Source organism: Halpernia sp. (assembly GCF_048269545.1).
Taxonomy (GTDB): Bacteria; Bacteroidota; Bacteroidia; order Flavobacteriales; family Weeksellaceae; genus Halpernia.
In genome coordinates, this window is the sequence record NZ_JBLXIJ010000002.1 from 173,015 (window position 1) to 230,685 (window position 57,671).

At 29.5% G+C, this 57,671-nt stretch carries 58 protein-coding genes and 1 tRNA gene (1 of these 59 cut by a window edge); 19 read left to right on the forward strand and 40 right to left on the reverse strand.

The window, feature by feature from the left end:
• Nucleotides 1-19 precede the first annotated feature (19 nt).
• From ACN0WB_RS03965 to ACN0WB_RS03995, 7 genes are all read right to left on the reverse strand, one after another.
• Entirely contained in the window at nt 20-439 is a 420-nt protein-coding gene (locus ACN0WB_RS03965; RefSeq protein ID WP_417429074.1) for a hypothetical protein, read from the reverse strand.
• Nucleotides 440-530: 91 nt separating this feature from the next.
• Nucleotides 531-1,010 (reverse strand): SRPBCC family protein, encoded by a 480-nt coding sequence (locus ACN0WB_RS03970; protein ID WP_417429076.1) that lies wholly within the window; start codon nt 1,008-1,010, stop codon nt 531-533.
• A 9-nt stretch (nt 1,011-1,019) separates the two neighbouring features.
• Entirely contained in the window at nt 1,020-1,715 is a 696-nt protein-coding gene (locus tag ACN0WB_RS03975) for a lycopene cyclase domain-containing protein (RefSeq protein WP_417429078.1), read from the reverse strand.
• An 18-nt stretch (nt 1,716-1,733) separates the two neighbouring features.
• Nucleotides 1,734-2,183 carry a beta-carotene hydroxylase gene (locus ACN0WB_RS03980; protein WP_417429080.1) on the reverse strand — a complete coding sequence of 150 codons (450 nt, stop codon included), beginning with the start codon at nt 2,181-2,183 and terminating at the stop codon, nt 1,734-1,736.
• 3 nt (nt 2,184-2,186) lie between these two features.
• The gene (locus ACN0WB_RS03985; protein WP_417429082.1) at nt 2,187-2,600 is read right to left on the reverse strand and encodes a hypothetical protein; all 414 of its coding nucleotides are present in this window, start codon (nt 2,598-2,600) and stop codon (nt 2,187-2,189) included.
• A gap of 41 nt (nt 2,601-2,641) precedes the next feature.
• Nucleotides 2,642-3,484: a phytoene/squalene synthase family protein gene (locus ACN0WB_RS03990; protein WP_417429084.1), complete on the reverse strand. Its 843-nt coding sequence runs from the start codon at nt 3,482-3,484 to the stop codon at nt 2,642-2,644.
• Between the two features lie 87 nt (nt 3,485-3,571).
• Nucleotides 3,572-5,032, reverse strand: a complete 1,461-nt coding sequence (locus ACN0WB_RS03995; protein WP_417429086.1) for a phytoene desaturase family protein — start codon at nt 5,030-5,032, stop codon at nt 3,572-3,574.
• A gap of 89 nt (nt 5,033-5,121) precedes the next feature.
• On the opposite strand from ACN0WB_RS03995, the gene ACN0WB_RS04000 reads away from it, so the two are divergent.
• The 4 genes from ACN0WB_RS04000 to ACN0WB_RS04015 are packed head-to-tail and all read left to right on the forward strand — an operon-like array spanning nt 5,122 to nt 9,059.
• Complete coding sequence (locus ACN0WB_RS04000; protein ID WP_417429088.1) at nt 5,122-5,787, forward strand: TetR family transcriptional regulator C-terminal domain-containing protein; 666 nt, start codon at nt 5,122-5,124, stop codon at nt 5,785-5,787.
• Nucleotide 5,788: 1 nt separating this feature from the next.
• Nucleotides 5,789-7,105, forward strand: coding sequence for an ABC1 kinase family protein (locus ACN0WB_RS04005; protein ID WP_417429089.1), 1,317 nt, complete (start codon nt 5,789-5,791; stop codon nt 7,103-7,105).
• Between the two features lie 11 nt (nt 7,106-7,116).
• A complete protein-coding gene (locus ACN0WB_RS04010) occupies nt 7,117-7,758 on the forward strand; it encodes a MarR family winged helix-turn-helix transcriptional regulator (protein ID WP_417429090.1) in 642 nt (213 codons plus the stop codon).
• Complete coding sequence (locus tag ACN0WB_RS04015) at nt 7,755-9,059, forward strand: cryptochrome/photolyase family protein (RefSeq protein WP_417429092.1); 1,305 nt, start codon at nt 7,755-7,757, stop codon at nt 9,057-9,059. The genes ACN0WB_RS04010 and ACN0WB_RS04015 overlap by 4 nt, the downstream gene beginning before the upstream one ends.
• Before the next feature lies 1 nt (nt 9,060).
• On the opposite strand, the gene ACN0WB_RS04020 is transcribed toward ACN0WB_RS04015, so the two are convergent.
• The 3 genes from ACN0WB_RS04020 to ACN0WB_RS04030 all read right to left on the reverse strand — a co-directional run bounded on the left by ACN0WB_RS04020 (nt 9,061) and on the right by ACN0WB_RS04030 (nt 11,246).
• Nucleotides 9,061-9,909 (reverse strand): diacylglycerol/lipid kinase family protein, encoded by an 849-nt coding sequence (locus ACN0WB_RS04020; protein ID WP_417429094.1) that lies wholly within the window; start codon nt 9,907-9,909, stop codon nt 9,061-9,063.
• An 83-nt stretch (nt 9,910-9,992) separates the two neighbouring features.
• A complete protein-coding gene (locus ACN0WB_RS04025; protein WP_417429095.1) occupies nt 9,993-10,952 on the reverse strand; it encodes an alpha/beta fold hydrolase in 960 nt (319 codons plus the stop codon).
• A 221-nt stretch (nt 10,953-11,173) separates the two neighbouring features.
• Nucleotides 11,174-11,246 (reverse strand) — tRNA-Met (locus tag ACN0WB_RS04030).
• Nucleotides 11,247-11,336: 90 nt separating this feature from the next.
• On the opposite strand from ACN0WB_RS04030, the gene ACN0WB_RS04035 reads away from it, so the two are divergent.
• The 3 genes from ACN0WB_RS04035 to prmC all read left to right on the forward strand — a co-directional run bounded on the left by ACN0WB_RS04035 (nt 11,337) and on the right by prmC (nt 13,734).
• A complete protein-coding gene (locus ACN0WB_RS04035; protein ID WP_417429096.1) occupies nt 11,337-11,948 on the forward strand; it encodes an L-threonylcarbamoyladenylate synthase in 612 nt (203 codons plus the stop codon).
• A gap of 165 nt (nt 11,949-12,113) precedes the next feature.
• Complete coding sequence (gene yaaA, locus ACN0WB_RS04040) at nt 12,114-12,872, forward strand: peroxide stress protein YaaA (protein ID WP_417429098.1); 759 nt, start codon at nt 12,114-12,116, stop codon at nt 12,870-12,872.
• 7 nt (nt 12,873-12,879) lie between these two features.
• Nucleotides 12,880-13,734, forward strand: coding sequence for a peptide chain release factor N(5)-glutamine methyltransferase (gene prmC, locus ACN0WB_RS04045; RefSeq protein WP_417429100.1), 855 nt, complete (start codon nt 12,880-12,882; stop codon nt 13,732-13,734).
• 45 nt (nt 13,735-13,779) lie between these two features.
• Here the strand turns inward: prmC and ACN0WB_RS04050 are convergent, their stop codons facing one another.
• The gene (locus tag ACN0WB_RS04050; RefSeq protein ID WP_417429102.1) at nt 13,780-14,184 is read right to left on the reverse strand and encodes a hypothetical protein; all 405 of its coding nucleotides are present in this window, start codon (nt 14,182-14,184) and stop codon (nt 13,780-13,782) included.
• A 23-nt stretch (nt 14,185-14,207) separates the two neighbouring features.
• Nucleotides 14,208-15,350, reverse strand: coding sequence for an acyl-CoA dehydrogenase (locus ACN0WB_RS04055; RefSeq protein WP_417429104.1), 1,143 nt, complete (start codon nt 15,348-15,350; stop codon nt 14,208-14,210).
• A 143-nt stretch (nt 15,351-15,493) separates the two neighbouring features.
• Between ACN0WB_RS04055 and ACN0WB_RS04060 the strand changes: the two genes are divergently transcribed.
• Nucleotides 15,494-17,263, forward strand: a complete 1,770-nt coding sequence (locus ACN0WB_RS04060) for an AMP-dependent synthetase/ligase (protein WP_417429106.1) — start codon at nt 15,494-15,496, stop codon at nt 17,261-17,263.
• Nucleotides 17,264-17,346: 83 nt separating this feature from the next.
• On the opposite strand, the gene glgP is transcribed toward ACN0WB_RS04060, so the two are convergent.
• The 4 genes from glgP to ACN0WB_RS04080 form a co-directional block, all read right to left on the reverse strand.
• Complete coding sequence (gene glgP / locus ACN0WB_RS04065; RefSeq protein ID WP_417429108.1) at nt 17,347-19,008, reverse strand: alpha-glucan family phosphorylase; 1,662 nt, start codon at nt 19,006-19,008, stop codon at nt 17,347-17,349.
• Nucleotides 19,009-19,085: 77 nt separating this feature from the next.
• On the reverse strand, nt 19,086-19,886 hold the full coding sequence (locus ACN0WB_RS04070) for a DUF3667 domain-containing protein (RefSeq protein WP_417429110.1): 801 nt from the start codon (nt 19,884-19,886) through the stop codon (nt 19,086-19,088).
• A 104-nt stretch (nt 19,887-19,990) separates the two neighbouring features.
• Nucleotides 19,991-20,350: a hypothetical protein gene (locus tag ACN0WB_RS04075; protein WP_417429112.1), complete on the reverse strand. Its 360-nt coding sequence runs from the start codon at nt 20,348-20,350 to the stop codon at nt 19,991-19,993.
• 202 nt (nt 20,351-20,552) lie between these two features.
• Nucleotides 20,553-21,476: a C1 family peptidase gene (locus tag ACN0WB_RS04080; RefSeq protein WP_417429114.1), complete on the reverse strand. Its 924-nt coding sequence runs from the start codon at nt 21,474-21,476 to the stop codon at nt 20,553-20,555.
• 115 nt (nt 21,477-21,591) lie between these two features.
• Here ACN0WB_RS04080 and ACN0WB_RS04085 point away from each other — a divergent pair, with 115 nt between their 5' ends.
• The 4 genes from ACN0WB_RS04085 to ACN0WB_RS04100 all read left to right on the forward strand — a co-directional run bounded on the left by ACN0WB_RS04085 (nt 21,592) and on the right by ACN0WB_RS04100 (nt 26,961).
• A complete protein-coding gene (locus tag ACN0WB_RS04085; RefSeq protein ID WP_417429116.1) occupies nt 21,592-22,554 on the forward strand; it encodes a hypothetical protein in 963 nt (320 codons plus the stop codon).
• A 4-nt stretch (nt 22,555-22,558) separates the two neighbouring features.
• Nucleotides 22,559-23,608, forward strand: coding sequence for a hypothetical protein (locus ACN0WB_RS04090; RefSeq protein ID WP_417429118.1), 1,050 nt, complete (start codon nt 22,559-22,561; stop codon nt 23,606-23,608).
• Between the two features lie 285 nt (nt 23,609-23,893).
• Complete coding sequence (gene mtaB, locus ACN0WB_RS04095; protein ID WP_417429120.1) at nt 23,894-25,234, forward strand: tRNA (N(6)-L-threonylcarbamoyladenosine(37)-C(2))-methylthiotransferase MtaB; 1,341 nt, start codon at nt 23,894-23,896, stop codon at nt 25,232-25,234.
• 218 nt (nt 25,235-25,452) lie between these two features.
• Entirely contained in the window at nt 25,453-26,961 is a 1,509-nt protein-coding gene (locus ACN0WB_RS04100) for an FMN-binding glutamate synthase family protein (RefSeq protein WP_417429122.1), read from the forward strand.
• Nucleotides 26,962-26,999: 38 nt separating this feature from the next.
• Here ACN0WB_RS04100 and ACN0WB_RS04105 read toward each other — a convergent pair whose 3' ends face one another.
• The 4 genes from ACN0WB_RS04105 to dnaA form a co-directional block, all read right to left on the reverse strand.
• Nucleotides 27,000-27,377, reverse strand: a complete 378-nt coding sequence (locus tag ACN0WB_RS04105; RefSeq protein WP_417429124.1) for a hypothetical protein — start codon at nt 27,375-27,377, stop codon at nt 27,000-27,002.
• 83 nt (nt 27,378-27,460) lie between these two features.
• Entirely contained in the window at nt 27,461-28,159 is a 699-nt protein-coding gene (locus ACN0WB_RS04110) for an SAM-dependent methyltransferase (RefSeq protein ID WP_417429126.1), read from the reverse strand.
• Between the two features lie 124 nt (nt 28,160-28,283).
• A complete protein-coding gene (locus ACN0WB_RS04115; RefSeq protein WP_417429128.1) occupies nt 28,284-28,718 on the reverse strand; it encodes a low molecular weight protein-tyrosine-phosphatase in 435 nt (144 codons plus the stop codon).
• A 155-nt stretch (nt 28,719-28,873) separates the two neighbouring features.
• Nucleotides 28,874-30,328 carry a chromosomal replication initiator protein DnaA gene (gene dnaA, locus ACN0WB_RS04120; RefSeq protein ID WP_417429130.1) on the reverse strand — a complete coding sequence of 485 codons (1,455 nt, stop codon included), beginning with the start codon at nt 30,326-30,328 and terminating at the stop codon, nt 28,874-28,876.
• A gap of 135 nt (nt 30,329-30,463) precedes the next feature.
• Between dnaA and ACN0WB_RS04125 the strand changes: the two genes are divergently transcribed.
• Nucleotides 30,464-30,868, forward strand: coding sequence for an acyl-CoA thioesterase (locus tag ACN0WB_RS04125; protein ID WP_417429132.1), 405 nt, complete (start codon nt 30,464-30,466; stop codon nt 30,866-30,868).
• Nucleotides 30,869-30,900: 32 nt separating this feature from the next.
• Here ACN0WB_RS04125 and pepE read toward each other — a convergent pair whose 3' ends face one another.
• Complete coding sequence (gene pepE, locus ACN0WB_RS04130) at nt 30,901-31,593, reverse strand: dipeptidase PepE (RefSeq protein ID WP_417429134.1); 693 nt, start codon at nt 31,591-31,593, stop codon at nt 30,901-30,903.
• A gap of 283 nt (nt 31,594-31,876) precedes the next feature.
• Between pepE and fsa the strand changes: the two genes are divergently transcribed.
• Entirely contained in the window at nt 31,877-32,530 is a 654-nt protein-coding gene (gene fsa / locus ACN0WB_RS04135; RefSeq protein WP_417429136.1) for a fructose-6-phosphate aldolase, read from the forward strand.
• A gap of 102 nt (nt 32,531-32,632) precedes the next feature.
• Here the strand turns inward: fsa and ACN0WB_RS04140 are convergent, their stop codons facing one another.
• The 6 genes from ACN0WB_RS04140 to gyrB form a co-directional block, all read right to left on the reverse strand.
• Nucleotides 32,633-34,675 carry a M56 family metallopeptidase gene (locus ACN0WB_RS04140; protein WP_417429138.1) on the reverse strand — a complete coding sequence of 681 codons (2,043 nt, stop codon included), beginning with the start codon at nt 34,673-34,675 and terminating at the stop codon, nt 32,633-32,635.
• Nucleotides 34,675-35,040 (reverse strand): BlaI/MecI/CopY family transcriptional regulator, encoded by a 366-nt coding sequence (locus tag ACN0WB_RS04145; RefSeq protein WP_417429139.1) that lies wholly within the window; start codon nt 35,038-35,040, stop codon nt 34,675-34,677. Before ACN0WB_RS04145 ends, ACN0WB_RS04140 begins: the two co-directional genes overlap by 1 nt.
• A 205-nt stretch (nt 35,041-35,245) precedes the next feature.
• Nucleotides 35,246-36,112, reverse strand: coding sequence for a GLPGLI family protein (locus ACN0WB_RS04150; RefSeq protein ID WP_417429141.1), 867 nt, complete (start codon nt 36,110-36,112; stop codon nt 35,246-35,248).
• A gap of 20 nt (nt 36,113-36,132) precedes the next feature.
• Nucleotides 36,133-36,996, reverse strand: coding sequence for a GLPGLI family protein (locus ACN0WB_RS04155; protein ID WP_417429143.1), 864 nt, complete (start codon nt 36,994-36,996; stop codon nt 36,133-36,135).
• A 114-nt stretch (nt 36,997-37,110) separates the two neighbouring features.
• Complete coding sequence (locus ACN0WB_RS04160; RefSeq protein ID WP_417429145.1) at nt 37,111-37,932, reverse strand: RsiV family protein; 822 nt, start codon at nt 37,930-37,932, stop codon at nt 37,111-37,113.
• A gap of 89 nt (nt 37,933-38,021) precedes the next feature.
• The gene (gene gyrB / locus ACN0WB_RS04165; RefSeq protein WP_417429147.1) at nt 38,022-39,956 is read right to left on the reverse strand and encodes a DNA topoisomerase (ATP-hydrolyzing) subunit B; all 1,935 of its coding nucleotides are present in this window, start codon (nt 39,954-39,956) and stop codon (nt 38,022-38,024) included.
• A gap of 167 nt (nt 39,957-40,123) precedes the next feature.
• Here gyrB and ACN0WB_RS04170 point away from each other — a divergent pair, with 167 nt between their 5' ends.
• Nucleotides 40,124-41,263: an acyl-CoA dehydrogenase family protein gene (locus ACN0WB_RS04170; RefSeq protein WP_417429149.1), complete on the forward strand. Its 1,140-nt coding sequence runs from the start codon at nt 40,124-40,126 to the stop codon at nt 41,261-41,263.
• Nucleotides 41,264-41,337: 74 nt separating this feature from the next.
• On the opposite strand, the gene ACN0WB_RS04175 is transcribed toward ACN0WB_RS04170, so the two are convergent.
• A complete protein-coding gene (locus ACN0WB_RS04175; RefSeq protein ID WP_417429150.1) occupies nt 41,338-42,624 on the reverse strand; it encodes an adenylosuccinate synthase in 1,287 nt (428 codons plus the stop codon).
• 555 nt (nt 42,625-43,179) lie between these two features.
• On the opposite strand from ACN0WB_RS04175, the gene thrS reads away from it, so the two are divergent.
• Both thrS and infC read left to right on the forward strand, forming a co-directional pair.
• Complete coding sequence (gene thrS, locus ACN0WB_RS04180; protein ID WP_417429152.1) at nt 43,180-45,099, forward strand: threonine--tRNA ligase; 1,920 nt, start codon at nt 43,180-43,182, stop codon at nt 45,097-45,099.
• 89 nt (nt 45,100-45,188) lie between these two features.
• Nucleotides 45,189-45,749 carry a translation initiation factor IF-3 gene (gene infC / locus ACN0WB_RS04185; RefSeq protein ID WP_417429736.1) on the forward strand — a complete coding sequence of 187 codons (561 nt, stop codon included), beginning with the start codon at nt 45,189-45,191 and terminating at the stop codon, nt 45,747-45,749.
• 86 nt (nt 45,750-45,835) lie between these two features.
• Here infC and ACN0WB_RS04190 read toward each other — a convergent pair whose 3' ends face one another.
• Nucleotides 45,836-46,636 (reverse strand): tetratricopeptide repeat protein, encoded by an 801-nt coding sequence (locus ACN0WB_RS04190; protein WP_417429154.1) that lies wholly within the window; start codon nt 46,634-46,636, stop codon nt 45,836-45,838.
• A gap of 213 nt (nt 46,637-46,849) precedes the next feature.
• Here ACN0WB_RS04190 and rpmI point away from each other — a divergent pair, with 213 nt between their 5' ends.
• On the forward strand, nt 46,850-47,047 hold the full coding sequence (gene rpmI, locus ACN0WB_RS04195; protein WP_417429156.1) for a 50S ribosomal protein L35: 198 nt from the start codon (nt 46,850-46,852) through the stop codon (nt 47,045-47,047).
• 117 nt (nt 47,048-47,164) lie between these two features.
• The gene (gene rplT, locus ACN0WB_RS04200; protein WP_417429158.1) at nt 47,165-47,509 is read left to right on the forward strand and encodes a 50S ribosomal protein L20; all 345 of its coding nucleotides are present in this window, start codon (nt 47,165-47,167) and stop codon (nt 47,507-47,509) included.
• A 435-nt stretch (nt 47,510-47,944) separates the two neighbouring features.
• Here the strand turns inward: rplT and hisIE are convergent, their stop codons facing one another.
• From hisIE to ACN0WB_RS04255, 11 genes are all read right to left on the reverse strand, one after another.
• Nucleotides 47,945-48,535, reverse strand: coding sequence for a bifunctional phosphoribosyl-AMP cyclohydrolase/phosphoribosyl-ATP diphosphatase HisIE (gene hisIE / locus ACN0WB_RS04205; RefSeq protein ID WP_417429160.1), 591 nt, complete (start codon nt 48,533-48,535; stop codon nt 47,945-47,947).
• Entirely contained in the window at nt 48,532-49,284 is a 753-nt protein-coding gene (hisF, locus tag ACN0WB_RS04210) for an imidazole glycerol phosphate synthase subunit HisF (protein ID WP_417429162.1), read from the reverse strand. Before hisF ends, hisIE begins: the two co-directional genes overlap by 4 nt.
• A 2-nt stretch (nt 49,285-49,286) precedes the next feature.
• A complete protein-coding gene (gene hisA / locus ACN0WB_RS04215; protein ID WP_417429164.1) occupies nt 49,287-50,000 on the reverse strand; it encodes a 1-(5-phosphoribosyl)-5-[(5-phosphoribosylamino)methylideneamino]imidazole-4-carboxamide isomerase in 714 nt (237 codons plus the stop codon).
• Nucleotides 50,001-50,582 (reverse strand): imidazole glycerol phosphate synthase subunit HisH, encoded by a 582-nt coding sequence (hisH, locus tag ACN0WB_RS04220; protein WP_417429166.1) that lies wholly within the window; start codon nt 50,580-50,582, stop codon nt 50,001-50,003. It abuts the gene before it with no gap.
• On the reverse strand, nt 50,579-51,673 hold the full coding sequence (gene hisB / locus ACN0WB_RS04225; RefSeq protein ID WP_417429168.1) for a bifunctional histidinol-phosphatase/imidazoleglycerol-phosphate dehydratase HisB: 1,095 nt from the start codon (nt 51,671-51,673) through the stop codon (nt 50,579-50,581). The genes hisH and hisB overlap by 4 nt, the downstream gene beginning before the upstream one ends.
• Nucleotides 51,673-52,695 (reverse strand): histidinol-phosphate transaminase, encoded by a 1,023-nt coding sequence (gene hisC / locus ACN0WB_RS04230; protein WP_417429170.1) that lies wholly within the window; start codon nt 52,693-52,695, stop codon nt 51,673-51,675. The genes hisB and hisC overlap by 1 nt, the downstream gene beginning before the upstream one ends.
• Entirely contained in the window at nt 52,685-53,983 is a 1,299-nt protein-coding gene (gene hisD / locus ACN0WB_RS04235; RefSeq protein ID WP_417429738.1) for a histidinol dehydrogenase, read from the reverse strand. Before hisD ends, hisC begins: the two co-directional genes overlap by 11 nt.
• 10 nt (nt 53,984-53,993) lie before the next feature.
• On the reverse strand, nt 53,994-54,851 hold the full coding sequence (gene hisG, locus ACN0WB_RS04240) for an ATP phosphoribosyltransferase (protein WP_417429172.1): 858 nt from the start codon (nt 54,849-54,851) through the stop codon (nt 53,994-53,996).
• A gap of 212 nt (nt 54,852-55,063) precedes the next feature.
• The gene (locus ACN0WB_RS04245) at nt 55,064-56,167 is read right to left on the reverse strand and encodes a glycosyltransferase family 4 protein (protein WP_417429174.1); all 1,104 of its coding nucleotides are present in this window, start codon (nt 56,165-56,167) and stop codon (nt 55,064-55,066) included.
• Between the two features lie 82 nt (nt 56,168-56,249).
• Nucleotides 56,250-57,026, reverse strand: a complete 777-nt coding sequence (locus tag ACN0WB_RS04250; protein WP_417429176.1) for a polysaccharide deacetylase family protein — start codon at nt 57,024-57,026, stop codon at nt 56,250-56,252.
• A 2-nt stretch (nt 57,027-57,028) separates the two neighbouring features.
• Nucleotides 57,029-57,671: the 3' portion of a glycosyltransferase family 2 protein gene (locus tag ACN0WB_RS04255; protein ID WP_417429178.1), read on the reverse strand. 287 nt of this gene lie beyond the right edge of the window; the window shows 643 of its 930 coding nt (coding positions 288-930); its start codon lies beyond the right edge, outside the window — the gene reads right to left on this strand; the stop codon is at nt 57,029-57,031.

The window sequence follows — 57,671 nt, forward strand, 5'->3', positions numbered from 1 at the left end:
CCTGAAAAATATTTTAAAATTATTTTACTATAATATTTTTCGTAATAAAAACATCATTTCCAGAACCATCTTTTCCGGTCCAAAATTTAAATATATAAGTTCCAGATTGTCTCGGTTGGAAATTAAATTGATTTGCAAAAGCTGCAGGTGTTCCACAATTACCACTGGTTGAATAGCTGTAAGCAGTTACAGTTCTTGTGAAATCATTCGGTACATAATCATAACCGTAAAAAGCTGTACAATTAGACGAAAAAGTAGAATAAGTTCTTATACTTTGAACTGAATTTACACTCATCGTATTGCTCAAAATTTGCACACTATCTATCTTCATTTTTGTAGGAATCACTTCTACATAATCATCATCAATTCTATTATCACAACTAATAAATAATAAACTTAGTATAAGACCAACAAAACCAATTTTAAAAATATTTTTCATGGGAATAAATTTATACAATTTTAGATTGTAAAATTAAAAAAAAGTTAAAAATATTCTAGTTAAAAATTTAAATAGATTGATTTCTTATTTGCTAAAAATAATCTTTCAAAAAATTAAATCGACTTTCAAAAATAAATTTCACTTTATTTAAAACCATTTTCCCTGTAACAAAATCACCAAACGCACCAAGTGGCATTTTAAAATTAAGTAAATCTTTCATTAGAGTTTCCGTTTCTGAAATTTTCTCAAAATGATGTTCATGATGCCACATTGCATAAGGTCCAAAACGCTGTTCATCTACAAAAAATTCTTTATCTTTTACATGCGTAATTTCAGTTACCCAATTGCTTTTTATTAACGGTAAAATCCCAATTTTATAAGTGATAATTTGACCTGCATAAGTTTCATTTGGCGGATTATTGGTTATCTCAAATTTCATTTCTTTAGGTGTAATTTTATCTAAATTTTTTGGTGTTGAGAAAAATTCCCATGCTTTTTCTAAGCTAATTGGTAAAATTTGCTCGGAAGTTAAAGTGTAAATTCCAGATTGTTTTTTAATATTTAATTTCATATTTTTAAATTAATTATTGTTCCATTTTTTCTTTAAATATTCGAAAACCAAAACAATTCCATACAACAAACTAAAGCAATAAAAACTATCTTCTAAGGGCATCGTTCCTACTCTATAACCCAAAATTTCTGCGCTATTGTAATACACAACGGGACTTTCAGAATAAGCACCAGTCAAAGCATTATTAACAAAGAAAAACGGAATGTAAATAATTATAAAACTTAAATAAAATCTCTTTGCATATTTAAATTTAAAAATTATTTGAAGAAACATTAAAAGTGCGAAAAGACCAAAACTGCAAAAAGTATAAATTTTATCACTATTTGAAACCGCAATAAGAAATGAAAATCCAAATAGAAAACTGGTTAAAATCTGTGTAACTTTCTTTGATAATTGTGGAATTGGAAAAAAATAAAGCAAAGAATAATGTATAAATATACTTGCATACGGAATCAAAAGGAAAAATAACCATTCTTCTAAAGGCAACTTTAAAATTCTAATTCCAATTAAATATTGGTCATTAAAACCCCAAACATTTTGGTAAGTAAAATAAACGTCCCACGCTAAAAAGAAAAGTCCAACAATAATTATTGCAGAAAAAAAAGCTTTCCAATACTGAATAAAATAAAGCATTTTCTTTTCAAAACTGAAAATAAATGGAATTAAAAAGGAAAAAACATCAAGGAGTATGTAATAATAATTCATAAAAAAAATTAAAAAATATTACATTCTAAAGTATTTTAGAGGAACAAACAACATTCCAAAACACTCTCCTTCTTCTTTTCCCAAATGTTTATGATGGATTTTATGCGCTTTTCGAAGTCCTTTTAAATAATAGTTATTCGTTTTATCAAACCACTTAAAACGCCGATGAATTAAAACATCATGTACCAAAAAGTAAGCAATGCCGTAAAATAAAATTCCCAATCCAATGAAAAATAGAAAGTTAATTCCATTCCAGGTTCCAAAATAAAATAACAAAATACTTGGAATTGCAAAAACTACAAAGAAAAAATCATTTTTTTCAAACACATGCGGATATCCCGGTTGATGATGATCTTCATGAAAATACCAACCAAAACCGTGCATTATATATTTGTGAGTAAACCACGTAACGCCTTCCATTGCAACAAAAACAATTAAAGTAAGTAGTAAATAAAATACAATTTGCATTTTCTAAATTTTTAAATATTGTTTTATTTGGGACACCAAAATTACATCTTTTGATTCTTTATAATGTTCCAAAATAAATTTTTTGTCTTCTGTAATATTTTTATTATAACCTAAAAAATGGGGCATTTCTACTTGACAAGTATAACGCAAAAACCGAATTTCTAAATTTTCAGGAGCCTTTGAAACCGCAGATTCTAAATGTCTTTTGCCTTTTTTAAAATAAGAAAGTTTAGAGAAAGGACTTACAACATGCTTTGCCATAAAAAAATTTCCTACACCAATATAAGCTTCAAAAATTGGTTTCTTTGTAGATTTCAAATCTGAATTTGCTTTTTCTATAAATTGTTTATTAACCAATTCAGAATTTTCAGCTTTTAAGATTAATTCAGTATATTCTTTTCTATTTTGAGCTTGCATTATTAATATTAAAAATAAAAATATTAAACCCCATTTTTTCCTCACAATAAATTCAGATTTTTTGTTACTAAAAGCTCAAACATTAAGTAAGCTTTTCTCGCATTACTCACTCTTATTCTCTTTGTTAATAATACTTTTGGTTCTGTATTTTTAATCTTTTTAAATAAATTAGTATAATATTTATACGCCATAAAAACTGCTAATTTACTAGAAATTGGTAACATTTTTATACCAATTAATGCTTGTTCAAAATCTTTTGAAATATCTTTTTCTATAGAATTCTTATCTTCTAAACTGAAATTATTAAAATCAACTCCAGGAAAATACATACGATTTAAAACCACAAAATCAGCTTGTATATCTCGCAAAAAATTAATTTTTTGAAATGCAGCACCCAAACTTTTTGCAAAAGGTGCTAGTTTTTTAAATTCTTTTTCATCTCCTTCCACAAAAACTTTTAAACACATTAAACCCACAACTTCTGCGCTGCCATAAATGTAAGCATCATATTCTGCTTTGTTTTGATAATTTATTTCGCCCAAATCTTTGTACATAGAATCTATAAAAGCGTCAATTAAATTTTGGTCAATTTTATATTTCTTCACTGTTTGAGTGAAAGAATGCAAAATAGGATTTAACGAAATTCCTTTATTCATCGCATCTTCATATTGCTTCATAAAATCATCCATTAATTCTCTTTTCGGATAATCGTGAAATGTATCTACAATTTCATCCGCAAATCTCACAAAGCCATAAATATTATAAATCGCTTCCCGAATTTCTTCTGGAAAAAGTAAAATTGCTCTCGAAAATGAGCTACTGTAAGATTTTGTAACTAATTTACTACAACTAAAACTAACCTGATCGTGCAAATTTTGTGTCATTCTTAATTTTTATTTTGGAAATATTTCCAATTATCCTACTTAATATTCAAAAATAGTAAATTATTTTATTAATACTAAAATTATAACTTATTTTAACTTTTTTAAAATATAATCTGTAACTACTTTTCCAGAAATCAAAGCAGGCGGAACTCCAGGTCCTGGAACGGTTAATTGACCTGTATAAAATAAATTTTTAATTTTTTTATTATCAATCTGTGGTCTTAAAATAGAAGTTTGCAAAAGTGTATTTGCTAATCCATAAGCGTTTCCGCGACAAGAATTATACCTTTCTTTAAAATCTTGTACTCCAAAACTTCTTTTAAATAAAACGTGTGGTTTCAAATCTTCTCCAGTATTTTTTTTAATTCTTTCTAAAATTAAATTAAAAAAATGCTCGTGAATTTCTTCTGATTCTTCTAAATCTACAGCAACCGGAATTAAAAAAAATCCAATTTCTTTTCCTTCTGGAGCTAAATCCAAATCTGTAATACTCGAGAAATTAGCATAAAATAGAGGTTTTACAGGTAATTTTGGTTTATCATAAATATCTTCTGCGTGTTTCTCAAAATCGGTATCAAAAAATAAATTGTGATGTTGAAGCTTTTCAATTTTTTTATCAAAAGCGACATAATATAAAAATGACGACGGAGCAAAAACTTTCTTTTGCCAATAATCTCCAGAATAATTTCTTACATTTTCATTTAATAATGTTTCTGTATGTGCATAATCTGCTCCAGAAATTAAGATATCTGCAGAATAATTTCCCTTATCCGTTTTAATATTTTTAACTAAATTTCCTTCAGTTTCTATTTTTAAAACGTTTTCATTTAGTTGAAATTTAACTCCCAATTCAGTGGCTAATTTTTCCATTCCTTTTGCAACTGCATTAAAACCACCTTTTGGATACCAAGTTCCCATTCCAAAATCTGCGTGATTCATAAAATTATAAAAAGCAGGAGTTTCACTTGGTTTTGCACCTAAAAACAAAACGGGAAATTCCAAAATACTTCGCAGTTTGGGATTTTTAATATTTTTTCTAACCGTTTGCGAAATATTCTGAACAAAAAGTGGTAATCGTTTTGCAGTTTCCAAACTCACCAATTCTAAAATTGATTTTCCTGGATTATAAACCAAATCCTGCATTGCAATTTCATAATTCTTTTTTGCATCAGACATAAATTTTTGCAAATGTTTTCCACTTCCAGGTTCTACTTCTTCAAATTTTGCAATAATTTTTTCTGGTTCATCTGAAATATCGATGAAATCATTTTCACCAAAATAAACTCTATAAGCTGGTGAAAGTTTTTCCAATTCATAATAATCAGAAACTTTTTTACTGAAATCTGAGAAAAATTTTTCAAAAATATCCGGCATCCAATACCAACTTGGACCCATATCAAATTTAAAACCCTCTTTTTCCCACAAAGAAGCACGACCACCAATTTGTTCATTTTTTTCTAAAACAGTCACATCAAAACCTGCTTTTGCCATATAACATGCGGAAGCGAGAGAGGAAAAACCTGAACCAATAACAATGACTTTTTTCATATAATAATTAGCACAAAAATATACTATTTTTATTAATTTAGAAAATATTTTTACTACTTTTGTATAATAAAAATTAAATATATAAAATAATGGAAACTTTACCTTTAGATAAAAAAGCTATTCTCAATAAATATTCAGATTACATTTTGAGACACAACCATAGTCCAAAAAATATTTATTCATTTTGTGAAGATAATGAAATGTCTGAGAATGATTTCTATATTTTCTTCGCGAATTTTGAAGAAGTTGAAAAAGAATTTTTGGTGTATTTTTTTGAAGAAAGTTTATTTCTTTTAGGAGACGACTTAAATTACAGTCAAATGGATGATAAAACAAAATTATTAAGTTTATATTATACATATTTTGAGCAATTAACAATGAATAGAAGTTTAATTATGGTCATTTTAAAGAAAAAAAATCCTTTAGAAAGATTAAAAAAACTATCAAAGTTAAAAGTAATGTTTATAGATTTGATTAAAACTTTGAACATTGTTACAATGAGTAATGATTTAGAAAATTCAAAATTAGAAAAATTAGAAAAGTATAAAAATAAAGGAGTAGAAGAATTATTTTGGAATAATTTTCTAGTAACACTTAAATTTTGGATGGACGATACAAGTTCTTCATTTGAGAAAACTGATATTTTTATTGAAAAATCTGTAGAAGCAAGTTTCGAATTAATAAATACAAAACCATTGGAGAAACTTTTAGATTTTGGAAAATTTATTTGGAAAGAAAAAGTTGGAAAATTTTAATATGAAAACATTAGATAAAATCCCCACTTCAAAAATACAAAGAGCTTCCAAATTAATTTCTACTGGTGCAAAAGTTGGTGTGAATTATTTAAAATATTACGGCGATAAATTCACGAAAACCGAAGAAGAAGCTAAATTAAATTTAGATAAAAATAATGCAGAAGACATTTATGATAGTTTAAAAGAATTGAAAGGAAGTGCGTTAAAAGTGGCTCAAATGTTGAGTATGGAGAAAAATATTCTTCCAGAAGCTTATACTGAGAAATTTTCTTTGAGTCAGTTTTCTGTTCCACCATTATCTGCGCCTTTAGTTGCGAAAACTTTTAGAAAATATTTCGGAAAAAATCCGAGTGAAATATTTGATGAATTCAGTTTAGATTCTGTAAACGCGGCAAGTATCGGACAAGTTCACAAAGCTGAAAAAGATGGAAAAAAATTAGCAGTAAAAATTCAATATCCAGGAGTTTCTGAAAGTATTTCAACAGATTTAGCAATGGTAAAACCGATTGCCATTAAAATGTTTAATATTAAAGGAAAAGATTCTGATCAATATTTTAAAGAAGTAGAAAATAAATTATTGGAGGAAACAGATTATATCTTGGAAATAAAACAAAGCCAAGAAATTGCTGAGAAATGTAAAAATATAGAAAATTTAATATTTCCAAAATATTATCCAGAATATTCTAATGACAGAATTATTACTATGGATTGGATGAATGGAATTCCACTTTCTGAGTTCTCTAAACAAAATAAAAATCCAGAAATTACCAATAAAGTGGGACAAACTTTTTGGGATTTTTATATGTATCAAATGCATTATTTAAGAAAAGTTCATGCAGATCCGCATCCAGGAAATTTTTTAGTTTCTGAAAATGATGAATTAATTGCAATAGATTTTGGTTGTATGAAAGAGGTTCCCGAAGATTTTTATAAACCTTATTTTGAATTGGCGATTAAAGAAAATTTAGAAAATCCTGAGTTTTTTGAAAAGAAATTATTTGAGTTAGAAATTATCCGTGAAGATGATTCTCCAGAAGAGAGATTATTTTTTAAAGAAATCTTTAAAGAATTATTGGTCCTTTTTACAAAGCCTTTACAGAGCGAATATTTTGATTTTTCTAATGATAAATTTTTCAAAGATATTTCAGATTTAGGACAGAAATATGCAAAAAATACACAGATGAAAAATATGAATGGTAATCGTGGTTCAAAACATTTTATATATATTAACCGCACTTTTTTTGGATTATATAATTTAATGCACGAAATTGGCGCTAAAAATGTGAAAATTAATAATTATCTTTCCATAGAAAACTAAATAAAACAATCATGACCATAGATCTTATTATTGACTTACTTAAAGAAGCAAAAGAATTTGAAGAAAAAGTACATAAAGGAAATTGTACTGTAGAAGATTTTAGATTTTTTTTAAACGAAAAAGCGTATCAAAAAGAAAATCCCACACAATTGACGGATAAATATAGTTTGAATGTCAATGAATTGGAAAATGAAATTGCGAAACAAGTTATTCTTCTTGGAAGATATACAAAACAGCTTATTAGAAAAGGCTTAGAAAGTTTTCCAGATTTGGTAAATGAAGATTTCACTTATCTCTACAGATTGATGGATTATGATTCTCTAACTAAAACCCAATTAATTGAGAAAAATGCACACGAGAAACAAAGCGGTATTGAAATTATTAAAAGATTAACAAAACACGGTTTAGTTTCTGAAACGCCCGATGAAAATGATAAAAGAAGTGTGCGAATTTCTGTTACAGAAAAAGGCAGAAAAACTTTTAAAGAATCTATGAAAGACATTACTGTAGTTTCAAAAATTATGTGTGGAAATCTAAATAATGAAGAAAAAAAACAACTTTTAGATAGCTTGAAAAAGCTAAATATATTTCACAATACAATCTATACAAATAAAAAAACTGAGAGTTTAGAGGAATTGGAAGCATTAATATGAGTCAGAAAATAAATATCTTTTGGTTTCGCAGAGATTTGCGTTTAGATGATAATCACGCTCTTTTTGAAGCATTAAAATCTAATCTTAAAGTTTTACCAATCTTTATTTTTGATGATGAAATTCTCTCAAAACTGCCGTCGAAAAAAGATGCGCGCGTAGAATTTATTTTCCAAGAATTAGAAAATATTAATGAAATATTAAATAAAACAGGAAAAGGAATTCAATTTTTTCACGGTAAAGTTTCAGATATTTTTAAAAAATTATGTTCAGAATTTGATATTGAAAATATTTTCACAAATGAAGATTACGAACCACAAGCAATTGAGAGAGATTCTGATGTCGAGAAATTTTTAAAATCAAATAATATTGGATTTAAGGTTTTTAAAGATCAAGTTATTTTTCATAAAAATGAAATTTTAAAAGCAGATAAAACGCCTTATACTATTTTCACTCCTTATTCAAAAGTTTGGCTTGAAAATTTTCAAAAAAATTCAATAGAAAATTATCCATCAGAAAATCTTTTAGAACATTTATTCACTTTTATCCCAAAAAATTTTAGTTTAAAAGATATTGGATTTGAAAAAACAAATATCCAATTTCCATCTAATATTATTAAAGAAAACTTAATAAAAAACTATGATGAAAATCGCAATAATCCTTTTGCAGATCGAACTTCACGATTAAGCATTCATCTTAGATTTGGAACAAAAAGTATCCGGAAAGTTGTAAATGAAATTAAAAATTTAAATGAAGTTTTCTTAAAAGAATTAATCTGGAGAGAATTTTTTATGCAAATTTTATATCATTTTCCAAAAGTGGTTCACCAAAATTTTAAACCAAAATATGATGGAATTAAATGGTTAAATGGCAGCGAAAATTTAAAAAAATGGTGTGAAGGAAAAACTGGATTTCCTATTGTTGATGCAGGAATGCGACAATTAAATGAAACTGGTTTTATGCACAATCGCGTTCGAATGATTACGGCGAGTTTTCTCGTTAAAAATTTATTGATTGATTGGCGAATTGGAGAAGCATATTTTGCGGAAAAATTATTGGATTATGAATTGTCCTCCAATAACGGAAATTGGCAATGGGCAGCTGGAACTGGTTGTGATTCTGCGCCTTATTTTAGAATTTTTAATCCAACTTCTCAACAAGAAAAATTTGATAAAGATTTTAAATATATTAAAAAATGGATTCCAGAATTTGGAACAAATGATTACCCAAAACCAATGATAGATCATAAATTCGCACGCGAAAGAACTTTGAAAGCGTATAAATTAGCTTTGGATGAAAAGTAATTTAAACCAAAATTCTTAAACTTTTGGGATTTACGTGAACTTCAATTGGAGAAAATATTTCTTTATAATCTCCATCAATATGCCAAATTTTTGTATTGACAGAAAATTTAATTTCAGAAACAGAAATGTATTTTACAAAATTGTTTTCTTTTAATTTTCCAGAAAACATTTCGTAAGCAAAAATTGGCGCGTAATAAATAGGAAATTTCTTTACTAAAGCCACTTCAACCAAACCATCACATAAATCTGAGTTGGGAGAAATAAATGCATTGTTCCCAAATTGACGTGTATTTGCAAGGTTTATCATTAAATATTTTCCGTCATATTTAGAATATTTTTCTTGAAATTTCATCTCTACAGGTTTATATTTAAAAAAAGTTTTAAGCGTTACCTTTATATAATTCTTAAATCCGCGACTAGTTTCTTCAAATTTCTTTGCGACTTCTGCATCAAAACCTGTTCCCGAAACATTGATGGATAAAAGGTTGTTAATTGTAAATGTGTCAATTTCCTTAAAATTATTTTTTTGAATTTTATCTAAAAGTTCATCAATATTTTTATTGAAATTCACTTCTCGAGAAAATCCATTTCCAGAACCTGCAGGAAATCCACCCAAAATTTTACCGGTGTTTAATAATTTTTTTGCCACACTTGAAATTGTTCCGTCGCCACCAATTGCAATAAAAATATCTGTGGAATTAAAATTTTCATCAATAAATTTTTCAGTTCCAGCAACGGATACTGAAATATAAACCAAAGGATTTTCAACTTTTGATTTTAAATGATCTAAAAAAACTTGATAATTTTTTTTTGCAGAAAAAGGATTAATAATGAACGCAACTTTTTGCATTGTAAATCTTTAAATAAATAAAAAAAGGATGTTAATTGATTTCATTCTTTTAATTTTTTAGAAATTAATATGGTTTGGCAAATTTAATGTAAAAATTCTTCAATTAATTTGAAAAGTTTTTCCGGTTCTTCCACTTGCGGATTATGCCCTGATTTTTCAAACATTACAAACTTTGCTTGCGGACAATATTCTTTGTATTTCACCATCATAGAAGGAACTGCGACGCGATCATATCTTCCACCATAAATTAAAATAGGCATTTTTAAATTTTTTAAATCTTTGCGAAAGTCAAAACTTCCAATATCATTTCCCACGATAAAATCCCCATCTCTTCCAACCATTTGATAGTATAATTTTGAATTAAAAGAATTTGGATAAGGTTTGTAAGGTTTGGATTTTTTTGGTAAAAAATTATCAGGATTGTAAGAATATAAAAATCCATAGGGAACTTTTCCGTAAAGTTCTTGATGTTCTGGATCGCTAGAAACTGCGCCTTTTTCTCGAATTTTCATTAAATCAGACCAAACTTCAGGATAATTGGTTTCAATTTCATGATTGCTATTATCATCATTTTTTTGCCACATTAGATAACTGTGAAAAGTATCCGCAAGAATTAGATGATTAACATTTTGCGGAAATTTTAAAGCATAACCTTGTGCAACTAAACCGCCGTAAGAATGTCCCAAAACATTCAATTTATTAAGATGAAGTGCTTTTCTTAAACCTTCGATATCTTCAATATCTCGTGTTAAAGAATATTCTGTCACCACTTTTGCTGTATCGCTTTTTCCTCTTCCAAATCCATCAAAATAAATGATTTCATTATCTTTTGCTAAAGTATCAAAATCACGATAACCAAGATGAGTTCCGCCCGGTCCGCCTGGAATTATAATTAAAGGATCTCCTTTCCCAACTGTAACTACATAAAGTTTTGCACCATTTACAGTAATTAATTTTCCGTCTGTGTAACTATCGGGATAAGTTTGTGCAAAACTAGAAGTGAAAATAAATAGTAAAGTAAAAAGTGAAATTATTTTTTTCATATTAAAGATTTGATTGTAAAGTTGATAAAATTATTAGAATTAGAGAACAAATTTTTAAATAATTTCTCTTATTCTCGCTATTTAAAATTATTCTTTTAAAACTAACGTATGTCTTTTTGAATACTTTTTTAATGTAAATAATAGTTTTCTCCAAAAATTAAATCGATTCTGTATTTTTATTCCACAAAAAAAGAGAACCAAAATTGATTCTCTTTGCTTTGTAGCGGGGACACGACTCGAACGTGCGACCTCCGGGTTATGAGCCCGACGAGCTACCTACTGCTCTACCCCGCGTTATTGTGGTGCAAATATACAACAATAATTTATCGTTCCAAATTTTATTTAAAAATTCTCATTATTATTAAGAATTTAGTAAATTTACCTATGGCAAAAATCTTAAAAATTTATCCAGATAATCCACAAGAAAACTTACTTGATGAAGTAGTAAAAGTCTTAAAATCAGGCGGCTTAATTATTTATCCGTCGGACACTATTTATGCTTTAGGTTGTGATATTTTCAACTTAAAAGCGATGGAAAAATTAGCACAATTAAAATCTGTAAAGCTGGAAAAAGCACAATTTTCAGTAATTTGTAATGATTTGAGCCATCTTTCTTATTTCACAAGAGCTTTAGAAACTCCTGTTTTTCGTTTTTTAAAAAATCATTTACCCGGTCCTTTTACTTTTATTTTGGAAGCCAATAAAAATTTGCCGCTCGCTTATAAAGGAAAAAAAACAATTGGAATTCGTGTTCCAAATCATTCTGTTCCAAAAATAATTGTTGAGAAATTAGGACATCCAATTGCATCCACTTCCATTCGTGATGATGATGAAGTTTTGGAATATTCTACCGATCCAGAATTAATTGCCGAGAAATATGAAAATCTTGTAGATATTGTAATTGACAGCGGATATGGCGACAATATTGCCTCAACAATTGTTGATTTAACAAGCGGTGAACCAGAAATTATTCGGCAAGGAAAAGGAATTATTTAATAATTTTTCTTTCTTTATATTAATTCTCTCTTTTCTTTAAATTAAAACATAAAAATACTATTTATATTTTTTTAGTAAAAAACATTACTTAATTTAGATTTATAGTTGTAAATTACAATTCATAATTTATTTAAACTTTAGTAAAATTAATTAACTTTTATTCAAATGAAAATCATAAGTTCACCTGCAAAATTAATGAAATTGGAAAATGACAAAACTCCTTTGAGAACCACTTCCCCTAAATTTATTAAAGAAGCAGAACTCATTCACAAATATTTAAAACCAAAAACGCCAAAATATTTATCCGAATTAATGGAAATTTCACAAAAACTAGCAGATGAAAATTGGCAAAGAAATCAAATTTGGAAAGCAAAACCTTCTAAAAAAGAAAGTTCACAAGCTATTTATTCATTTAATGGTGAAGTTTATAAAGGTTTAGATGTTGCTTCTTTAGATGAAAAAGCGATGGAATATTTGCGAAAAAACTTCAGAATGATATCTGGTTTATACGGTTTATTGCGACCTTCAGACAACATTATGCCGTATCGTTTAGAAATGGGACGAAAATTTAAATTTGAAAAAAACAAAGATCTTTATTCCTTTTGGCGTGAAAAAATTACGAACGAATTAAAATCTGAACTTAAAAAAGATGAAATTTTATTAAACGTTGCAAGTAACGAATATGCGAAAGTTTTGGATAAAAAAAAATTAGAAAATCATCTTGTAAATGTAGAATTCAAAGAGATTCGGAATGGAAAACCAAAAACAATAGTAGTTTATACCAAACATGCACGCGGTTTATTAGCGAGATTTTGTGCTGAAACAAATGCTAAAAATTTAAATGATGTAAAAGCTTTTAATACAAATAAATATTTATTTGATGAAAAACTTTCCACTAAAAATAATTTAGTTTTTATAAGATAAATTTTCAATGAAATTAGAAGAAATAAAATCACTTTTTACTGAAAAACTTTCAGCGATTTACAATCCAAATGAAATTGCAGAGTTATTTAATATTTTCAGTCAGGAAATTTTGGGTTTATCTAAAATTGAAATGCGACGAAGATTATCTGAAACGCTTTCTGACGAACAGTTAAAGGAATTTTTTGATGTTTTACAACAGCTTAAAAGTGAAATTCCATACAAATATATTTTAGAAGAAACTGAATTTTTTGGTTTAAAATTTAAAGTTTCTTCTGCTGTTTTAATTCCACGTCCGGAAACAGAAGAATTGTTGGAATTTGCAATCAATAAAATTAAAATTTCGAGATACAAAGAACAAAACTCCAGTTTCAAAGTTTTGGATATTGGAACTGGAAGTGGAATTATTTCAATTATTTTAAAAAAGCATTTTCCCAAAGCAAACATTTTTGCAATTGATTTTTCTGAAACGGCTTTAGAAATTGCAAAAACAAATGCAAATACGCATAAAACAGAAATTAATTTTACTTGTACAGATTATTTAAATACAGATTTAGTTGAAAAATATGATATTATTATTTCTAATCCGCCATACATTGGAATTAATGAAGAGGCGGAAATTGAAGATTCAGTAAAAAACACGGAGCCACAAATGGCACTCTTCTCTCCTACTTCTGATGCTCTAATTTTTTATAAGAAAATAGCAAAAGACGCCGAAAAGAATTTAAACGCAAGCGGACAAATATTTTTGGAAATCAATCAGAAATTAGGAAAAGAAACTTTAGAATTATTTCAAAATTTTTCTCATTCAGAACTAATTAAAGATATTTCTGGAAATGATAGAATTATTTGGGTTGAAAAATAAAGTGTATTAAAAAGCCTTTCAAAAAAAATTGAAAGGCTTTTTAGTTTATTTCATATTGGTCACTTTATCTACAACGTAAACTGTATTTCCACGCCATGGAATTGTACCGTGATATTCTTTGTAATGCAAATCAAAACTTTTACCACTGTTGGATTCTAACTGTTTGAAAACGTCTTTATCTTCAATTGAAAATTCGAATTCATAACTTGTTAAATTGCCTGATTTGGTGTTATTTCCAAAACCTTGCTGAATTAATTTACCTTCGTAGGTTTTGAAAATGTTTCCTTTCTTCACAACGTAATTCAATTGTCCGGATTTTACGCCTTCACCAAAAACGAAAAAATATTTATACCAAATTGTTATTCCTCCAAAAAGGAAAATAATAAGTAAAGCCCAGATAATAAATTTTCTAAAACCGCTTTTCTTTTCTTGATAAATATCTTCAGACATTTTAATTTTTAATTAAAAGTAAACTATTTTTTTGAAATACTTCTACTAATTACAATTTTTTGAATCTCAGAAGTTCCTTCGTAAATTTGAGTGATTTTTGCATCTCGCATTAATCTTTCTACATGATATTCTTTTACATAACCATATCCACCGTGAATTTGAACGGCTTCAATTGTAGTATCCATCGCAACTTGAGAAGCGTAAAGTTTTGCTATTGCTCCACTTTCAGAGATATCTTTTCCTTCATCTTTTTCCGCTGCAGCTTTGTAGCAAAGCATTCTTGCAGCCATTACATTCACGTGCATATCGGCTAATTTAAAAGCGATTGCTTGATGATTGATAATCTCTGTACCAAAAGATTTTCTTTCTTTAGCATATTTTAAAGCCAATTCATAAGCGCCACTCGCAATTCCTAAAGCTTGAGAAGCAATACCAATTCTACCACCATTTAAAACAGCCATCGCAAATTTAAATCCAAAACCATCTTCACCAATTCTATTTTCTTTTGGAACTTTTACATCAGTAAACATTAAAGAACATGTGTCACTTCCACGAATTCCCAGTTTATCTTCTTTTTTTCCAACTGTAAAACCTTCCCAACCTTTTTCTACAATAAATGCATTTATACCTTTGTGTTTTTTTGATGCATCAGTTTGTGCCATTACAATATAAAAAGTAGCTGTAGAACCATTTGTTATCCAGTTTTTTGTGCCATTTAATAAATAATAATCGCCTTTATCTTCTGCAGTTGTCGCTTGTGAAGTAGCATCAGAACCAGCTTCTGGTTCACTTAATGCAAATGCACCAATTACTTCTCCACTTGCTAAAGGTTTTAAATATTTTTGTTTTTGCTCTTCATTACAAAATTTTTCTAAACCTGCACAAACCAAAGAATTATTTACAGACATTACTACTGCAGCTGAAGCATCAATTTTTGCAATTTCTTCGATTGCCAAAACGTAAGAAATACTATCCATTCCTGCGCCGCCGTATTTAGGATCAACCATCATTCCTAAAAATCCCATTTCTCCCATTTTATTTACTTGCTCTGTAGGAAATTTCTGATTTGTATCTCTTTCTATAACGCCTGGTAAAAGTTCAGAATGTGCAAAATCTCTTGCTGCTTGTTGAATCATCAACTGCTCTTCGGATAAATTAAAGTCCATAAAATAGTTTTATTGTTACGCTGTAAAATTACGGTTTTTAATAAAAATACTAAAACATTTTTATTTCTTGATTTATAAAGATAATTTTAATATTTTTACTTAATTCTTAAAATTAATGTAAATCTCATTTAAAAATAATAAACATGTCGATTACCAGACTTTTTGATTTCGCCCAAAACGCACTTGAAAAATATCCAAAGGATGATTTTTTAGTTACAAAAAAAAATGGTGAATGGAAAAAAACTTCCACTTCTGAATATATAAATCAGGGAGATAAAATCTCCCGTGGTTTATTAAAATTAGGTATAAAACCAGGCGATAAAATTGGTCTAATTTCTACTACAAACCGAACAGAATGGTGTATTATGGATTTGGGAATTTCACAAATTGGAGTTATTACAGTTCCCGTTTATCCAACAATTTCGGTAGATGATTATATTTATATTTTTAATGATGCGCAAATAAAATACTGTTTTGTTTCAGATAAAGAATTGTATGATAAATTGATTGATGTTCAAAAAGAAGTGAGTTCTTTAGTTGGAATCTTTTGTTTTGATGATGTTAAAGGCGCACCGAACTGGAAAGAAATTTTAGATTTAGGAACAGATGATGCAACCCAAGACGAAGTAGAAGATTTAAAAAAATCTATAAATGAAGAAGATTTAGCAACTTTAATTTATACTTCTGGAACTACAGGAAAACCGAAAGGAGTAATGCTTACACATAGAAATTTAGTGTCAAATGTTTTGGCTTCCAACTCTAGAATCCCACGTTTAAAAGTAGACTATACAGAATTGAAAGCGTTAAGTTTTCTCCCAATTTGCCACGTTTTTGAACGAATGATTTTTTATCTTTATAGTTATAATGGTTTTTCCATTTATTTTGCAGAAAGTATTGAAAAAATTGGCGATAATGTGCGTGAAGTGAAACCACAATACATGACTGTTGTTCCCCGATTAGTAGAAAAAGTTTATGACACCATTTATAATAAAGGAACTTCTTCGGGTGGACTAAAAGCTAAAATTTTTCTTTGGGCAGTTCAAATTGCTGAGAATTATGATATAACAAAACCTAAATCTTTTAAACATATAATTGCAGATAAATTAGTTTTTTCTAAATGGAGAGAAGGTTTAGGTGGAAATATTTTAACTTTAGTTTCCGGTTCTGCTGCTTTATCTAAAAGATTAAATACAATGTTTCACGCAGCGGGACTTCCAATTTTGGAAGGTTATGGTTTAACTGAAACTTCTCCTGTAATTTCTGTAAATAGTTTTGAAAAATTGAAACTTGGTTCTGTGGGAAAACCTTTAGAAAATCTTGACGTGAAAATTGCAGAAGACGGTGAAATTATTGTAAAAGGTCCTTCTGTAACAAAAGGTTATTTTAAAGCAGATGATAAAACTCAAGAAGCTTTTAATAAAGATGGTTATTTTATGACGGGCGATATAGGACATTTAGATGAAGATAATTTTCTATTTATTACCGATCGTAAAAAAGAAATGTTTAAAACCAGCGGTGGAAAGTATATTGCACCACAAGTGATAGAAAATGCAGCAAAAGCATCAAAATTTATTGAGCAAATAATGGTTGTAGGTGATGGTGAAAAAATGCCTTGCGCTTTAGTTCAACCTGCATTTGAAATGGTAAGAAATTGGGCTAAAATTAAAAATATTTCTGTGGGTGATTCTAATCAAGATATTTGTGACAGCCCAGAAATAAAAGCAAGGATTGAAAAAGAATTAGAGCAATATAATAGTCATTTAGGAAAATGGGAACAGATTAAAAGAATCGAATTAACGCCAGAAGTTTGGACGGTTGAAGATGGGTTACTCACTCCTACTCTAAAATTAAAACGAAAAGCGGTAAAAGAAAAATATCTTCATCTTTATAATAAAATGTACGGACATTCTTAAAATAAGTAATCAATAATTAATATAAAAATCCACGAAAAAATTAATTTTCGTGGATTTTTTTTAAACTTTTTACTTTCACCTTTTTACTTTGATTTGTAAATCTGTTCGTAATATTCTGTCGCCATTCTATCACTATTAAATTGATTTTTCACGTCGTTCATTGCATTTTTTACTACTTCACGCCATTTCTTTGTCTCATCGTAATACATAGGTAAAATTTGATTTTCTAAAACATCATAAAGATTATCCATATCAAATTGATCTTGGTCATAAATGCTTAAATTATTATAATCTGCAAGTGGCGTAACAAAGCAATTTTTACCATTTTTAGCAAATTCAGGAATCCAACCGTCGTCGGTAGAAAGATTTACCGAGCCATTCATAGAAGCGGTCATTCCAGATGTTCCAGAAGCTTCACGTGGAACTCTTGGATTATTTAACCATAAATCTGAACCTTGTTTTAAACTTTTACTCAAAGACAATTCATAGCCCGTAAGAACTGCCATATTTTTATAATTTTTACTTTCTTCTACTAAAGTATTAAAAGTAGAAATTGAAGAATAATCCATTGGATAGGGTTTTCCTGCCCAAATAATTTGTACGGGATATTTGGGATTATTCAAAAGTTTTTCAAAACGTTCTTTATCGTGTAAAAGCAAATCTGCTCTTTTGTAACCCGCAAAACGCCGTGCCCAAACTATGGTGAAAATATTAGGGTCAAAAAGATTGCCTGTTTGATTTGCTACAATTTTAAAAGTTCTTTTTTTCAAATGTTTTTTGCGATGATCAAAACCTTTATTATCTTTTTCTTCTTTAAATTTATATAAAGGATGATCCGCCCAATATTTAAATTCTTGCGCGTTTGTAATTGCTTTTATTTCGCAAATTTTTGGATATTTATTCCACATCAATCGAGAAACTTCACCGTGTAATTGTGAAACGCCATTAGAAATTCTTGACATTCTTAAAGCACAAAGTGAATGATTAAATCTATCATCATCTACACCTTCAATTGTTTTAACTTCTTCAATATTTAATCCTGAAAAATATGACATATCATGACAAAGATGAATATTGTGCTTTTCATTCCCTGCTTCTTCTGGCGTATGTGTGGTGAAAACCAATTTTTCTTTTACTTTTTCTTTATCACCATTATATTTTTCTAATAAATAAAATGCTGCAGGCAAACCATGCGCTTCATTAAGATGATAAACTTCTCTTTCAAAATTCATCATGTCTAAAAGTTTTGCACCACCTTTTCCCAATAAAATATATTGCGCTAATTTTGTAGATTCATTTGCGTCATACAAACGATGACAAATTGTTTTAGAAATATGATCATTTTCTGGTAAATCCGTACTTAAAAAAAACATTGGAGCCGTGTCAAAAGTTTCGGGTTTTAAGTAAAACGCTTTTACCCAAACTGGTGCACTATGAATTATAATTTGAAAAACTATTCCTGTATCTTCCAAGAAACTGTACATTTTTTTTGTCCAAGTTGGAAGTAAAGTTTGATCGTGATTTCTGCTTTGGTCATAATAACCAAATTTCCATAATATACCAATACCTATTAAGTCTTGTTTCAAGTTATAGGCGCTTCTCATGTGAGAACCCGCAAGAAAACCCAAACCGCCAGAATATATTTTTAAAGCTTGGTCTATGGCAAATTCCATAGAGAAATAAGCTACTTTTTCAGTAAATTCATTGTTGATGCTGTAAGGCATCTTATAATTTTTAAAATCCATTGATGATTATTAGTTTTTTAACGGGCACAAATATAATATTTTTAATTTTTTAGAGAATAAAATAACTTTATATCCTTTTAATTTAGATGGCTGTATTTCATAAAGCCCGTTAAAATAACACCTAATGCAACGATAACAATAAATAATATTACAAAAATAAAAACTAAAAATTCTGACCAAATGGTTCTTAAAATAATTGATTTTATACTCTTTCCGCTAAAAAATTGCAACATTGCCCATAGTATAAATCCAAAAATAATAAGGGAAAAAATAAAGGAAATATCATAATGAAAAATACTTTCTATTATCATAAATAAAAAATCTACTGCCATTGCAAAACTGGCTAAATAAGTAATTGAAACTAACCATTCAGGATAATTAATTTCATATTTCTTAAAACCTAAATAAAATCCAAACGCTATTGCTGGAATTAAAAATAAAATAGAAAAAGCGACGTGTTCTGAAAACCAATCTGCAATAGTTTTTAAATATTGGCTTAAAGCTTTTAAATCAATAAAATCAATTTCATTTTGTCCAACAATATTAATTATTTCTTTATTATTTTTTTCTCTAGGATTTAATATATAAGATAAACTAGAAATGGTACCTAAAATAATAAGTAACAAAACAGGTTTGAAATGCCTGATTCTTTTTCCCTCCAAATAATCACGTATCATGAAACCAGGCCGAATAAAAAGCTCTTTTAGAGTGTAAAAAATTCCACCATCAACATGAAAAATACTATGTTGAATCTCATGAATTAGAAAGTGAAAATTTATTCTATGCGTATTGGTTTCTTGCCCACAATTGTGGCAATATTTCTGATTTAATAGCAAATGTTGATCACAATTTTTGCAATATTCAGCGTTATGTTCCATAGTTTTTAGTTACTCAAAAATATAAAATTGCGATTAATTATTAAATATTTACATAAAAAAAAGTCCAAAAAAATTGGACTTTATATTAATAATTAAAACTATTTCTAATGGAAACAGGCAGTGTTTTTAAAATAATCTGAAAGAAATTTTATTTTTCCATTTTCATTAAAAGAAATTATGGTACAAATTTGATTGCTATAAATACCGCTTTTAGACATAAATCCTTTTGAAGTAGATTCATAAAAATACTTTTCATTCCCAAGATTAAAAATTTCACCTACATTCCATTCTAAATTTTCATATTTTCTAAAAATTGCACGGAAAAGTGCTAAAATGCGTCCTACTCCAACTATTTCACCAGCTGGTGGAATCCAGATTTTACTTTCTGTATTAAACCATTTTTCGAGATTTTTTATTTGAAGAGAGTTTAAATCCTTCATGAACTCTGTAACTTTACATTCCATAATGTGATGTACGATTTTGGGAAGAATTTAGTTTGCTTGATTTTTTAAACTTGCTATTCAAGTTTTAAGTTGTCAATAATACAACAATTCAACTGTTTTATGTTTATTTTTTAGAACTATTAATATAATGTTTTTAAATTAAATGCAAATCAATTTTTTGAAAGTTAAAACCAAAACATAATATATTTAATCTTTTTTTAAACTATTTATCTCTAATTTCACTAATTGTCAATAAATCTGTCACAAATATTTTGTGATAATCGAAACTCAAATAAACATATCCCTCCGTTCCCCAATCGGTTCCCCAAGAATTTTTTATAATAAAATTATCGCCATCTACTCCCACAATATTTACGGCGTGACCACCGTAATGTTTGTCATCAGAATCGGTTCGGATAAAATCAAAATCACTATTATTTTGAAAAATTTTATTAAAAAAATCTTTTCCATACAAACGAGTTCCCGCTGTTGCAGGAAATAATTTTCCAGTTTTTAAACTTTTTATTTGATAGCCACAATTATTTATTCCTACTGGATTTTTAGTTGAAACCACATTTTTTCTCCAACCTCCCATATATAAATGGTAAGAAACCGGAATGGTTTTGTAGGTTTTCAATAAATTAATTATAAATTTTGGATTTCTAATAGAATCGATCGGATAATTTTGTAGGGCATAAGAAGGAACAGTTTTTCTGGCTTTCGGAACATAATCTACCAACAAACTTACGGGACCAATATCGGCTTCTAAAATTACTTTTCGCAGTTTAATATCTTCTTTATTTATTTTATATTTAAAAGTGGGATTATAAGGTAACAATGCTTCTGGAAGAATTCCGTACTTCGGTAAAGTAGCAATATATTCTTTTAAATGAGCGCCTTCAAAGAAATCTTTGTACATATAATCTACCGTTTTCATACAAGCATAAATGTATTTTTCACTTACATCTGGATAAGAATTTGGTAAAACTTCTAGTGCACCTGCAATCGCAAAAGCAGTGCAAGTCCCTCTAAATCCTTGATTTTTAACAGGACTTTGTAAACTTCTGTAATCTATTTCTATAGTATTTTCTTGTGCAAAACTGACAAGACTTAAAAAAGATAAAATAAGAATGTTTAATTTTTTCATAACTCAATATTTTGTAATATCTCAAAAATACAACGCCAAAATCAAAAATAAAATAAGGCAAATGCCTTATGTTTTAATATTGAATAAATTTCAATATTTGCTAAAATCAATCGAGATGAAAAAATTATTCTGCTCATTTCTCTTAATATTCTATATTCTAAATTTTGCACAAATTTTACCAAAAATTACTTACCAAGATTTTGGTTGTGCAAAACCAGTTGCTAAAATTGAAATTATTTATTATTCTTTCCAAAATAAAATTGCAATAGATAAAAGAAAGGAAGTATGCATTTTTAATAAAGAAGGAAAAATTGAAAAAATTATTAGAGAAGATTATGATAATAATTCAAAATCAGAAATAAATTATTTTTATAAAAACAGTTTATTAGCGAAAGAAACACTTATTAACAAAGGAAATTCTACAGAAAATTATGATTTAAATTACATTTATAACAAAGAAAATAAATTGATTTCTACAGATTATAAATCGCAAGAATATAATGAAACTTATAATTATAAATACAAAGGCAAAAATTTAACAAAAGCAGTCGGTGAAAGTGATGGTGACAAATTTAATGAAGAATATTTTTACGATAAAAATAATAATCTATATAAACTAAAACGAACAGATTCTAGCGGTGATGAAAATTATTACACAACAATTCTTTATTTAAAAGGTGTTGAAATTGGCGGTTATTCTCAGGATTATGAATATCCATATTTCGTTTTTAAAAATAAAAAAACAGAAATAAATTATACTATTATTTCAGAAAAAGGAATAGAAAAATTAAAAAATTTAGAAAAGGATTTAGAAAAAGGAACTGCGCTTGATGGTGAAGATTTGAATAACCAAATCTATCAAATGGCAGAAAAGAAGGTAGATGCGGAATTTTCTTTTGGTAATTTTAATCTAATTAAAGACGGGACAATCGTCGCAAATGTAGATTTAGAAAAACACGGAAATAATCCAGAATTTATAAGTTTTAGAAAAATTTATTTCTCTGACGGAACAGAATTGGGGACCACAGATTTTGATATTTTCATTTACAATGAAATAAAATATTTATTAAAAAAATAAAATTATGAAAATCTATTTTAGAGAATTTTTTATTTTAATAATTTCATTTTTTACTTTTCAATTGTTTTCTGCAAATGCTGCACAACCAGGCGTTTGGAATGCAGGTGGAACAGTTTTTACAATGCTTTATCCTGAAGATTCTGCAACTTTTAAAAAAGTACAAATGCAAGAAGAAAAAATTTATATTCAACTTTACAAAGGTTACACAATAGTAAAAGGTTGGTATAAAATGAAAAATATCACTTCAGAATATTTAAATTTTAAAATGGGATATCCTGTAAATGGTATTTATTATGGCGGCGATTCATTTTTAAATGAAGTAAAATTAGATTCATTAAATCGTTTTCAAATTAAAACCGACGGACAATTTCTTCCTGTTTTAAAACAAAAAATTTCTGATAATACAACTGAAGTAATGCGAGGACTTGGTGGCAATTGGCTTTCTTGGAATATTGATTTTAAACCGCACCAAACCCGATTAGTTGAAGTATATTTTATTGTAAAAACCAATGATGCGAAACTTACAAAAGGTTACAATAAAAATAATTACAATGCTTTTATCTATCTTTTAGAATCGGGAAATGTTTGGAAAAATCCCATTAATAATGGTTTATTTTATATAGAATTGAAAGATGACTTAACTGAAAATGACATCAAAGGACTTTCAAAAGGTTTTAATTTTAAATGGAATTCTACAAAAAATATTCTTTACGGTTTCAAAAATAATTTTATTCCTACACCAAAAGACAATCTGGTTATAACTTATTTCAAAAACCAAGAAAATTTTAATTACCCCGAAATTTTAAAAAAAGAAAATCTTTTATTTCAAAATATTGAGCAATTTTCAAAAGTTGTAGAATATCAAAAATTTAATGAAAAAGCAAAAGAAAAAAATCCTTATGAGATCTCGGAAAGTATTTTGTCTTCCATAATTTCCATAATATTTGTTGGCATTTTACTTTCGCCATACTTTATCATCGGTATTATTTTTATTGTGACTATAATTTGGCTTTTCAAATATTTAAAAAAGAAAAAATCAAGAAATAATAATTAATTTTATTTAGTACAAAACGAAAAAATTTTAATGCAAAAGGAAAAAAAGATAATATGCTTTTTTAACTAATTCAAAAGTTTGCAAAAGCGGCATGAATAGATTTCTAATTTTGCAACCTTTCGAATTCCTAATTTTTCTGAATTAAGCTTTTGTTTCTTTTGCGGTTAAAAATATGCTCTTGTAATTTTTTTTATGTAGTAAATTAATTTTTCACGACAAACAATTATCAATTATATCTTAATCAATTTATGTTTTGTAAATTTGCATTTTGATAAAAACCCATCAATGTTCCAAAAATCCGCAGCTTATCACACTTTAGGATGCAAACTCAATTTTGCTGAAACTTCTACCATCGCAAGACAATTATCCGGAGCTGGTTACAAAAAAGTTAATTTTGATGAAGTTGCACAAGTTTATGTAATTAATACTTGTTCTGTTACAGAAAATGCAGACCGAGAATGTAAACTTCACGTAAAACGCGCATTGAAAGCAAATCCAGATGGTTTGGTAATTATTATTGGTTGTTATGCGCAACTTAAACCAGAAGAAATTTCTAAATTGGAAGGGGTTGATTTGGTTTTGGGAGCAAAAGAAAAATTTAATATTTTAAGTTATCTCGAAGATTTGCATAAAACTAAAAATCACGCTTTAGTACATTCTTGCGAAATTGAAGAAACAGATTTTTTCATTGGAAGTTATTCCATCGGCGACAGAACTCGTGCTTTTCTTAAAGTTCAAGATGGTTGCGATTATAAATGTACTTACTGCACAATTCCTTTAGCAAGAGGAATTTCCCGAAGTGATACTATTGAAAGCGTCATTAAAAACGCCAAAGAAATTGCAGAGAAAGGTATCAAAGAAATTGTTTTAACCGGCGTCAATATTGGTGATTACGGTAAAGGCGAATTTGGAAATAAAAAACACGAGCATACTTTTCTAGAATTAATTTCAAATTTAAATGAAGTAAAAGGCATTGAAAGAATTCGTATTTCTTCAATTGAACCTAATTTATTAACCGATGAATGCATTGATTTGGTCGCAAAAAGTGAGCGATTTGTTCCACATTTTCACATTCCTTTACAATCTGGAAGTGATGATTTATTAAAGAAAATGAAACGCCGATATTTGACTCAATTATATCAAAATAGAGTTTACAAAATTAGAGAAGTTTTACCAGAAGCGTGCATCGGAGTGGATGTTATTGTAGGTTTTCCTGGTGAAAGTGAAACACATTTTATTGAAACTTATAATTTTTTAAATCAACTTCCAATCAGTTATTTACACGTTTTTACTTATTCTGAAAGAGAAAATACTGAAGCTGCTTTAATGGAAAATCCAGTTCCAATTCCTGAGAGAAAACGTCGTAATAAAATGCTACGAATTTTATCAGAAAAAAAGAAAATGGCTTTTTACCAAACACAGTTAGGAAAGACTTTGCCCGTTCTTTGGGAACACGAAAATAAAAATGGATTTATGTTCGGTTTTACTGAAAATTATGTTCGTGTACAAAAACCTTTTGATGAAAATTCTATCAATAAAATTGAAGAATTAGAATTAAATAAAATAGAAAATGATGGAACAGTTTCGGTTAATTTTAGCTTTTCAAAATTTTTAGAAAACGCTTAGTTTTAGATAGAAAATTTCTGCAAATCTTATTCAAAAAATCTATTTCCTTATTTCTCTATAATGGATTATTAAAAACTTAAGCAAACCTCAAATTATAAGATTTTATTTAAACAAAGTATATTTTTAAAACATTTTCATTAAAGGTTCAATTCTTTTGGTCAATTAATGCAAAAAGTTCTATATTTAAATATTGTAGTAATTTTGTTAAAATTTAAAAAATGAGAAATAAATTTTTGATTTGGGGTGCAGTTCTTGTAATTTTTACCTTAATTATTTCACTTCTAATTAAAACCCATTATTGGATTCCAATTTTATTATTTTGTATCTATTTGGTGGGACTTTATAATGTTACTCAAAGTAAACATGCTATATTGCGTAACTTCCCTGTTTTAGGATATTTCAGATATTTCTTTGAAGAAATTTCGCCTGAAATGCAACAGTATTTTATTGAGCGTGAAACTGACGGAAAACCTTTCCCCAGAAATCAAAGATCGGCAGCTTATAGACGTGCAAAAAATTTGAGCGACACTGTACCTTTTGGAACTCAATTGGAAATAAACCAAAGAAAATACGAAGGTTTAAAACATTCCATTTATGCAAAAAGTCCGTCGGAAGAATTGCCTCGCGTTTTGGTGGGAAATGAACAATGTTCACAACCTTATGACGCTTCACTATTTAATATTTCTGCAATGAGTTTTGGTTCTTTGAGTGATCGAGCTGTAGTTTCTTTAAATCGTGGTGCAAAAAAAGGAAATTTTTATCACAATACTGGAGAAGGTGGAATTTCACCTTATCATTTAGAAGGCGGCGGCGATATTTGTTGGCAAATAGGAACTGGATATTTTGGTTGCAGAAATGAAGACGGGACTTTTTCACCAGAAACTTTTAAGAAAAACGCGACTTTACCTGTTGTGAAAATGATTGAAATTAAATTATCACAAGGCGCAAAACCTGGTCATGGTGGAGTTTTACCCGGTGTAAAAAACACAGAAGAAATTGCAAAAATTAGACACGTAAAACCCGGAGTAACTATTCTTTCTCCTCCTGGTCATTCTTCTTTTTCTGATGCAGCTGGATTATTAAAATTTGTAGTTCAACTTCGTGAATTGAGTGGAGGAAAACCCGTCGGTTTTAAATTATGTATCGGAAATACTGAAGAATTTGAAGAAATTTGTGAACAAATGAATGTTCTGAAAATTTATCCGGATTTCATAACTATAGATGGCGCAGAAGGAGGAACTGGAGCTGCACCACCAGAATTTTCTGACGGAGTTGGAATGCCTCTTGAACCTGCTTTGATTTTTGTGAATAATACTTTAAAAGCATTTAATGTTCGTAAAAAAATTCGAATTATTGCAAGTGGAAAAGTTTTAACTTCATTAGATATTTTAAGAGCCGTCGCGATGGGTGCAGATATGTGTAATAATGCGCGTGGTTTTATGTTTGCTTTGGGATGTATTCAAGCTTTGAGATGCAACACAAATACTTGTCCAACCGGAGTTGCGACACAAGATAAAATGTTAATAAAAGGTTTGGATGTGAATGATAAAAGTGAAAGGGTTTTTCATTTCCACAAAAACACTTTACACACTTGCAATGAATTAATTGCAGCAGCTGGATTACATTCTTATAGTGAAATAGATGCTGGTATTTTTATGCGAGGTGATGAATTTGAACATCTCTCAGATACTTATTTTCCAAATATTCTTACTGGAGCAAAAAGATAAAAAAAATCCGATTCGTAATGTACGAATCGGATTTTTTTTTAAGAATTAAAATGTTTTTTCACATGTTCTAAAAAGTGTTCTTCACTCATTGGTTGATCAGTAGCGAGCGTTATTTTTAGATTTTTAAACTGTGCCGTATCTTCTAAATGATGTTTAAACTGCTCTTGAATATCGCCTGTTCCCGTTAAATAAAGTTCTTCTGTATTGGCTATCAAACTTTCTAAATCTTTGAAAAACTTTGCAGTATTAGTTTGCTCTGCATTATTTGCATGTTTTTCACTAGTATTTCCACCTTGTACAATTCTTTTTACTGGTTCACAAACAAAAAATTTAAAAGCATTTTCTATATCGTGATTTTTTACAACGGTTGCATTTTCTGTATCCATCCAGATTCCTGCTAATTTTTTTTCTGACATAATAATTTATTTTCTAATCATTATTCAAGAATGATGCAAAGCTCCCGTTAATGGATGTTAAACTTTAAAGTATATTTTTTTAATTATTTCCCGATAATAAATACAGCGGGAATTTTATGAAGATTTGGTTTTTCTTTTTGCCAATTTTTCACGGTTAAAGTTTTGATTAATTCGTCAGTTGGATGATTAATATTTGCAGCAATACAAAGTTTCGTTTGTGGAGAAAGATATTTACACAAATCCTCAAATAAAGACATATTTCTGTAAGGCGTTTCCATAAAAATTTGTGTAAAACCTGTTTTATTAACGAGGTTTTCCATTAAATTTATTTTTGATTTTCGCTCTGATTTTTCTATTGCTAAATAACCATTAAAAGTAAATTCTTGTCCATTAAAACCACTCGCAATCAAAGCCAAAACGAAAGAACTTGGTCCATTTACCGGAATAACTTTGATGTTATTTTCATGGCAAAATTTCACCATAATATTTCCAGGATCACCGATGCAAGCTAAACCTGCATCTGAAAGCAAACCGAAATCTACTCCACTTTTCAACAATTTTTGAGCTTCTTCTAAATCCGAAGTTTCAGAATATTTATCTACAATAAATAATTTTAAATCTGCTTGTTTTTTGTCTGGACAAAAATATTTAATGATTTTTCTTGCCGGTTTTTCATTTTCCACAAAAAAATAATCGGTTCTTAAAATATATTCTGAAATAATGGGCGCAAAATAATCTTTTGGCGTTTCAGGAGAAAGATAAGCGGGAATTAGGAAAAGCATATTTTAAGATGTAAAGTTGTTGAGTTGTAAAGTTTTGAAGTCGTTTGAACTTTGAATTTCAAATAGATTTTAAAATATCGTTTAATTTTTTTTGTAAAATTACAACTTTTGGAACTTTATGACTTTATGACTTTACAACTTCACGACTAATCCTTTCACAAGCTTCATCCAAAAGCTGAAACACATTTTCAAAATCATCTGCATTTCCCCAATAAGGATCCGGAACTTCTGCGTCATTTAAAATTAAAGAAATTTTCTGAAGTTGTTCTTCATTTTTGGCTAGAGATTTTACGTCTTTTAAATTATTTCTATCCATACAAAAAATTAAATCAAAATCTTCTAAATCCTTTGATTGCAAATGTTTGGATTTTTGATTAGAAATATCAATTCCGTGCTTTTTAGCGACATTTATTGAGCGAGAATCTGGTGCTTTTCCTTGGTGCATATCAATTGTTCCCGCAGATTCTACAATAAAATCAGAAGATAATTTTGATTTTAAAATTCCTTCCGCTAAAGGACTTCTACAAATATTTCCAAGACAAACCATTAGAATTTTCATATTTTTTTAGTAATTAAGTTTTGGGAATTAGGTTTTAGTATATTAAATTAAAAAAGAGATTAAAGTCATAATCTCTTTTAAATTGTATAAATTATTTCGGTAGCAAAGAAAATTGAGGTTTAAAAATCTAATTCCTAAAACCTATTAACTAAATTCTATTTTTTAATTTTCTCTGATAAATCTTTCAAATATTTTTTAATTTCTTTATCCATTTTTCCTACATCTCGGATGGTGTCACAAGCATACATTACTGTTGAGTGGTCTTTTCCACCCATTTCCTCTCCAATTTTTGAAAATGTAGCATTAGTTAATTCTTTGGAAAAATACATCGCCAATTGTCTTGGTAAAGCGATTTCTCTTTTTCTAGTTTTAGATAAAAGTTGCTCTCTTTTAATTCCAAAATATTCACAAACCACATCTTGAATATACGGAATATTAATGATTTTTTTCTGATTGCAAGCAATTTTTGAAATGGTATCTTTTAATAATTCTAAACTCAATTCTGATTTATAAATTGTAGAATAAGCAATTACAGAATTAATAATCCCAATTAATTCCCGAACATTGGTTTTAGCTTCTGCAGCTAAAAAATCCAACATATCATCGGTTAAAACAATTCCATCACGACTTAAACGATCTACAATTATTTTTCTTCTTGTATCAAAATCTGGAGATTTTATTTCTGCAGAAAGTCCCCATTTAAAACGAGAAACAATTCTTTCTTGAATATCCATTATGTCAACTGCAGCTTTATCTGAAGTTAAAATAATCTGTTTTCCATTTTGGTGTAAAAAATCAAAAATATGGAAGAAACTGTCTTGTGTTGCAGATTTTCCAGATAAAAACTGAATATCATCAATTATCAAAACATCTACCATTTGATAGAAATTTGAAAATTCTGTTTGTTTTCTTGCTTTTGCCGCAGAAATAAATTGTTGAATAAATTTTTCTGAAGATAAATAAAGAACCACTTTTTCTGGGAAAGAAGCTTTTACTTCTAAACCAATTGCATGACCTAAATGAGTTTTTCCAACTCCATAACCGCCATGTAAAAATAATGGATTAAAAGCTGTAGAACCAGGTCTTTTTGCAATGGAACGAGCGACAGTTGCCGCAAATTTATTACTTTCTCCTTCCACATAATTTTCAAAAGAAAAATCTGCTTTTAGGTTAGAATTAATTTCCACCTTTTTCATTCCTGGAATAGCAAACGGATTTACTAAATTACCAGAAACTGCAGTGGGACGTGTTTGTTGTACTTTTGGAGAAGAAGTTGTTTTTCCTTTTAAGTTTAAAGTAATGGCTTTTTCTTCACCGCGTGGATTATTTTCCATCACAGAATACCAAAGTTTTACGCCTTTTCCAATATTTTTTTTCAAAGCTGCAGAAAGCAATGATAAATAATTATCTTCTATATATTCTTTATAAAAATCGCTTGGAACTAAAAGTGTTAAATTAAAGTTTTCTAAAGACAAAGGAGTAACTTTATCAAACAATAAATTGAATGAATTTTCTAATTTTTTTAAATCCGCATGGTCTTCCGCAGCATTGAGATTGTCCCTCATAAATTGAAGGCATTTTTCCCAAATTAAGTCTAGATTTTCATTCATGTTTTTACAAAGAAGTGCAAGTTTTTTGGTTAAGTTTTGTGAGAAGACAAATATGATAAATTTTAATTATAAAAAAAATATTTGTTCTATTGATTATTTAAAAATATATTTGTATGTCTTGTTTAATACTTTAATATGATACACACAACTTACACATTACGAGTTCGTTACGCTGAAACAGATCCCATGAAATACGTCTATTACGGCAACTACGCTACTTATTTTGAAGCAGCCCGTGTAGAACTTTTTCGCAGTCTCGGTCGCTCTTATGAAGAGATAGAAAAGCTGGGTTTTTGGTTGCCCGTTTCGGAGTATCAGATAAAATATTTAAAGCCTGCTTTTTATGATGAAATTTTAGAAATTCATACTTTTATTAAAAAAATTCCGGGGGTTAGAATTGAATTTGAATATGAAATTTATAACCCCAAAAAAGAAAAAATAACTGAAGCAAAAACCACTTTATATTTCTTAAATTCTAAAACTCAAAAGATTTGCAATTGTCCAGATTTTTTGATGGAACTTATTAAACCTTATTTCTGAAAAAGTGATAAGTTATGAATTATAAATTTGTGTTATAATTCCGTTCCACTTTCAATTTCGTAAGGTTCTTTTCCCAATTCAAAAATCCTAGTTGATTGTGGACCTTCAACCGTCACTTTATTATTTATTTTTCTAATCCAGTTTCCTTCTCGCAAACCAATAACTTTCGTGTTATTTTGAGTAAGAAATTCTTTAATTCTAGTTTCTCTGGTTTCCCCATTGTGTTTTATTTCTGGATTTGGATCTAAATAATGTGGATTTAAATTAAACGGAACTAATTCCATACAATCAAAACTTGGTGGATAAACAATTGGCATATCATTCGTAGTTTTCATATTTTTTCCACCGATATTACTTCCAGCGCTTGTTCCTAAATAAGGCTTTCCACTTTCTATATTATATTTTAAAATATTCATTAGACTTAATTCGTGCAAAGTTTTTACTAAAAGAAAAGTATTTCCTCCGCCTGTAAAAAAGGCTTTCGCAGAATTGATAGCTTCAGTTTTATCTTCAAATTCGTGAAGTCCTCTTACTTTAATATTTAGTTTTCCGAAAAATTCTGAAACTTTTGCGGTGTAATCTTCATGAGAAATTCCACCGGGACGCGCAAATGGAACAAATAAAATTTCATCAATGTTTACAAATAAATTTTTTATTTCTTCAGTTAAATATTCTAAATAATTACCGCCAAAAAGCGTGGAAGTTGAAGCGAGAAGTACATTCATTTTTTAGGTTTTAGGTTTTAGGTTTTAGGTTTTAGGTTTTAGGTTTTAGGTTTTAGGTTTTAGCAAAATTAGTTTTTTGGTTTTTATTTTAATCAAATTATTTCTTATTTAAAACATAATATTTATGTTGAAAGAAAAAATGAAACTTCGATTTAGCCCAGATTGAACGAAAATCCCCGCTGCGGCGGGATTGTAGAGAAAGCTGGACGAGGAGTGGAACAATAAAATCAACTTGTTGCTCCTAAAAAATTGCATTATCTTTGCGTAATCTAAAAATATAAACATGAAATTTTTTATTGACACTGCAAATTTAGACCAGATAAGAGAAGCTCAAGATTTGGGAATTTTGGATGGCGTTACAACAAATCCTTCACTTATGGCGAAAGAAGGAATTAGCGGAAAAGACGCTATAAATGCGCATTACAAAACAATTTGCGAAATTGTAGATGGTGATATTTCTGCAGAAGTTCTTTCTACAACTTATGAGGAAATGATTGCAGAAGGTGAAGAATTAGCAAAAATTCATAAAAATATTGTGGTGAAAATACCAATGATAAAAGATGGTGTAAAAGCCATGAAATATTTTGCTGACAAAGGAATCAGAACGAATTGTACTTTGATTTTTTCTGCAGGACAAGCTTTAATTGCAGCAAAAGCAGGCGCAAGTTATGTGTCTCCATTTTTGGGAAGATTAGACGATATCTCTGTGGACGGAATGAATTTAATAGAAGAAATTAGAATTATTTTTGATAATTATTTATTTGATTGCGAAATTCTTGCTGCATCAATTCGTTCTCCAATGCATATCATTAATTGTGCAAAATTAGGAGCCGATGTTGTTACTTCTCCTCTACCTTCCATTTTAAATTTAATGAATCATCCATTGACTGATAAAGGTTTGGCGCAGTTTGTAGAAGATGCGAAAAAGATGAAGTAAAAAGACTCTTCGACAAGCCGAGAGTGACAATACAAAAAAATTTAATAAAAAATCCTGAAAATAATTTTTCAGGATTTTTTGGTTTTTGGGATTTTGGTTTTCTTATTTTGTTCTGATTCTTATTTCATTAAAAGATTTTCCATTTTTTGTATTTCTTTTAATATTTTCGGTTTTTATAGAATCTCTATTTAGTTTATCTAAATCTGTCTGTGTTGCTACTTTTCCATTAATTATGATTTTATCAAATTGAGTTGGAGTAATTTCCAACGGTGAATCTTTAGTAGTAATAAAAATAATTCCACCATTTTTATCATTTGGATCTTTTTTTACATTTATAGATTTTATATTATTTGGAAGAATTTCTTTCCACTTAGAACCTTCCATCAATTTTCCATCAACATAATATTTTACGTTTGAATTGTCTAAAATAGTTTTTGGATAAGCTTTAACATTTACAATCCAAGGATTATTTTGTTTCGGATTTGCATTTGAATTAAGGCGTTCTATTGCTACAGTTTTAGTTAAATCTTGGTTTTCGACTTTTACTTTTTCTGCTTCCGCATTAAATTTCTGTTGATCTACTAAAGTTTTTAATTTTAGTGCTTCATTTACTTTTTCTAAATTTTCTGTTTTTTGTGCATAAAAGAACTTAATTGGATTTGCAGTATCCATCGCAGAAACACCAGAACCAAAAGTATATTTTTCATTTCCAAAATATTTCTTAAAATAATTCTCATATTCAACTTTAGAAACTTTTTTATTGTCAATGAAAAATTGATTTGATGTTGCTGAATTTTCAATAGCAGTTTTAAAAGGTTTATTAACATCCGAAATACTTAATTGAGTTGTAAAAGAAAATTCTCCAACCTTAAAGTTATCTTCTGTATTTTTTTTAGAAGTAGTTGCTGATTTTTTTTGTTCTTCTTTTTTTATCAATTTCTCATCATAAACTCGTCCAAATGCTACGTTTTTATCATCAAATTTAATAGCAGAAAAAACAGTTTTTTTAATCTTATTTTTACTACTTGCATCTACTAAAAATCCTATTTCTTTATTTGCTTTATTCAGTTTATAATACTTTAAAAATTCTGCTTTTTTTACTTTCTTTTCACCAATCATAAAAATGTCATCATTTGAAGATTCTTTGATTTTATCTTCAAAACTAATTTTATTATCGATATCCATTTTAGCGTTTATTTCAGCTTTAACAGTATCTTGCTTTATCGTATCATTTTTAATTTGTAAAATTGCATTCGCAATTTCAATATTAGATTTCTTAATTTCCCTATTTTCCGCTTTTACCATATAAGCGAAAACCAAACTGAAAAGCAACGGCAAAGCCAAAACTTTTCGCCAATAACTGAATTTTGTATTTGATTTTTTTAACATTGTAATTCTTTTTTTAAGATTTGAATTGAGAAACGGACTTGTTCCTGCTAAAACACTTCCTGAAAAATGCGTCTCCAAAAGCATTTGCGCAAAAGCTTTTGTGTCAGAATTTTTTAAGGCTTTTTTATCTGCGAGATATTCGTGGATTAGATTGATTTCTTTTTTAATTAAATAAAAAATAGGATTAAACCAAAAAAAGGCAGTCAAAATTTCTATTAAAATTTTATCGTAAGAATGTTTTTGCTCAATATGAACCATTTCATGTTTCAGGATTTGTTTTCCTAAATCTGATTGGATTAAAATACTGTTTTTCCAAAATAAATTTTTGAAAAATGAAAACGGTGCATTCTCTAAATTGGTGTTGTAAAAGGAAATCCCTTCATAATTTTCTTGCGGAAATTCTTTTTTAAACTGATTAATTTTAAATAAAGCCAAGCCAAATTTCCCTATAAAAAAGACAGAAACCAAAGCAATAATTGCAAAAATAATTTGATAATAATTGAAATCATTAGTAGAGATTTTAGCGGAATTTGTAGTTTGGAATTGATTTAATAATTTGAAGATATCTTGATTAACATCTATAGTAAAATAATTGACTTTTAATAATGGTAAAAGTAAACTTACCAATAAAGTTGCGAGCAAATAAAAGCGATTATAATGATGAAATGTTTTGTCTTTCAAGAAGATTCGATAATATAGAAACATGGCGCCAGAACACAAAACTACTTTTAAAAAGTAAAAAAATAATTGTTCCATTAGTCTTTGGTTTTAAGTTCGTTTAACAATAATTCTAAATCTTCAATGCTCATTTCTTTTCTATCCACTAAAAATGAAACGACATTTTTATAAGATCCATCAAAATAATTATTGATAAGTTGATTGATAGTTTTTCCGCTGTATTGTTCTTTTGAAACTTTTGGAAAATATTCATGTTGTCTGCCGAAAACTTTAAAATCTACAAAATCTTTTTCTTGCAAAACTTTTAAAATGGTAGAAACTGTGTTTGTGTGCGGTTTTGGTTCTGGGAATAATTCTAAAATATCTTTTAAAAAGGCTTTTTTTAAATCCCACAGAAACTGCATCACTTGTTCTTCTGCTTTTGTTAAACTTTGAATTTTCATATGGAGTTATTTATTCTTCAAAAGGTCATATGCAATCGCTTAAAGTCATGACTATTTATTTGCATAAGTTTCAGTGGCGATCCATATCACTATTTAATTAGTGATACAAATATAGAAATTAAATTTTATTCTACAACTATTTTTATAGTTATTAAATAAAACTTTTGTAAGTAATTGATTTTTAAGTAAAAAAAATTAGAATTTTTTATTTCAAAAGATCAAGTTCTAAATAATTATTTTGTTTCTCAATTTGTACTTTCGCGTTTTTCTCACGATTTCTTAGCATTTCAGAATTTGATAATATTTTACCTGTAGAATCTTTCATTACAAATTTTACATTTGGATCAGAAAGTTGCATTCTAAAACCTTTTACAGGATCTTTTCTGTAAGCTAAAATTACTTTTTTATATTGCTTTTCATTAATATTAACTAATGGATTATAGCGTTCTTTGTGCGCATAACTTTTCCAAATTTCATTAGAATTTAAATTTTTTACGCCTTTCAATTCCATACTATGAGAATTAGTTTCGTCTGAAATTTTTACAATTAAACCCGGTAAACCATGAAATTTATAAGGTCCATCTGGAAATGGAATTTCTGTACTAAACCAAGCAATCCATTTTCTACCAAACATTTCCAAAGTTGCTTTTTGCACTTCCCAACTTCCTATTTTATCTTTTTCGGGTGAAATTTTCCAATTCATTTCTCGGTCATCATTCACTTTATACTCGTCAGTTTCTACCGTATTAAAATAAAAAATATTAAAATCTGGATACGATTTTTCTACTACATATCTCACCACTCCTTTTATCCCAATATTTGGAAATTTAAAATTATTCGAATGATTTGCTTCTTGCTCTTTAAAAGCTGCTTCTACAAGAGAATCTCTCACAAAAACATTTCTACTGTAATATTTTGAACCTTTTTCTGCAAGATCAAGATACATTTGTTCTGTTTCTACTTTGTCTTTTTGGGTAGAATCTGTGACAAATTTATAATCATAAATAAACCTTTTATTTTGGCTAAAAAATAAGTTTGAAAATAAAATGAATGTGAAAATTATATATTTCATAGATTAATTTTAAATTAAATTTAAGATTTTAAAAGGTCTATTTCAATTAAATTATTGTCTTTTGCATTATTTTCTTTTGCTCTTATTTCAATTTTTTTAATAAAATCTGCAGTAGAAATTTCAGAGCCATTTTGATCTTTCATATTACCAATCATTCCGCTGGAAATCATTTGTCTCATAGTTTTTGCAGGATCATTTCTATTTTCTAAAAATAATTTCTGATATTGCTTTTCATCAATAGAAATTGTTTTCTGTGGAGAATTAAATTCTGAAGGTTTTGCTTCAGCTTCTTTAAATTTTGAAACACCTTTTAAATCAAACTGATGCGTTTTAGAATTATCTTCCATTTTTACAATTAAACCAGGAAGTCCGTGGAATTTGTATGGTCCATCTTGAAATGGCAACTCCGTAGAAAACCAAGCCGTCCATTTTCTGCCACCAAATTCTGTGGTTGCTTTTTGGGTTTCCCAATTGTCTATTTTTTCTTTTTCTGGTAGAATTTTCCAAATTATTGGTCTGTCGTCAGAAACTTTAAAAACATCTCTTCCTATTCTGGTTTCCATTGAAACTTCATATTTTGGATATGTTTTGAATATTTTATTTCTGAAACTTCCTTTATTAGATTGTGGTGCAGCAATTACATTCATTCCACCCGTTGTTTTTATTTGTTTTTCATAAAGAGCCATCATTGTAGAATCTTGTACAAAAACATCTCTGCTGTAAAATTTAGAACCCTCTTTATTTATATCCAAATACATCAATTCTTTATTAATATTTGTTTTATTTAATGTGTCTTTTATATAAGTATAATTATAAATAAAACGTTGGTTTTGCGCAGAAAATAATGCGGTTGCAAAAAGAAAGATGGTGAAGAATTTTTTCATATTTTTTAAAATTAAATTTTAGTATCACTATTTATTTAGTTAAACAAATATAGAATTTAATTTTAAAAGGAAAAATTAATTTTTGAGAATTGAATATAAATTAAAAAAGCCAGTTTAAAACCAGCTTTTATTTTTTTTAATTTGGATATGATGATCTGCCTTAAATTTAGGTGTTAAATATGGGTAAATTTCGGTATAAGGAAGAACAAGATTAACAACTCCAACTACATATGGTGCAATTTCGTATTGTCCATAAACGAAATGCAAACTATTTTCATCAAAATAAAAATTCTCATTTAATGGAATACTTTTATCAAATAACATATCTATATTATAGTTTTTATTTTTTAAAAATGCTTTCAACATTATGGGATTCCAAATTTTAGGATCTGTAGTTGTGACAACATCACGAAGTTGTAAAGTGGTGTTACTTTGCAAATCAAAATTTTTATACAATTCATAATAATAGCCGTGTGCACCGCCAGAAAAACCGTCTCCTGAATAGATTATAGTCAAAAATCTTTCACCTTTTTGGAAAATGCTCATATCAGAATTTTGATTCCAAGTTTGTTTATATTCACCGGGATAATCTTTTAATGCTTTTGTATTTTCATCAAAATATTCCTTCATTTTTTTATTTAAAGCAAATTCAAGTTCTGATTTTGAATAATTAAATAGATTTAATTTCTCAGGAGAATAAATACTATCTAACAATTTTTTATTTGTCAAAGTAGGAAAAACTAAAACTGTTGCATTAAAATCGGCAGTTATCACTTTGTTCAAAGCTAAAGAATCATGAATATTTAAACTATCTATAGTAAATTCTTGTGTTTTAATTTCAGTATTATCTTTATTTGATTTTATAATTGTTTTTTCTATTTTCTTGCAGCTTAGAAGTGTAGTCGCTAAAAATACTGCGATGATATATTTTTTCATTTTAATAAATTTTAATCATATATAACAAAAAACAGTCCTAAAACTAGGACTGTACACAAAATATTAAAATTTTATGTTTTAAAAAATTATTATACGTCAATTTTCGCATATTTAGCATTTCTTTCAATGAAATCTCTTCTTGGTGGAACTTCATCGCCCATCAACATTGAGAAAACATTATCTGCTTCTACTGCATTTTCAATTGTTACTTGTTTTAAAATTCTATTTTCAGGATTTAAAGTTGTGTCCCAAAGTTGTTCAGGATTCATTTCTCCTAGACCTTTGTAACGCTGTACTTCTACACCTTTTCCGTCTGCTGAAAGTTTAAAAGTTTCTTCTTCTCTTTCTTTTTCATTCCAAGTATAAACTTTTTTGTTTCCTTTTTTTAATAAATAAAGTGGTGGAGAAGCAATATAAATGTATCCGTTTTCAATTAATTCTTTCATATATCTAAAGAAGAAAGTTAAAATTAATGTGGAGATATGAGAACCATCTATATCTGCATCGGTCATAATCACAATTTTGTGATAACGTAGTTTATTTATATTTAAAGCTTTAGAGTCTTCTTCCGTTCCTACAGTTACACCAAGTGCGGTATAAATATTTTTAATTTCTTCATTATCATAAACTTTATGAAGCATTGCTTTTTCAACATTCAAAATTTTCCCACGCAATGGTAAAATTGCTTGAAACATTCTGTCTCTTCCTTGTTTTGCAGTTCCACCTGCAGAATCTCCCTCTACTAAAAACAATTCGCTTTCGGCTGGATCTTTAGAAGTACAATCTGAAAGTTTTCCTGGTAATCCACTCCCACCCATCGGAGATTTCCGCTGAACCATTTCACGCGCTTTCTTTGCAGCTTGTCTTGCTTTTGCTGCAAGAACCACTTTTTGCACGATTATTTTTGCTTCATTTGGATTCTCTTCTAAGAAGTTTGTAAGCATTTCACCTACAATTTTATCCACTGCGCCTGAAACTTCAGAGTTTCCTAATTTGGTTTTGGTTTGTCCTTCAAATTGTGGCTCCATTACTTTTACAGAAATTATCGCCGTTAATCCTTCACGGAAATCATCACCTGTAACTTCTACTTTTTCTTTTGCAGGAAGTCCGAGTTCATCAGCAAATTTTTTGAGAGTTCTTGTTAAGGCTCTTCTAAAACCTGTTAAATGTGTTCCACCTTCGTGAGTATTAATATTATTTACATAAGAATGTAAATTTTCGTTATAAGAAGTGTTATAGCGCATTGCAACTTCAACAGGAATATCGTCTCTTTCACCTTCCATGAAAATTACCTTTTCCATAATAGATTCACGATTTCCGTCAATATATTCCACAAATTCTTTTAAACCACCTTCTGAGTGAAAAATTTCAGTTGGAAAAGTTCCATCTTCATTAGGCTCTCTTTCATCTGTTAAAGTAATCGTGATTCCTTTATTTAAAAAAGCCAATTCTCTTAATCTGGAAGCAAGGGTGCTATAATTAAATTCTAATTCATTAAAAATTGACCCATCGGGTTGAAAAAAAACTTGTGTTCCTCTAATATCAGTTGTTCCAATTTCTTTTACATCAGTTAAAGCAGCACCTTTAGAATATTCTTGTTGATAAACTTTTCCTTCTCTATAAACTGTTGCAATTAATGTAGTAGAAAGTGCATTTACCACGGAAACTCCAACTCCATGAAGTCCACCAGAAACTTTGTAAGAATCTTTATCAAATTTACCACCTGCTCCAATCTTTGTCATTACAACTTCAAGCGCAGATTTTTGTTCTTTTTCGTGCAAATCTACAGGAATTCCTCGTCCATTATCTTTTACAGTAATGCTATTTCCTTCGTGAATTATTACCGAAATAGTATCACAATGTCCCGCCAAAGCTTCATCAATGGAATTATCTACCACTTCATAAACCAAATGATGAAGTCCTCTTAAACCAATATCTCCAATGTACATCGAAGGTCTTAAACGTACATGTTCTATTCCTTCTAAAGATTGAATACTACTCGCAGTATATTTTTTATCGCTCATTAATTTTTTGTTTTTAAAAATACCTACAAATATACAAAAATTAAGCTGTTAATGATTCAATTTTATGAGTTTTAGTGTATAATTTGATACTTATATTTTAGTTTTTTTGTGATTTTTTACTTATTTAATTTTAACTCAAATTTCTTATCTTTACGCAAACAATTTTTATGACATCTGAAAATAGAGAAAATATTAAAATGATTGCCGAAACTGCAAAAGATTTCGCAGAAAAAAATATTAGACCACATATTATGGAATGGGACGAAAGTCAAACTTTTCCTGTGGATTTATTTCACAAATTGGGTGAAATGGGTTTTATGGGAATCGTAATTCCTGAAAAATATGGCGGTTCTGGTTTAGGTTATCACGAATATGTAACTATTTTAGATGAGATTTCCCAAGTTGATCCTTCAATTGGTTTATCTGTTGCAGCTCATAATTCACTTTGCACTAATCACATTTATGAATTTGGAAATGAAGAACAGCGCAATAAATGGTTACCTCAATTGGCATCTGGAAAAGGGATCGGCGCATGGGGATTAACCGAACATAATACCGGTTCAGATTCTGGCGGAATGTCCACAACTGCTGTAAAAGATGGCGATGATTGGATTATTAATGGAGCAAAAAATTTCATCACACACGCTATTTCCGGAGATATTGCGGTTGTAATGACAAGAACTGGAGAAAAAGGAGCTAAAAATAATTCCACAGCTTTTGTTTTAGAAAAAGGAATGCAAGGTTTTACTTCTGGTAAAAAAGAAAATAAACTAGGCATGCGCGCTTCAGAAACAGCAGAACTCATTTTTGACAGCGTTCGAGTTCCTGATGCAAATAGATTAGGTGAAGTTGGAAGTGGTTTTAAACAAGCCATGAAAATTCTTGATGGTGGTAGAATTTCTATTGCTGCATTAAGTTTAGGAACTGCAAGAGGCGCTTATAAAGCGGCATTAAAATACGCACAAGAAAGAAAACAATTTGGAAAAACAATTGCAAGTTTCCAAGCGATTAATTTTATGCTTGCAGATATGGCAACTGAAATTGATGCTGCAGAATTATTAATTCAACGCGCATCAGATTTAAAAAATGCAAAAGAAAAAATGACCAAAGAAGGTGCAATGGCAAAACTTTACGCTTCTGAAGTATGTGTAAGAATCGCCAATAATGCGGTTCAAATTTTTGGTGGATACGGCTACACAAAAGATTTCCCTGCGGAGAAATATTACAGAGATTCTAAACTTTGCACCATCGGTGAAGGAACTTCTGAAATCCAAAGATTGGTGATTGGAAGAGAAATTACGAAATAATATTTCTTTTAATAATTAAAAAAAGCATCTTAAGAAAGATGCTTTTTTTTGTGAATAAGTATTTTCGCTGTTTACTAAAACAATTCCTTACGAATAATATTCTGATTTCTTTCCGGTCCAACTGAAACCAAATAAACATTTATTCCTAAATATTTTTCAATAAACTCAATATATTTCTGCGCATTTTTCGGCAGTTCATCATAAGAAGTGACTTTAGTTAAATCTTCATTCCAACCTTCTAATTCCTCATAAATCGGTTCATAATTGTAAAGTTTTGTAGTAGAAGATGTAAAATAATCGATGATTTTTCCATCTTCGGTTTTGTATTTTGTGGCAATTTTTAACGGCGAAATTCCTGTTAAAACATCCAATTTTGTAATTACTAAATTATTAATTCCATTGATCATTGTAGCGTGTTTCAAAGAAACCAAATCTAACCAACCTGTTCTTCTTGGTCTTCCCGTGGTTGCCCCAAATTCAAAACCAATTTTTCTTATTTTTTCTCCCAATTCATTATCCAATTCTGTTGGAAAAGGACCTTCTCCAACTCTCGTTGTGTAGGCTTTTGCCACACCAATTAAATTTTGAAGACTTGTCGGCGGAACTCCTGCTCCCGAACAAACGCCGCCTGTTGTAGGCGAAGAAGACGTTACAAAAGGATAAGTTCCAAAATCAATATCAAGCATTGCGGCTTGTGCGCCTTCAAATAAAATATTTTTTCCTTCGTGAATGGCTTCATTCAATTCAACTTCTGTATCTACAATTCTATCTTTTAATTTTTTTCCCAGTTCTAAAAATTCATTATAAATTTCATCAAAATCTAATGTTGGTTTATCAAAATATTTTTCAAAAAGTGAATTTTTATTTTTAAGATTTTTCTTAATTTTTTCAGCTAAAACTTCTGGATTGAGCAAGTCTATCATTCGGATTCCTACACGTGCAATTTTATCTTCATAACACGGACCAATTCCTTTTTTAGTCGTTCCAATATGAGTTCCTTCCTCTTCTTCTTCTCTATAAGTATCTAATAATATATGATACGGCATTATTACGTGTGCTCTTCTCGAAATAAAAACATGATCAGTTTTCATATTTTTATCTTCAATTTGTTTTATTTCACTTAAAAAAGACTTAGGATTTACCACTACTCCATTTGCAATAATACATTTTCCTTTACATTGCAAAACGCCGGAAGGTAAAAGATGTAATACGAATTTTTCTTCGCCCACATAAACTGTATGTCCTGCATTATCACCGCCTTGAAAACGCACCACATAATCAGATTTTGCAGAAAGAACATCTGTAATTTTACCCTTTCCTTCGTCGCCATATTGAAGACCAACTACCACATAAGTTGCCATATTTTATTTCGTTTTTTGGATTCGCACAAATTTAGTTTTAATTAATATTGTCGGCAAATTTGAATGGAAAATGTTTAAAACTTTTTAAATTAAAACTTCACTATTATAATTTTTTGGGCGTCTTAATCCGCCTTCCACTCTCAATCTTTTTGTCATTGCGAGCGAAGCGAAGCAATCCGTTGAACTTTTCCGCAATCGCAATAACAAAAAGGATTTCCGTTCAAGTCGGGGCGCAACAAAAACAGGTTTCAATATTGCTCACAATTTTTCTGCAAATTTATTTCACGCAATACCCTGCCAAAGTTTGAAATTCTGGAGGGTTGAAAATCGAAGTTTATCTACTATCAGAATAAACTTTGTCCAAGTCCAATCATACTCCGAAAAACTTTGACAAAGTAGAAAAACACCTTTTATGCGTAATATATGTCTAATGTTTTTTAAATATTTTCAATACTTAAAACAAATCTAATGCGACTTATGTGTTAAAAAAATCTGTGGTTTAACAACTAATTTTAACAAAAGAATTTTTGTAAATTTGCTCCTCAATATTTTTATATGATTAAGATTTCGCTTCCAGACGGAAGTATCAAAGAATTTGATTCAGCTGTAACGCCACTTGATGTCGCTAAATCCATAAGTGAAGGTTTGGCAAGAAACACCATTTCTGCAATGGTAAATGGAACGCAAGTGGAAACTACGACGCCAATTACAGAAGATTCTTCGGTGCAACTTCTAACTTGGAATGATGATCTTGGAAAAAAAGCATTTTGGCATTCTTCCGCGCATTTATTGGCGCAAGCAATTTTAGATTTTTATCCAGAAGCAAAACTAACAATTGGACCAGCGATTGATCAAGGTTTCTATTATGATGTAGATTTTGGAGACGAAGTTTTATCAGAAAAAGATTTTGAAAAAATCGAGAAAAGAATGCTCGAACATGCGAGAATAAATTCCACTTTTGAAAAATATTCGGTTTCTAAAGCAGATGCTTTAAAAGAGTACGCCGATAATCCTTACAAAACAGAATTAATCACCAACTTAAATGATGGCGAAATCACTTTTTGCAAACACGAAGATTTTATAGATTTATGTCGCGGCGGTCATATTCCGGCAACCGGAATAGTAAAAGCAGTAAAGGTTTTAAACGCAGCCGGCGCGTATTGGAGAGGTGACGAAAAGAACAAACAACTCACCAGAGTTTATGGAATTTCATTTCCAAAACAAAAAGATTTAACAGAATATCTTGAAAGATTAGAAGAAGCAAAACGCCGTGATCATCGTAAATTAGGCAAAGAATTAGGCATTTTCGCTTTCTCTGAAAAAGTGGGTGCAGGTTTACCTCTTTGGTTACCAAAAGGAACGGCATTAAGAAAAAAATTAGAAGAATTTTTATCAAAAGCACAGAAAAAAGGTGGTTATGAATTTGTAATGACGCCGCATATTGCAAATGTAGAATTGTACAAAACTTCTGGACATTATGAAAAATATGGCGCAGATTCTTTTCAACCAATAAAAACACCAAATGAAGGTGAAGAATTTTACTTAAAACCCATGAATTGCCCGCACCATTGCGAGATTTATAAAACTTCACAATGGTCTTACAAAGATTTGCCAAAACGTTACGCAGAATTTGGAACAGTTTATAGATATGAGCAATCTGGTGAATTACACGGATTAACAAGAGTTCGTGGATTTACACAAGATGACGCGCATATTTTCTGTACGCCAGATCAGTTGATGGATGAATTTAAAAAAGTAATTGATTTAACACTTTATGTTTTTAAATCATTAGGTTTTGAAGATTTTGTGACTCAAATTTCCTTGCGTGATCCAGACAATAAAGAAAAATACATTGGTTCTGATGAAAATTGGGAAAAAGCCGAAACCGCAATTATTACGGCGGCAAAAGAAAAAAATCTAACTACAGTTATCGAATATGGAGAAGCTGCATTTTATGGACCGAAATTAGATTTTATGGTAAAAGATGCACTTGGTAGAAAATGGCAACTTGGAACGATTCAAGTTGATTACAATTTACCTGAAAGATTTGAATTGACTTACATCGGAAGTGATAATGAAAAACACCGTCCTATAATGATTCACCGTGCGCCATTTGGCTCTATGGAACGTTTTATAGCGATTTTATTAGAAAATACAGCGGGTGATTTTCCACTTTGGTTGTCGCCGGATCAGTTTACTATTTTACCGATTAGTGAAAAGTACGTAGATTATGCAAAAAAAGTTTCTCATTTATTAGAAAATCACGATATTTGCGGACTTATAGATGACCGAAATGAAAAAACCGGTAAGAAAATTAGAGACGCAGAATTACAGAAGTTACCTTTTATGTTGATTGTAGGTGAAAACGAAGCAGTTAACGGCACGGTTTCTGTAAGAAAACGAGGAGAAGGCGATTTAGGCGAAATGAGTGTAGAAGATTTTGCAAATTACTTTTTGAAAGAAGCGAAAATATAAAAAGTTTAAAAACATTGTAAGAAAATCGAATATTTTTACCGTGTTTGTAAAGAAAAATAAATTAGAATTAACTTTAAAATAATAAAACCATAGCACTAAAACGATTTAATAACAGAGGTCCACAGAGACGTGTACAAGAAGATTTACATCAAATTAATGATAAAATCAGAGCGCGTGAAGTTCGTCTCGTAGGCGAAAACGTGGAACCAGGTGTTTATCCACTGGAGAAAGCAAAGCAGATTGCGAAAGATCAAGATTTGGATTTGGTAGTCATTTCAGATAAATCTGAACCTTTTATCACCCGTATTTTAGATTACAAAAAATTCTTATACGAGCAAAAAAAGAAACAGAAAGAGCTGAAAGCAAAGCAAGTAAAAGTAGTGGTAAAAGAAATTCGTTTCGGACCACAAACCGATGAACACGATTACGAATTTAAGAAAAAACACGCTGAAAAATTTTTAGAAGAAGGCTCAAAATTAAAAACCTACGTTTTCTTTAAAGGACGTTCTATTGTTTTTAAAGATCAAGGCGAAATCTTATTATTGAAACTCGCACAGGAATTGGAACACGTTGGAAAAGTGGATCAGTTGCCAAAACTGGAAGGTAAAAGAATGATTATGATGATGAGTCCGAAGAAAGCAGCGAAATAGAAATACAATTTATTTAATAAAATTGAAAAAGAGACTTTAAAAGTCTCTTTTTTTTGTTGCATTTTCGTAAACGGAAAACATAGAATTTACTTGATATTGCAGCCGCACTCCCACTGATTGTCAGAAAAAAATTTCAGGTTAATTTGCGATACTTTTTTTCCTCTTTCATAACTAGATTTTTTTAATTTCATATTGTAAAGTGGTCCCGAAAGCCATTTTATTTCTCCGCTTTTCCCATTAAAAGTATATTTGCCGGAACCTCCGTTATCTAACCACCGGTAAGTTCCATTTTTTTTGAGTTCAAAATAACCTTTTTGTTTATAAGAATAAGCGGGCGATTTATTTGGTCCATTCCAAATAGATTCTGTACAAACGTAGTTACCATAAGTCAATTCTTGTGTTTTATTTTGCAGAGAAACGACTCTAGAATTAGTAGAGTTTATTTCTTTCACAGTCTCTACATCTGCTGAAACACTTTTGATATTGCGCTCACTCGATTTCTGCGCTGAAGGAAATTGTTTTTCATAGGTTTTCTTCAAATCTGGATTTTTTAAAAATGCATTTTTTAAATATTGTTGTGCAAGATGCGTTTTATTTTTTTGCTTTTGCATCAAGAGAGAAGCAGCAATCTGGTAATTTACAAAAGCATTTGTACTGTCAATCTTCCAGGCTTGATTAAAATACATATTGGCTAGATCATATTCTTTGTTTTCAAAATAATCCTGTCCGTACAAAAATTTAGATCCCGCTGTCATAAATGCGGTTTCGGCGCCGTGCGAAGCGGCAGATTTCCGTAATTTATTTACGTATTTTTCCAGAACATCTTGGCTGGAAGAAAATAAGAATATTCCCAAAAAGAGAAAGGTCAAATTTTTTTTAGTTCTCATGTCAAAATATTTATAAATTAACTGATAAAAATAAAAAATTTTAGAATATCAAACAATACTTCTTTCTAATCAAATTTATACTTAATCTTATTTGACCGTTTTGTTATTGGTTAAATTTTTGTACTTTTGCAGTCTGAAAAATGTGGAGTTTTCTGTAAAGAAGGTTTTGCATTGAGAAGAAAAATATTGATAACAAAATATAAATTAAGCAAAATGCCAAAATTAAAAACTAAATCAGGTGCTAAAAAGCGTTTTAAACTTACCGGAACTGGGAAGATTAAAAGAAAAAATGCTTTCAAAAGCCACATCTTAACTAAAAAAGAAACGAAGCAAAAGAGAAATCTTACGCAAACTTCTTATGTAGCGAAAGTGGACGAAAAAAGTGTTTTACGTCAATTAGCTTTAAAATAGTTTTATAAATCTAAACGGTTTATAGGAATTACAAAATTCAAAAAATTTAACCCTGAAACGGTGCAAGAAAGTACAATGAAATAATTTGTCGCCCTTTTCAAAAAAACAAATTTAATTATGCCAAGATCAGTCAATTCTGTAGCGTCTAGAGCGCGTAGAAAAAAAGTAATGAAGCAAGCCAAAGGTTTTTTCGGAAGAAGAAAAAATGTTTGGACGGTAGCTAAAAATGCTGTGGAAAAAGCAATGGAATATGCTTACCGCGGAAGAAAAGAGAAAAAGAGAAGTTTCAGAAGTCTTTGGATTATGCGTATTAATGCAGGAGCCAGAGAATACGGAATGTCTTATAGCCAGTTTATGGGCGCTTTGAAAAAGAACAACATTGAGTTGAACAGAAAAGTTTTAGCAGATTTAGCAATGAATCATCCAGAAGCTTTCAAAGCAATCGTAGACCAAGTAAAATAAATTAAGAATTTTTGTTATCAATATTAAAATCCTGAAGTTTTCTTCGGGATTTTTTTATTTGTAATTTTAAGTTTAGTTCAAGTTCAATTGTACAAATCATGTTTTATGAAGAACTTTAAATATTTTTCCTTTGTACTTTTTGCCTTGATGCAAAAGTACCAAAAAATCAAGACTGGAAACTCAACTAAACTTTTAAAAATTTTTCTAAAATTTCCAAATTGACTCACTTCGGTCGTCGAACCACTTCGTTAGGTTTCGGGCGGAAAGTTCTAGTGAGATTTTAATATCAATTTTTGCCACCACTCAAAAACTGGAAATTTCTTAACGAAAATTTTTCAAAAGTTCTTAACGTCTCCGTTTCCTATGTCATTTTATTGCCGATATATCAAGATTAACATAGTTTTGAAAAATACTATTAATTACAAAATAAAAAAATTATTTACGATTTCTTTCGTGCAATATTCTCTCCACATCTTCCAGTTTAAAATTTTTGGCTTTTAGTAAAATTAAATAATGATACATCAAATCTGCGGCTTCATTTAAAAATAGTTTAGCATTATTGTCTTTTGCTTCTATAACCAATTCTACGGCTTCCTCTCCTACTTTTTGAGCCACTTTATTGATGCCTCTTTTGAATAAATCGTAAGTGTAAGAATTTTCCACTTTATCGTCAATTCTCTGTGAAATTTTCTCTTCCAGTTCATAAACAAAACCTTTGGTGTTTTTCTCACCAAAACAAGAAAAACTTCCGGTGTGACAAACCACATCGGTTGGTTTGACTAAAATTAAAAGTGTATCAGAATCACAATCTTTTTTAATTTCTTTCACGTAAAGGAAATTATTTGAAGTTTCTCCTTTTAGCCAAATTCTGTTTTTACTTCTGCTAAAAAAGTGGACGCGCCCATCTTCAACTGTTTTTTCGTAGGCTTCATTATTCATGTAACCCAACATTAAAACCTGTAAATTGGCAGAATCCTGCACAATTACTGGAACTAAACCATTTCCTTTTTCAAAATCTATGTTCATCTTATTGCTATTTTATTGTTTTTTAAATTTAATTTTAAATACGGAATTTCAACTTCTCCAAAGTGAAAAATACTTGCAGCCAATGCTCCTGTACAATTTGTTTGTAAAAAAACTTCCGCGAAATCTTCAATTTTCCCTGCACCACCGGAAGCAATTAACGGTAAATTACAGATCTCGGAAACCTGCTTTAATAAGCGAATATCAAAACCCTGCTTTGTTCCGTCAAAATCCATTGAAGTCAAGAGGATTTCACCTGCGCCTAAATCTTCCGTTCTTTTTATCCAATCTAAAGTTTGAAGTTCCGTTTTTATTTTTCCACCATTGACGAAAACAAAATCCTTATCTTTAATTTGTTTAGAATCTACAGCAACCACGACACATTGATTGCCAAATCTTTTAGAAATATCAGAAATTAATTTAGGTTTTTTAACCACTGAAGAATTTAATGAAACTTTGTCAGCGCCCGCTTTTAGTAACAAATCAACGTCATTTAAAGTCGAAATTCCACCACCAACTGTAAATGGAATATTGATTTCTTTACTCAATTCTTCCACCAAATGAATTAAAGTTTTACGCTTTTCATCCGTTGCAGAAATATCTAGAAACACCACTTCATCTGCGCCTTGTTCGCTATATTTCTTTGCCAGTTCTACTGGATTTCCTGCATCTCGCAATCCAACAAAATTAACTCCTTTTACCGTTCTTCCGTCTTTGATATCCAAACAAGGAATAATTCTTTTTTTTAACATATTTAAAGGAATTTTTGTAAATTTTTAAAAGTAATTTTTCCTTCGTAGAAAGCCTTTCCGACAATGGCGCCGCTGCAGCCAATTTCTTTTAATTGCTCTAAATCTTCAACATTTGAAACGCCGCCACTCGCAATTAAATTTATTTTAATTTGATTTAAAATATCTTTGTACAATTCATTTGATGCACCTTCCAACATTCCATCTTTTGAAATATCCGTGCAAATAACATCTTGAATTCCGGCAGATTTATAAGATTTTATAAAATCTACCACATCTAAATTGGAATTTTCAAGCCAACCTGAAATTTTGATTTTTCTATCCAAACAATCTGCACCTAAAATAATTTTTTCAGCACCATATTTTGAGATCCATTCCAAACATTTTTCTTTATTTGCAACGGCAATACTTCCAATTGTAATTTGATTCGCTCCTGCATTAAAGGCAGTTTCAATGGCTTCGTCAGATTTTATTCCTCCTCCAAAATCAACAATTAAATTCTTATTTGTTAAAATATTTTCTAGAACTTGTACGTTTTTAATTTCCCCAGATTTTGCACCGTCCAAATCTACCAAATGCAAATATTTGATTCCATTGGCTTCAAATTCTTTGGCAACTTCAAGTGGATTTTCATTATAAATTTTCTTGGTATCGTAATCGCCTTTTGAAAGCCGCACACACTTTCCGTCTATAATATCTATTGCTGGAATTATTTGCATTTAATTTAAATTTAAAAAGTTTTCAAGGATTTTAGAACCTACATCTCCAGATTTTTCGGGGTGAAATTGTGTTCCAAAAAAATTATTTTTTTCTAATGTCGCACTGAAAGGTAAAATATAATCACAAACTGAACTCGTTTCATTTCCCATTTCACAATAATAAGTGTGAACAAAATAGAAGTTATCTTCTTCAGAAATATTTTTTAGAATTTTACTACTAATATTTTGCAAATTATTCCAACCCATGTGCGGAACAATTTCTGTATTCGGGAACTTTTTAACCGAAATATTAAAAATACCTAAACACTCCGTTTCACCTTCTTCAGAATAATTGCAAAGCAATTGTTGGCCAAGACAAATTCCCAAAAAAGGCAGCGTTAAAGTTGGAATTAATTGCTCTAATTTTTTCTCTTTTAAATAATTCATCGCCGTGGAAGCTTCACCAACTCCGGGAAAAATGACTTTTTCAGCATTTATTATTTCATCAAAATCTGAAGTCAATAATGTTTCAAAACCTAATTTTTCTACGGCATTTTGCACAGATTTTATATTTCCCGCGCCGTAATCAATTATTGCAATCATAACGAACCTTTTGTACTTGGAATTGAAAAATTATTATCGTCCCGTTTCACCGCGGCTTTCAAAACTTTCGCAAAGGCTTTAAAAATAGATTCAATTTTATGATGTTCATTTTCACCTTCACATTTGATATTGATATTAGATTTTGAAGCATCAGAAAAAGATTTGAAGAAATGATAAAACATTTCTGTCGGCATTTCACCAATTTTTTCTCTTTTAAATTCGACGTCCCAAACAAGCCAGTTTCTACCGCCAAAATCAAGCGCAATTTGCGCTAAACAATCGTCCATCGGCAGCAAAAATGCATATCTTTCAATTCCTTTTTTAGTTCCTAAAGCCTGCAAAAAACATTCGCCTAAAACAATCGCCGTATCTTCAATCGTGTGGTGTTCGTCAACTTCTAAATCTCCATCCACTTTAATATTCAAATCAAAATTTCCGTGTTTAGAAATCTGTTCCAACATATGGTCAAAAAACGCTAAACCTGTATGAATATTAGATTTTCCAGACCCATCAAGATTTAGTTCAACAGCAATTTTTGTTTCATTGGTATTTCTGACCACTTTAGATTTCCGTGGAATTTGCTTTAAGTATTGGTAAATTTCATCCCAGGATTTTGTCGTTAATGTCGTATCTTCAAAATTTTCTTCGCCAATAAAAATTGATTTTGAGCCTAAGTTGTTCGCCAATTCTACATCGGTTTTTCGATCGCCAATTACATACGAATTTTCTAAATCGTAGTTTCCGTGAACATATTTTTGTAACATTCCCGACCGCGGTTTTCTGTTCGGTGAATTATCTTTTTCAAAACTATCATCAATTAAAATTTCAGAAAATTTAATTCCTTCACTTTCTAAAATGGAAAGCATTTTTTGATGGGGCAAATCAAAACTTTCTTGTGGAAAACTTTCCGTTCCAAGACCGTCTTGGTTGGTTACCATGACCAATTCGTAATCTAGTTCATTGACGATTTTTGCTAAATTTTGCAATACTTTCGGATAAAATTCTAATTTTTCTAAAGAATCAACCTGAAAATTTGTGGACGGTTCTAAAATTAAAGTGCCGTCACGGTCTATAAATAATACTTTTTTCATTAAATTGATTTTAAAACAGTTAGTAAATTTTCGTTTTCCTCTAAAGTTCCAACGCTGATGCGCAAACAGTTTTCTAAAGATGGATGTCTTAAACTTGTTAATATTTTATTTTCTAATAACATTTTATAAATCAATTCTGCATCCGCAAATTCTATCAATAAAAAATTCGCGTCTGATGGATAAATCTTTTTCACCAATTCTAAATTTAACAATTCAGTATTCAGTTTTTCTCTTTCTCTTAAAATTAAATCCATATTCTCACTAAAATCAGTAGAATTTGAAAGACTTTCTAATGCTAACTTTTGATTTTCTGAACTCACATTATACGGCGGTTTCATCATCATTATTAAATCTGAAATTTCTTTGGAAGAAAATCCAACACCGATACGTAAACCAGCCATTCCAAAAGCTTTTGATAAAGTTTTTAAAACAATTAAATTGGGATATTTATTTAATAATTTTACGGTTGAAATTTCTTTTGAGAATTCTATATACGCTTCATCAACCACTACAATTCCATTAAAAATAGAAATAAAATATTCGATATTTTCAATTGAATTTCCGGTGGGATTATTGGGCGAACAAAGAAATAATAATTTGGCTTTTGAAGTTTTTAATTTTTTCTCAAAATCAGCTTTATCAATTTGAAAATCCTGATTTAAATTTAATTTCTCAACTTTTAAATCATTTACTTTTGCGTAAAATTCATACATTACAAAACTCGGATTCATTACCATTATTGAATCTTTCCCGGGAGTTCCGAACGCACGAATTATTAAATCTATCAACTCATCGCTTCCATTCCCGATGAAAATCTGCTCCGATTTAACTCCATTTATTTCTGCAAACTTCTGTCTCAATTTTTGACTTTTAGAATCCGGATAACGGTTAAATTTCCCAAAAGGATTTTCATTTGCATCTAAAAGAACCAAATTTTCATCCTGAAAACTTTCACGCAAACTGTGGTATGGTTTTAAATCCAAAATATTTGGACGTATAAAATTTTCTAATTTAAATTCCATTTTCTAAGAATTTTAAGCGAAGTGAAACTGCATTTTTATGAGCGAAAAGTCCTTCTGCGTCTGCCATTAATTCAACAGATTTACCAATATTTTTTAAGCCAATTTCAGATAAATTTTGAAAAGTAATTTTTTTTACAAAACTATCCAGTGAAACGCCGCTGTAATTTCTGGCAAAACCATTCGTGGGCAATGTGTGATTGGTTCCTGTTGCGTAATCTCCCGCTGCTTCTGGACTGTAATTTCCAAGGAAAACAGAACCTGCATTAATGATAGAATCAATATAATTTTCCGGATTATCAATTGATAAAATTAAATGTTCCGGTGCATATTGATTGCTAAAGTCTAAAGCGCTTTCAATTGAATCAAGTAAAATAAAACGACTGTTTTCTAAGGCTTTTTTCGCGATTTCATTTCTTGGAAGTTTTTCAATTTGAACTTTAATTTCTTTCAATGTTTTTTCAAAAACATTTTCATCTGTGGAAATAAAAATTACTTGCGAATCTGCACCGTGTTCTGCTTGCGACAATAAATCTGCGGCGCAAAATTCTGGATTTGCTAAAGCATCTGCAATCACTAAAACTTCACTTGGACCTGCCGGTAAATCAATCGCAACGCCAGTTTCAACGGCTAATTCTTTCGCAGCAGTTACAAATTGATTTCCGGGACCGAAAATTTTATCCATTTTCGGAATACTCTTCGTGCCGAAAGTCATCGCCGCAATCGCTTGTGAACCGCCGACTTTATAAATTTTTTCAATACCACAAAGTTTTGCAGTAAATAAAATGGCTGGATTTATTTTTCCGTCTTTTTGCGGCGGTGTACAAAGAATTACATTTTTACATTCTGCAATTTTTGCTGGAATTGCTAACATCAAAATCGTCGAAAAAAGTGGCGCAGTTCCGCCCGGAATGTACAATCCAACATTTTCAATTCCTCTGCTTTCGCGCCAACATGAAATTCCAGGTTGGGTTTCAATTTTATTAATTTCTTGTTGCTGAGAATTATGAAATTTAAAAATATTGCATTTTGCTTGTTTAATTGCATTTTTTAAATCTTCGGAAATTTCTTTTTCAGCAATTTCAATCTCATCTTTAGAAACTAAAAATTTTTCAATTTTAACTCCGTCAAATTTTTCAGAATAACTTTTTAAAGCAGAATCTCCGTTTTGTTTGACTTCAGTAAAAATATCCTGAACAAAATTCCGTAGATTTTTTCCTTCTAAAACTGGTCTTTCTATTAAATTTTCCCAGTCAGTTTTTGCAGGGAATTTGTAAATATTATTGATCATCATTAAAATATTAAAGAACCATTTTTTCAATTGGAATCACTAAAATCCCTTCTGCACCGTATTTTTTTAACTCATCAATAATTTCCCAGAAATCACTTTCTCTAACAACAGAATGAACACTGCTCCATTCTGGATCTGCGAGTGGCAAAACTGTAGGGGATTTCATACCCGGTAAAATATTGATGATGTGTTGTAAAGATTTCGTTGGCGCATTAAGTAAAATATATTTGTTTTCACGCGAATTAAGAACGGCTTGAATTCGAAATATTAACCTTTCTAAAATTTCTAAAATTTCAGGATTTAAGTTTGGATTAGAAATTAAAACTGCCTCACTTTTCAACACTTCAAAAACTTCTTTTAAACCGTTGTGTAAAAGCGTTCCACCAGAACTCACCAAATCTGCAATCGCATCTGAAAGTCCAATACTTGGCGCAATTTCTACACTTCCGGAAATCTCTGTAATCTCTGGAATAAAACCTTCTTTCTCAAAAAATTTAGATAAAATATTTGGATAACTGGTTGCGATTTTTTTTCCTTTGAAATAAGTTAAGTCTTCACAGGCAGAATCGTTTGTAACAGCAAGAGATAATCTGCACTTTGCAAAACCTAATTTTTTAATGACAGAAATTTCTTTTTGTTGCTCCAAAACTTCATTCTCACCAATAATTCCAATATCAACAATGTTTTGCTCGACATATTTCGGAATATCATCATCACGAAGAAAAAGAATTTCTAAAGGGAAATTGGTTGCAGAATTTTTTAGTTTACTTTTAAAATCTGGAAAACTGATGCCGCATTCACGTAAAAGTTCTAAAGATTTTTCGCTAAGTCGACCACTTTTTTGAATGGCAATTTTTAATTTGTTCATTTATTTTTAGAATGTGTCTGAACAAATTTTTAGAATTTTAAAATAAAAAACCGTCTTGTTCAGACGGTTTTATATAATATTTTTTTTTAAAACATAATTTATCAACTCGTCTTTTGGATGAGATGATGATGGATTAAAATTGTAAGTGTTTTCATTTATAAATTCTTTGGCAAATATGAAACATATTTTTTTAACCGACAAATAATTTCTTACTATTTTTCTAAAACTTCGCTGTAAACCTCCATTAAATTTCCCGCAATATTCTCATCAGAAAATTTTTGAACAAAATCTAAACCTTTTTCTGCAATGCGTTTTCGTTCAGATTCATTGTTCCAAAGGAAAGAAATTTTTGCTGTTAAATCTTCTATATTTTCTGGATTTACATAAAGAGAACTTTCTCCGCCTGCTTCGGGAAGTGAACTTGTATTACTTGTAATAACGGCGGTTTCAGAAAAAAGTGCTTCAATCACAGGAATTCCAAAACCTTCAAATAAACTGGGATAAACGAAAATTTCTGCTAATTGATAAATGGCAGAAAGTTCATCCATCGAAACATTTTCAAGGAAAAAAACTTGGTTTTGGATGTTATTTTTTAAAATAATTTTATTGACTTTAATATAATATTTTGTCTGTTTACCAATGACAATTAAATTAATATCAGTTCCAGAAATTGCCTTTATAATATTTAAAAGGTTTTTGCGTGGTTCAATGGTTCCGACATTTAAAATAAATCGTTCTGGTAAATTAAATTTTAATTTTGTTTGTTCTAAAAATTTTTCCGTCTTTTTTACTTTAAAAGTCTGATGACAACCTTGATAAACTACTACAATTTTACTTTCGGGAATTTTAAAAAACTGAATAATATCGCGTTTTGTTTGTTCTGAAATGGCAATCACTAAATCGGCTTGTTCACAGGCTTTTTTGAATTTCCAGAAATGAATTTTGCGGTCGAAAAAAGAATAAAATTGTGGAAACCGCAGAAAAATTAAATCATGAATTGTGACGATTTTTTTTATTGGCTTTTTGTTCCATTTTAAAGGTAATTCTCCAGAAAGTCCATGAAAAATATCAGCATTGATTTCTTGTGCAGTTTTTCCAAATTCTAATTGACGCGCAAATTTTGCTTTTTTTACTTGATGAAAAGAAACATTTGGCAAATCTAAAATTTCACTTCCGCGTTCTGATTTTTTTTGTTCTAATAAAACGTATTCGTTTTCTGGAAAATTTTCGGCTAAAATTCTCACTAAATCTCGAGAATAATTTCCCAAGCCAGAAGCATTGTGAAAAAAGCGTTTCGCATCAAAAGCAATTTTCATATGGAGTTGTTTATTATTTTTAAAGTCATTTGCAATCGCTCAACTTTATGTATTTTTATTTGCAAAATTGTTAATGGCGATTTCATATATTTTTAGATTTAATAAAATTCTGAAAAGTGGAGAATGTTTCCCCATCATTATTTAACCAAGATAAAAAAGCATCAAACCTTTCTATCATTTCATTGCCTGTGTTTTTGGTAGTAAATTTTGGTAAATTAAAATCTGTGTTTTTTATGTTTGAAAATTCCCAGGGGTGAAAATAAAGATTCACGTATTTGTCACTTTTCAAGGCTTTTTTAACTAAAAATTTATAAAAAGAAAATGGAAAATTATGAAAACTCAACCAAAATAAAGGCACTCGAAAATAAGTAGAAACCGAGGCGGGAATTTGCAATAAATTATTCTCTTTGAAATAAGTTCGAGATACTTTTCGGTTATCATATCTTCCCGGCAAATAAGTCGGATTTATTGAGGAATTATAAGAATAACCGGCGTTCAAAACATCTTTTGAATCAATGTTCATCATTCTGGGCATTCTTAAACCTGTAACTTCTGTACCAAATATTTTATTTAATTCTAATCGTGAATTTTCAAGATCTTGAATTTCAAATTTTGAATGAAACCAAGTGTGAGAAGCCAGTTCATGACCTTCTGAAAGTAATTTTTTAATTAAATCCTGATTTTCTTTAGCAAAAATTACAGTTGAAAAAAACGTGGCTTTTGCATTGTGCTTTTTTAATAAATCTAAAATTGAAATTAATCCCTTTCGAGAAATTTCTATCTGTTTTTCAAAAGAAATTTCACCTTTATATTCTAAAGGCATGTCAAATTCTTCAATATCAAAGGACAATAAGACCATTTTTAAAAGTTTTTAGAACGAATAATATAGTTTGGTCTTTCTTTAACTTGCTTGAAAATTTTACCCAAATAAATCCCAAAAATCCCGAGAATAATTAATTGTAAACCACCGAAAAATACAACCGTCATAATTAATGAAGCCCATCCGGAAATTTCAGTTTCTACTAAAAAAGCGTGAATCACATAAATTCCATAGCCAATAACGGCGATTGCAGAAAATATAAAACCCAAATAAGCCGCTAAATAAAGTGGTTTCACAGAGAAAGCAGTAATTCCGGTAAATGCGAATTTCATCATTTTTTTTAGATTATAACTGCTTTCTCCGCTATATCTTTCGTTGGCTGTAAAAGGAATTCCAGTTTGCTTGAAACCCATCCAAGTGGAAAGTCCGCGGAGAAATAAATCGGATTCTTGCATATTTCGCATAACATCTACAACCGAAGCGTCCATCAAACGGAAATCTGAACCACCGCCAGAAGTTAAATTGACATCAGAAATATTAGATAAAAATTTATAAAAATAATCTGAAGTTTTGCGTTTAAATCTTGAAATTTCTTTTGGATATTTTCTAATTGTGTATACAACATCATATCCTTTTTCCCATTCTAAAATCATTTCTGGAATCAATTCTGGAGGATGTTGCAAA

Excerpts from the sequence above, each read along its gene's own strand:
- ACN0WB_RS03965 (WP_417429074.1), bottom strand. The coding sequence starts at position 439 with ATGAAAAATATTTTTAAAATTGGTTTTGTTGGTCTTATACTAAGTTTA.
- ACN0WB_RS03970 (WP_417429076.1), bottom strand. The coding sequence starts at position 1,010 with ATGAAATTAAATATTAAAAAACAATCTGGAATTTACACTTTAACTTCC.
- ACN0WB_RS03975 (WP_417429078.1), bottom strand. The coding sequence starts at position 1,715 with ATGAATTATTATTACATACTCCTTGATGTTTTTTCCTTTTTAATTCCA.
- ACN0WB_RS03980 (WP_417429080.1), bottom strand. The coding sequence starts at position 2,183 with ATGCAAATTGTATTTTATTTACTACTTACTTTAATTGTTTTTGTTGCA.
- ACN0WB_RS03985 (WP_417429082.1), bottom strand. The coding sequence starts at position 2,600 with ATGCAAGCTCAAAATAGAAAAGAATATACTGAATTAATCTTAAAAGCT.
- ACN0WB_RS03990 (WP_417429084.1), bottom strand. The coding sequence starts at position 3,484 with ATGACACAAAATTTGCACGATCAGGTTAGTTTTAGTTGTAGTAAATTA.
- ACN0WB_RS03995 (WP_417429086.1), bottom strand. The coding sequence starts at position 5,032 with ATGAAAAAAGTCATTGTTATTGGTTCAGGTTTTTCCTCTCTCGCTTCC.
- ACN0WB_RS04000 (WP_417429088.1), top strand. The coding sequence starts at position 5,122 with ATGGAAACTTTACCTTTAGATAAAAAAGCTATTCTCAATAAATATTCA.
- ACN0WB_RS04005 (WP_417429089.1), top strand. The coding sequence starts at position 5,789 with ATGAAAACATTAGATAAAATCCCCACTTCAAAAATACAAAGAGCTTCC.
- ACN0WB_RS04010 (WP_417429090.1), top strand. The coding sequence starts at position 7,117 with ATGACCATAGATCTTATTATTGACTTACTTAAAGAAGCAAAAGAATTT.
- ACN0WB_RS04015 (WP_417429092.1), top strand. The coding sequence starts at position 7,755 with ATGAGTCAGAAAATAAATATCTTTTGGTTTCGCAGAGATTTGCGTTTA.
- ACN0WB_RS04020 (WP_417429094.1), bottom strand. The coding sequence starts at position 9,909 with ATGCAAAAAGTTGCGTTCATTATTAATCCTTTTTCTGCAAAAAAAAAT.
- ACN0WB_RS04025 (WP_417429095.1), bottom strand. The coding sequence starts at position 10,952 with ATGAAAAAAATAATTTCACTTTTTACTTTACTATTTATTTTCACTTCT.
- ACN0WB_RS04035 (WP_417429096.1), top strand. The coding sequence starts at position 11,337 with ATGGCAAAAATCTTAAAAATTTATCCAGATAATCCACAAGAAAACTTA.
- yaaA (WP_417429098.1), top strand. The coding sequence starts at position 12,114 with ATGAAAATCATAAGTTCACCTGCAAAATTAATGAAATTGGAAAATGAC.
- prmC (WP_417429100.1), top strand. The coding sequence starts at position 12,880 with ATGAAATTAGAAGAAATAAAATCACTTTTTACTGAAAAACTTTCAGCG.
- ACN0WB_RS04050 (WP_417429102.1), bottom strand. The coding sequence starts at position 14,184 with ATGTCTGAAGATATTTATCAAGAAAAGAAAAGCGGTTTTAGAAAATTT.
- ACN0WB_RS04055 (WP_417429104.1), bottom strand. The coding sequence starts at position 15,350 with ATGGACTTTAATTTATCCGAAGAGCAGTTGATGATTCAACAAGCAGCA.
- ACN0WB_RS04060 (WP_417429106.1), top strand. The coding sequence starts at position 15,494 with ATGTCGATTACCAGACTTTTTGATTTCGCCCAAAACGCACTTGAAAAA.
- glgP (WP_417429108.1), bottom strand. The coding sequence starts at position 19,008 with ATGGATTTTAAAAATTATAAGATGCCTTACAGCATCAACAATGAATTT.
- ACN0WB_RS04070 (WP_417429110.1), bottom strand. The coding sequence starts at position 19,886 with ATGGAACATAACGCTGAATATTGCAAAAATTGTGATCAACATTTGCTA.
- ACN0WB_RS04075 (WP_417429112.1), bottom strand. The coding sequence starts at position 20,350 with ATGGAATGTAAAGTTACAGAGTTCATGAAGGATTTAAACTCTCTTCAA.
- ACN0WB_RS04080 (WP_417429114.1), bottom strand. The coding sequence starts at position 21,476 with ATGAAAAAATTAAACATTCTTATTTTATCTTTTTTAAGTCTTGTCAGT.
- ACN0WB_RS04085 (WP_417429116.1), top strand. The coding sequence starts at position 21,592 with ATGAAAAAATTATTCTGCTCATTTCTCTTAATATTCTATATTCTAAAT.
- ACN0WB_RS04090 (WP_417429118.1), top strand. The coding sequence starts at position 22,559 with ATGAAAATCTATTTTAGAGAATTTTTTATTTTAATAATTTCATTTTTT.
- mtaB (WP_417429120.1), top strand. The coding sequence starts at position 23,894 with ATGTTCCAAAAATCCGCAGCTTATCACACTTTAGGATGCAAACTCAAT.
- ACN0WB_RS04100 (WP_417429122.1), top strand. The coding sequence starts at position 25,453 with ATGAGAAATAAATTTTTGATTTGGGGTGCAGTTCTTGTAATTTTTACC.
- ACN0WB_RS04105 (WP_417429124.1), bottom strand. The coding sequence starts at position 27,377 with ATGTCAGAAAAAAAATTAGCAGGAATCTGGATGGATACAGAAAATGCA.
- ACN0WB_RS04110 (WP_417429126.1), bottom strand. The coding sequence starts at position 28,159 with ATGCTTTTCCTAATTCCCGCTTATCTTTCTCCTGAAACGCCAAAAGAT.
- ACN0WB_RS04115 (WP_417429128.1), bottom strand. The coding sequence starts at position 28,718 with ATGAAAATTCTAATGGTTTGTCTTGGAAATATTTGTAGAAGTCCTTTA.
- dnaA (WP_417429130.1), bottom strand. The coding sequence starts at position 30,328 with ATGAATGAAAATCTAGACTTAATTTGGGAAAAATGCCTTCAATTTATG.
- ACN0WB_RS04125 (WP_417429132.1), top strand. The coding sequence starts at position 30,464 with ATGATACACACAACTTACACATTACGAGTTCGTTACGCTGAAACAGAT.
- pepE (WP_417429134.1), bottom strand. The coding sequence starts at position 31,593 with ATGAATGTACTTCTCGCTTCAACTTCCACGCTTTTTGGCGGTAATTAT.
- fsa (WP_417429136.1), top strand. The coding sequence starts at position 31,877 with ATGAAATTTTTTATTGACACTGCAAATTTAGACCAGATAAGAGAAGCT.
- ACN0WB_RS04140 (WP_417429138.1), bottom strand. The coding sequence starts at position 34,675 with ATGGAACAATTATTTTTTTACTTTTTAAAAGTAGTTTTGTGTTCTGGC.
- ACN0WB_RS04145 (WP_417429139.1), bottom strand. The coding sequence starts at position 35,040 with ATGAAAATTCAAAGTTTAACAAAAGCAGAAGAACAAGTGATGCAGTTT.
- ACN0WB_RS04150 (WP_417429141.1), bottom strand. The coding sequence starts at position 36,112 with ATGAAATATATAATTTTCACATTCATTTTATTTTCAAACTTATTTTTT.
- ACN0WB_RS04155 (WP_417429143.1), bottom strand. The coding sequence starts at position 36,996 with ATGAAAAAATTCTTCACCATCTTTCTTTTTGCAACCGCATTATTTTCT.
- ACN0WB_RS04160 (WP_417429145.1), bottom strand. The coding sequence starts at position 37,932 with ATGAAAAAATATATCATCGCAGTATTTTTAGCGACTACACTTCTAAGC.
- gyrB (WP_417429147.1), bottom strand. The coding sequence starts at position 39,956 with ATGAGCGATAAAAAATATACTGCGAGTAGTATTCAATCTTTAGAAGGA.
- ACN0WB_RS04170 (WP_417429149.1), top strand. The coding sequence starts at position 40,124 with ATGACATCTGAAAATAGAGAAAATATTAAAATGATTGCCGAAACTGCA.
- ACN0WB_RS04175 (WP_417429150.1), bottom strand. The coding sequence starts at position 42,624 with ATGGCAACTTATGTGGTAGTTGGTCTTCAATATGGCGACGAAGGAAAG.
- thrS (WP_417429152.1), top strand. The coding sequence starts at position 43,180 with ATGATTAAGATTTCGCTTCCAGACGGAAGTATCAAAGAATTTGATTCA.
- ACN0WB_RS04190 (WP_417429154.1), bottom strand. The coding sequence starts at position 46,636 with ATGAGAACTAAAAAAAATTTGACCTTTCTCTTTTTGGGAATATTCTTA.
- rpmI (WP_417429156.1), top strand. The coding sequence starts at position 46,850 with ATGCCAAAATTAAAAACTAAATCAGGTGCTAAAAAGCGTTTTAAACTT.
- rplT (WP_417429158.1), top strand. The coding sequence starts at position 47,165 with ATGCCAAGATCAGTCAATTCTGTAGCGTCTAGAGCGCGTAGAAAAAAA.
- hisIE (WP_417429160.1), bottom strand. The coding sequence starts at position 48,535 with ATGAACATAGATTTTGAAAAAGGAAATGGTTTAGTTCCAGTAATTGTG.
- hisF (WP_417429162.1), bottom strand. The coding sequence starts at position 49,284 with ATGTTAAAAAAAAGAATTATTCCTTGTTTGGATATCAAAGACGGAAGA.
- hisA (WP_417429164.1), bottom strand. The coding sequence starts at position 50,000 with ATGCAAATAATTCCAGCAATAGATATTATAGACGGAAAGTGTGTGCGG.
- hisH (WP_417429166.1), bottom strand. The coding sequence starts at position 50,582 with ATGATTGCAATAATTGATTACGGCGCGGGAAATATAAAATCTGTGCAA.
- hisB (WP_417429168.1), bottom strand. The coding sequence starts at position 51,673 with ATGAAAAAAGTATTATTTATAGACCGTGACGGCACTTTAATTTTAGAA.
- hisC (WP_417429170.1), bottom strand. The coding sequence starts at position 52,695 with ATGGAATTTAAATTAGAAAATTTTATACGTCCAAATATTTTGGATTTA.
- hisD (WP_417429738.1), bottom strand. The coding sequence starts at position 53,983 with ATGATCAATAATATTTACAAATTCCCTGCAAAAACTGACTGGGAAAAT.
- hisG (WP_417429172.1), bottom strand. The coding sequence starts at position 54,851 with ATGAACAAATTAAAAATTGCCATTCAAAAAAGTGGTCGACTTAGCGAA.
- ACN0WB_RS04245 (WP_417429174.1), bottom strand. The coding sequence starts at position 56,167 with ATGAAAATTGCTTTTGATGCGAAACGCTTTTTTCACAATGCTTCTGGC.
- ACN0WB_RS04250 (WP_417429176.1), bottom strand. The coding sequence starts at position 57,026 with ATGGTCTTATTGTCCTTTGATATTGAAGAATTTGACATGCCTTTAGAA.